This window comes from Kitasatospora sp. NPDC087861, assembly GCF_044742585.1.
In the GTDB taxonomy this organism is placed as follows: Bacteria; Actinomycetota; Actinomycetes; order Streptomycetales; family Streptomycetaceae; genus Kitasatospora.
In genome coordinates, this window is sequence record NZ_JBIUUS010000047.1 from 1 (window position 1) to 47,396 (window position 47,396).

Annotated in this window: 45 protein-coding genes; 17 read left to right on the top strand and 28 right to left on the bottom strand. The window is 73.8% G+C overall.

Features of this window, described 5'->3' with window-relative positions; all coding sequences use genetic code 11:
* Positions 1-462: 462 nt before the first annotated feature.
* The gene (locus ACIOJE_RS36640) at positions 463-1,467 is read right to left on the bottom strand and encodes a stage II sporulation protein M (protein WP_280686060.1); all 1,005 of its coding nucleotides are present in this window, start codon (positions 1,465-1,467) and stop codon (positions 463-465) included.
* 283 nt (positions 1,468-1,750) lie between these two features.
* Here ACIOJE_RS36640 and ACIOJE_RS36645 point away from each other — a divergent pair, with 283 nt between their 5' ends.
* Positions 1,751-2,713, top strand: a complete 963-nt coding sequence (locus ACIOJE_RS36645; RefSeq protein ID WP_400782492.1) for an RDD family protein — start codon at positions 1,751-1,753, stop codon at positions 2,711-2,713.
* A gap of 8 nt (positions 2,714-2,721) precedes the next feature.
* On the opposite strand, the gene ACIOJE_RS36650 is transcribed toward ACIOJE_RS36645, so the two are convergent.
* Entirely contained in the window at positions 2,722-3,357 is a 636-nt protein-coding gene (locus tag ACIOJE_RS36650; RefSeq protein WP_280686058.1) for a hypothetical protein, read from the bottom strand.
* A 119-nt stretch (positions 3,358-3,476) separates the two neighbouring features.
* On the opposite strand from ACIOJE_RS36650, the gene ACIOJE_RS36655 reads away from it, so the two are divergent.
* The gene (locus ACIOJE_RS36655) at positions 3,477-3,989 is read left to right on the top strand and encodes a SigE family RNA polymerase sigma factor (protein WP_400782562.1); all 513 of its coding nucleotides are present in this window, start codon (positions 3,477-3,479) and stop codon (positions 3,987-3,989) included.
* On the top strand, positions 3,986-5,017 hold the full coding sequence (locus ACIOJE_RS36660) for a hypothetical protein (RefSeq protein WP_280686056.1): 1,032 nt from the start codon (positions 3,986-3,988) through the stop codon (positions 5,015-5,017). Before ACIOJE_RS36655 ends, ACIOJE_RS36660 begins: the two co-directional genes overlap by 4 nt.
* A 71-nt stretch (positions 5,018-5,088) precedes the next feature.
* On the opposite strand, the gene ahcY is transcribed toward ACIOJE_RS36660, so the two are convergent.
* From ahcY to ACIOJE_RS36690, 6 genes are all read right to left on the bottom strand, one after another.
* A complete protein-coding gene (gene ahcY / locus ACIOJE_RS36665) occupies positions 5,089-6,537 on the bottom strand; it encodes an adenosylhomocysteinase (protein WP_280686055.1) in 1,449 nt (482 codons plus the stop codon).
* 379 nt (positions 6,538-6,916) lie between these two features.
* The gene (locus tag ACIOJE_RS36670) at positions 6,917-7,894 is read right to left on the bottom strand and encodes a cation diffusion facilitator family transporter (protein WP_280686054.1); all 978 of its coding nucleotides are present in this window, start codon (positions 7,892-7,894) and stop codon (positions 6,917-6,919) included.
* A 118-nt stretch (positions 7,895-8,012) separates the two neighbouring features.
* On the bottom strand, positions 8,013-9,263 hold the full coding sequence (locus tag ACIOJE_RS36675; RefSeq protein ID WP_400782495.1) for an SIS domain-containing protein: 1,251 nt from the start codon (positions 9,261-9,263) through the stop codon (positions 8,013-8,015).
* Positions 9,264-9,346: 83 nt separating this feature from the next.
* Positions 9,347-9,529 (bottom strand): Trm112 family protein, encoded by a 183-nt coding sequence (locus tag ACIOJE_RS36680; protein ID WP_280686052.1) that lies wholly within the window; start codon positions 9,527-9,529, stop codon positions 9,347-9,349.
* A 105-nt stretch (positions 9,530-9,634) separates the two neighbouring features.
* Entirely contained in the window at positions 9,635-11,020 is a 1,386-nt protein-coding gene (locus ACIOJE_RS36685) for a phosphomannomutase/phosphoglucomutase (RefSeq protein ID WP_280686051.1), read from the bottom strand.
* A gap of 177 nt (positions 11,021-11,197) precedes the next feature.
* On the bottom strand, positions 11,198-11,563 hold the full coding sequence (locus tag ACIOJE_RS36690; protein ID WP_280686050.1) for a DUF3499 domain-containing protein: 366 nt from the start codon (positions 11,561-11,563) through the stop codon (positions 11,198-11,200).
* A 163-nt stretch (positions 11,564-11,726) separates the two neighbouring features.
* Here ACIOJE_RS36690 and ACIOJE_RS36695 point away from each other — a divergent pair, with 163 nt between their 5' ends.
* Complete coding sequence (locus ACIOJE_RS36695; protein ID WP_280686049.1) at positions 11,727-12,179, top strand: metallopeptidase family protein; 453 nt, start codon at positions 11,727-11,729, stop codon at positions 12,177-12,179.
* A 54-nt stretch (positions 12,180-12,233) separates the two neighbouring features.
* Here ACIOJE_RS36695 and ACIOJE_RS36700 read toward each other — a convergent pair whose 3' ends face one another.
* From ACIOJE_RS36700 to ACIOJE_RS36710, 3 genes are all read right to left on the bottom strand, one after another.
* Positions 12,234-13,934: a DUF5719 family protein gene (locus ACIOJE_RS36700; RefSeq protein WP_400782500.1), complete on the bottom strand. Its 1,701-nt coding sequence runs from the start codon at positions 13,932-13,934 to the stop codon at positions 12,234-12,236.
* A 6-nt stretch (positions 13,935-13,940) separates the two neighbouring features.
* Positions 13,941-17,825, bottom strand: a complete 3,885-nt coding sequence (locus ACIOJE_RS36705) for a glycosyltransferase (RefSeq protein ID WP_400782502.1) — start codon at positions 17,823-17,825, stop codon at positions 13,941-13,943.
* A 217-nt stretch (positions 17,826-18,042) separates the two neighbouring features.
* Positions 18,043-18,315 (bottom strand): WhiB family transcriptional regulator, encoded by a 273-nt coding sequence (locus ACIOJE_RS36710; protein ID WP_063349134.1) that lies wholly within the window; start codon positions 18,313-18,315, stop codon positions 18,043-18,045.
* Positions 18,316-18,943: 628 nt separating this feature from the next.
* Here ACIOJE_RS36710 and ACIOJE_RS36715 point away from each other — a divergent pair.
* The 3 genes from ACIOJE_RS36715 to ACIOJE_RS36725 all read left to right on the top strand — a co-directional run bounded on the left by ACIOJE_RS36715 (position 18,944) and on the right by ACIOJE_RS36725 (position 21,973).
* Positions 18,944-19,567 (top strand): cysteine dioxygenase, encoded by a 624-nt coding sequence (locus ACIOJE_RS36715; protein ID WP_400782504.1) that lies wholly within the window; start codon positions 18,944-18,946, stop codon positions 19,565-19,567.
* 80 nt (positions 19,568-19,647) lie between these two features.
* Positions 19,648-20,607 (top strand): 2-phospho-L-lactate transferase, encoded by a 960-nt coding sequence (gene cofD, locus ACIOJE_RS36720; protein WP_400782505.1) that lies wholly within the window; start codon positions 19,648-19,650, stop codon positions 20,605-20,607.
* A 73-nt stretch (positions 20,608-20,680) separates the two neighbouring features.
* Complete coding sequence (locus ACIOJE_RS36725; protein ID WP_400782508.1) at positions 20,681-21,973, top strand: coenzyme F420-0:L-glutamate ligase; 1,293 nt, start codon at positions 20,681-20,683, stop codon at positions 21,971-21,973.
* 204 nt (positions 21,974-22,177) lie between these two features.
* On the opposite strand, the gene ACIOJE_RS36730 is transcribed toward ACIOJE_RS36725, so the two are convergent.
* Positions 22,178-23,143: a DNA-3-methyladenine glycosylase 2 family protein gene (locus ACIOJE_RS36730; RefSeq protein ID WP_280686042.1), complete on the bottom strand. Its 966-nt coding sequence runs from the start codon at positions 23,141-23,143 to the stop codon at positions 22,178-22,180.
* Between the two features lie 6 nt (positions 23,144-23,149).
* Between ACIOJE_RS36730 and ACIOJE_RS36735 the strand changes: the two genes are divergently transcribed.
* Positions 23,150-23,641 carry an SgcJ/EcaC family oxidoreductase gene (locus ACIOJE_RS36735; protein WP_280686041.1) on the top strand — a complete coding sequence of 164 codons (492 nt, stop codon included), beginning with the start codon at positions 23,150-23,152 and terminating at the stop codon, positions 23,639-23,641.
* Here the strand turns inward: ACIOJE_RS36735 and ACIOJE_RS36740 are convergent.
* Complete coding sequence (locus ACIOJE_RS36740; protein ID WP_400782512.1) at positions 23,638-24,165, bottom strand: hypothetical protein; 528 nt, start codon at positions 24,163-24,165, stop codon at positions 23,638-23,640. The genes ACIOJE_RS36735 and ACIOJE_RS36740 overlap by 4 nt on opposite strands.
* A 115-nt stretch (positions 24,166-24,280) precedes the next feature.
* On the opposite strand from ACIOJE_RS36740, the gene ACIOJE_RS36745 reads away from it, so the two are divergent.
* The 3 genes from ACIOJE_RS36745 to ACIOJE_RS36755 all read left to right on the top strand — a co-directional run bounded on the left by ACIOJE_RS36745 (position 24,281) and on the right by ACIOJE_RS36755 (position 28,289).
* Positions 24,281-25,072 (top strand): TIGR03089 family protein, encoded by a 792-nt coding sequence (locus ACIOJE_RS36745; RefSeq protein WP_280686039.1) that lies wholly within the window; start codon positions 24,281-24,283, stop codon positions 25,070-25,072.
* Between the two features lie 141 nt (positions 25,073-25,213).
* Positions 25,214-26,431: an LCP family protein gene (locus ACIOJE_RS36750; protein ID WP_400782514.1), complete on the top strand. Its 1,218-nt coding sequence runs from the start codon at positions 25,214-25,216 to the stop codon at positions 26,429-26,431.
* Positions 26,432-26,624: 193 nt separating this feature from the next.
* Entirely contained in the window at positions 26,625-28,289 is a 1,665-nt protein-coding gene (locus tag ACIOJE_RS36755; protein ID WP_280686038.1) for an LCP family protein, read from the top strand.
* 41 nt (positions 28,290-28,330) lie between these two features.
* On the opposite strand, the gene ACIOJE_RS36760 is transcribed toward ACIOJE_RS36755, so the two are convergent.
* The 5 genes from ACIOJE_RS36760 to ssuE all read right to left on the bottom strand — a co-directional run bounded on the left by ACIOJE_RS36760 (position 28,331) and on the right by ssuE (position 34,619).
* The gene (locus ACIOJE_RS36760; protein WP_400782517.1) at positions 28,331-28,822 is read right to left on the bottom strand and encodes an acyltransferase; all 492 of its coding nucleotides are present in this window, start codon (positions 28,820-28,822) and stop codon (positions 28,331-28,333) included.
* Between the two features lie 48 nt (positions 28,823-28,870).
* The gene (locus ACIOJE_RS36765) at positions 28,871-29,911 is read right to left on the bottom strand and encodes a glycosyltransferase family 2 protein (RefSeq protein ID WP_400782519.1); all 1,041 of its coding nucleotides are present in this window, start codon (positions 29,909-29,911) and stop codon (positions 28,871-28,873) included.
* 412 nt (positions 29,912-30,323) lie between these two features.
* Positions 30,324-32,891, bottom strand: a complete 2,568-nt coding sequence (locus ACIOJE_RS36770; RefSeq protein ID WP_400782522.1) for an ABC transporter permease — start codon at positions 32,889-32,891, stop codon at positions 30,324-30,326.
* 19 nt (positions 32,892-32,910) lie between these two features.
* On the bottom strand, positions 32,911-33,699 hold the full coding sequence (locus ACIOJE_RS36775) for an ABC transporter ATP-binding protein (RefSeq protein WP_280686034.1): 789 nt from the start codon (positions 33,697-33,699) through the stop codon (positions 32,911-32,913).
* Positions 33,700-34,064: 365 nt separating this feature from the next.
* Entirely contained in the window at positions 34,065-34,619 is a 555-nt protein-coding gene (gene ssuE / locus ACIOJE_RS36780; RefSeq protein ID WP_280686033.1) for an NADPH-dependent FMN reductase, read from the bottom strand.
* A 475-nt stretch (positions 34,620-35,094) separates the two neighbouring features.
* Here ssuE and ACIOJE_RS36785 point away from each other — a divergent pair, with 475 nt between their 5' ends.
* Positions 35,095-36,432, top strand: coding sequence for an LCP family protein (locus ACIOJE_RS36785; protein WP_400782526.1), 1,338 nt, complete (start codon positions 35,095-35,097; stop codon positions 36,430-36,432).
* A gap of 41 nt (positions 36,433-36,473) precedes the next feature.
* On the top strand, positions 36,474-36,719 hold the full coding sequence (locus tag ACIOJE_RS36790; protein WP_400782529.1) for a hypothetical protein: 246 nt from the start codon (positions 36,474-36,476) through the stop codon (positions 36,717-36,719).
* A 6-nt stretch (positions 36,720-36,725) separates the two neighbouring features.
* On the opposite strand, the gene ACIOJE_RS36795 is transcribed toward ACIOJE_RS36790, so the two are convergent.
* Positions 36,726-37,280 (bottom strand): hypothetical protein, encoded by a 555-nt coding sequence (locus tag ACIOJE_RS36795; protein WP_400782532.1) that lies wholly within the window; start codon positions 37,278-37,280, stop codon positions 36,726-36,728.
* A gap of 116 nt (positions 37,281-37,396) precedes the next feature.
* A complete protein-coding gene (locus tag ACIOJE_RS36800; RefSeq protein WP_400782536.1) occupies positions 37,397-38,209 on the bottom strand; it encodes an arylamine N-acetyltransferase in 813 nt (270 codons plus the stop codon).
* A gap of 305 nt (positions 38,210-38,514) precedes the next feature.
* On the opposite strand from ACIOJE_RS36800, the gene ACIOJE_RS36805 reads away from it, so the two are divergent.
* Both ACIOJE_RS36805 and ACIOJE_RS36810 read left to right on the top strand, forming a co-directional pair.
* Positions 38,515-39,261 carry a hypothetical protein gene (locus ACIOJE_RS36805; protein WP_400782538.1) on the top strand — a complete coding sequence of 249 codons (747 nt, stop codon included), beginning with the start codon at positions 38,515-38,517 and terminating at the stop codon, positions 39,259-39,261.
* Positions 39,262-39,397: 136 nt separating this feature from the next.
* Complete coding sequence (locus ACIOJE_RS36810; RefSeq protein WP_400782540.1) at positions 39,398-39,757, top strand: 5-carboxymethyl-2-hydroxymuconate Delta-isomerase; 360 nt, start codon at positions 39,398-39,400, stop codon at positions 39,755-39,757.
* A gap of 102 nt (positions 39,758-39,859) precedes the next feature.
* Here the strand turns inward: ACIOJE_RS36810 and ACIOJE_RS36815 are convergent, their stop codons facing one another.
* Positions 39,860-40,354 carry a peptidylprolyl isomerase gene (locus tag ACIOJE_RS36815; RefSeq protein WP_280686026.1) on the bottom strand — a complete coding sequence of 165 codons (495 nt, stop codon included), beginning with the start codon at positions 40,352-40,354 and terminating at the stop codon, positions 39,860-39,862.
* Between the two features lie 72 nt (positions 40,355-40,426).
* On the bottom strand, positions 40,427-41,524 hold the full coding sequence (locus ACIOJE_RS36820) for an alkene reductase (RefSeq protein WP_400782543.1): 1,098 nt from the start codon (positions 41,522-41,524) through the stop codon (positions 40,427-40,429).
* Between the two features lie 94 nt (positions 41,525-41,618).
* On the opposite strand from ACIOJE_RS36820, the gene ACIOJE_RS36825 reads away from it, so the two are divergent.
* Positions 41,619-42,014, top strand: coding sequence for a MerR family transcriptional regulator (locus tag ACIOJE_RS36825; RefSeq protein WP_280686024.1), 396 nt, complete (start codon positions 41,619-41,621; stop codon positions 42,012-42,014).
* Positions 42,015-42,023: 9 nt separating this feature from the next.
* Here ACIOJE_RS36825 and ACIOJE_RS36830 read toward each other — a convergent pair whose 3' ends face one another.
* The 3 genes from ACIOJE_RS36830 to ACIOJE_RS36840 all read right to left on the bottom strand — a co-directional run bounded on the left by ACIOJE_RS36830 (position 42,024) and on the right by ACIOJE_RS36840 (position 44,899).
* Complete coding sequence (locus ACIOJE_RS36830) at positions 42,024-42,473, bottom strand: MarR family winged helix-turn-helix transcriptional regulator (protein ID WP_400782546.1); 450 nt, start codon at positions 42,471-42,473, stop codon at positions 42,024-42,026.
* 80 nt (positions 42,474-42,553) lie between these two features.
* On the bottom strand, positions 42,554-44,125 hold the full coding sequence (locus tag ACIOJE_RS36835; protein WP_400782549.1) for an alpha/beta hydrolase: 1,572 nt from the start codon (positions 44,123-44,125) through the stop codon (positions 42,554-42,556).
* Positions 44,126-44,239: 114 nt separating this feature from the next.
* A complete protein-coding gene (locus ACIOJE_RS36840; RefSeq protein WP_400782552.1) occupies positions 44,240-44,899 on the bottom strand; it encodes a class I SAM-dependent DNA methyltransferase in 660 nt (219 codons plus the stop codon).
* Between the two features lie 113 nt (positions 44,900-45,012).
* Between ACIOJE_RS36840 and ACIOJE_RS36845 the strand changes: the two genes are divergently transcribed.
* Positions 45,013-45,162, top strand: coding sequence for a hypothetical protein (locus ACIOJE_RS36845; protein ID WP_280686020.1), 150 nt, complete (start codon positions 45,013-45,015; stop codon positions 45,160-45,162).
* Here ACIOJE_RS36845 and ACIOJE_RS36850 read toward each other — a convergent pair.
* The 3 genes from ACIOJE_RS36850 to ACIOJE_RS36860 form a co-directional block, all read right to left on the bottom strand.
* On the bottom strand, positions 45,159-45,626 hold the full coding sequence (locus tag ACIOJE_RS36850) for a GNAT family N-acetyltransferase (RefSeq protein WP_400782555.1): 468 nt from the start codon (positions 45,624-45,626) through the stop codon (positions 45,159-45,161). The two genes, ACIOJE_RS36845 and ACIOJE_RS36850, sit on opposite strands and share 4 nt — an antisense overlap.
* 148 nt (positions 45,627-45,774) lie before the next feature.
* Positions 45,775-46,641 carry an oxidoreductase gene (locus tag ACIOJE_RS36855; protein WP_400782557.1) on the bottom strand — a complete coding sequence of 289 codons (867 nt, stop codon included), beginning with the start codon at positions 46,639-46,641 and terminating at the stop codon, positions 45,775-45,777.
* A 185-nt stretch (positions 46,642-46,826) separates the two neighbouring features.
* Positions 46,827-47,396: acyl-CoA dehydrogenase family protein (locus ACIOJE_RS36860; protein WP_400782559.1), on the bottom strand; the 570-nt coding region annotated here is incomplete at its 5' end.

Below are 47,396 nucleotides of genomic sequence, written 5' to 3' on the forward strand. Positions count from 1 at the left end.
TCCAACCCCAGAAGAATCTGAGGCCGGGGATGTCAACATATCTGGCGTTGACTTTTGGCACGCTGTTGAGTTCTCAAGGAACGGACACTTCCTTCAGGCTGCCTTCCAGCAGGCCCTCCGGGCGCTTCGTTCTTTCGTGTTTCCAGCTTATCAGATTCTCGCGGCCGTTCTTACCGGCTTCGTTTCTCCGAATTCCCGCTGGCGGGATTTCCTGCAAACTTCGCTCCGAAGCTTATCAAAGCTTTCGGTGTGCTCAGTCCGTGGGATTTGCTTCGTCAGAGGGCGCGCATTTCGTGAAACACGCCCACCTCGATTCGGCGGTGTCGTAGACACTAACGCCCGGGACGACTGTTGTCCAGTCGGTCCCAACCGTTCAAACCTACTAGCCCACCCCGACCACGTCAATGGTTTGGCTGAGATGCGAGAAGAGTAGCAGGTCAGAGGCGTGTGGATCACATCGCCTCAGGCCGCGACGGGCTGCAGGTCCGCCCGATCGGCGGCGTCCAGATCGCCGAGTTCTCCCGCCTCGGCGGCCTTCCGGCCCAACACCAGTGCGTAGAGGAGGAATGCCGTCTCCGCCAGCACGCCGATCGAGATGCGCGCCCAGGTGGGCAGGCCGGACGGAGTGACGAAGGCTTCCAGCACACCGGAGACGGCCAGCACCGTCGCGAGGCCGATGGCCATGCCGATGATGGAGCGGCCCTGTTCGGCCAGGGCCATTCCACGGGTCCGCGGGCCGGGGTCGACGACCGTCCAGCCGAGGCGCAGGCCGAGACCGCCGGCCACGAACACCGCGGTCAGCTCCAGCAGGCCGTGCGGGATGAGCAGGCCGAGGAAGACGTCGAGGCGCCCGGCGGAGGCCATCAGCCCGATGCCGACGCCGAGATTGACCACGTTGGTCCACATCACCCAGAGCACGGGGAGGCCCAGCGCGATCCCGAACAGCAGGCACTGCACGGCGACCCAGGCGTTGTTCGTCCAGACCTGCGCGGCGAACGAGCTCGCCGGACGGTCCGAGTAGTACGACTCGTACTGCCCGCCGGGGCGGGTCATCTCCTGCAGATGCTCCGGGGCGACGAGGCTGTTGCGGACCTCGGGGTGCGTGGCCATCCACCAGGCGAGCACCGCGGTGGCGAGCAGCGAGACGGCCGCGACCGGCAGCCACCAGCGGCGCGAGCGGTACAGCGCGGCCGGGAAGCTCACCGTGTAGTACCGGGCGACGTCGTGCCAGCCGCTGCTGCGCGAGCCGGTCACCGCACTGCGGGCCCGCGAGACCAGCCCGGTCAGCCGGCTCAGCAGGGCCGGGTCCGGCGCGGCGGCCTGGACCTTGGCCAGGTGGCCGGTGGCGCGCTGGTACAGGGTGACCAGTTCGTCGGCCTCCTCCCCGCTGAGCCGGCGCCGTCGGGCGAGGGCGTCCAGCCGTGCCCACTCCCCCTGGTGGGTGGCGACGAAGACGTCCAGGTCCATTCGGCGGCTCCATGGTCGGCGGTGGGCGCGAGGGGCCCGGGCGCGGGCGGCGGGTACGTACGGACACGCGCGGCCCAGCATGCCAGGAGCGGCGAGCGCCCCGGCCGCCGGGATCTCACTTCCCGTGCGGCCGCCGGGCGCCGTATGTTTGCGGCTGCGGATCGGACTGCGGAGAGCGGGTCGTGGGGGCCGGTCCGGGTGGTGTCCCTCCCCTCGACCGTGCCGCCCTCGGCGGCCTCCACTGGAGCCGTACGGGCTCCACGAGCGTGAACGGACAGGTGTCTTGAGCGACCTGGTGACGGGTGAGGCGGTCGTCCTCGACCTGCAGACGGCGAAGCTTCCGAGCCGGGCGCTGGCGATCGCGCTGGACCTGCTCGTGGAGTTCGCCGCCCTGCTGCTGGTCTCGCTCCTCCTGAGCGTCGCCCTGATCGGTCTGGACGGTGCCGCGCTGGCCGCCACCCTGCTCGGGCTGCTGGTGTTCTTCCTGGTGGCCGTGCCGGTGATGGTCGAGACCCTCAGCCACGGGCGCTCGCTCGGCAAGGCCGCGCTCGGCCTGCGGGTGGTGCGCACCGACGGTGGCCCCGTGCGGTTCCGGCACTCGCTGGTGCGCGGGCTGGTCGGCTTCATGGAGCTGGTCGCCCTGACCGGCGTGCCGGCGGTGATCACCTCGGCGGTGAACGTGGACGGCAGGCGGCTGGGCGACGTCTTCGCCGGGACGGTGGTCGTCCGCGAGCGCACCCCGGGCGGCGGCACGGCGTCCCCGCTGCCGCCCGTGCACCCGCACCTGCTGCAGGCGATGGGCCGGGAGCTGGTCGCGATGGACCTGTCCGCGGTGCCGGAGTCGCTCTGGTTGGCGGTCCGCCAACTGCTCGGCCGCATAGGCCAGTTGGATCCGGCGGTGGCGCTCCGGATGTCCGCCCGGCTGGCCGACGACCTGGCCGCCCGTACCGGCCACCCGGTGGCACCGGGGCTGCACCCGGCGGCGTACCTGGGCGCCGTGCTCACCGAGCGCCAGCGCCGGGAGTGGATGCGGGCCCAGGCGCAGCAGCGGATGACCGCCCCCGCAGCCCCCGCCCCCGCCCGGCAGGCCCCCGCACCCCAGCCGCCCACCGCGGACGGCCGGCCGCTTCGGGTCCTCGGCGTCCCGGCCGCGACCACCCCCACGACCCCGGCCCCGGCGCCCGCCGCCCCGTCCTTCGAGAAGCCCGCCCCCGCCCCGGGCACCGGCTTCGCCCCGCCCGCCTGAGACGTGTCCTAACTTCCGAACTCCACCGGCCAGGCGTTCGGCGGCGACGCCAGCTCCTCCAGCTCGATCCCGGCGGCCGCCAGCACCACGTCGCCCGACAGGTGCACGACCTGCTGCTCGCCGGTCTCCAGGTCCGCCACCTGGTACCGCTCGACCCGTAGCGGGCCCGAGTCGGTCTCGTGCGTGTCGACGCCCTCCAGCAGCCACCCCTGGTCGAAGGTGCGCGGCGCCAGCACCGGTTCGGTGAACGCGACCAGCCGCACCCGCGCGCTCGCCCCCTCCCGCAGCCGCAGCAGCCGGGCAGTGGCGACCAGGAAGGCCGGCGAACCGCCGGTGAACCCGTGCGCCCGGTCGTGGCCCTCCACGGCGTGCTCGCCGCCCGGGTCCGCCGCGTCGGTCCGGACCCAGGCCACGCCGTCCACCGCGCCGCCGCGCACCAGCCAGCCGCCGGCCCGCAGTTCCATCCGCAGCGGGCGGGCGCGCGAGTCCAGGGTGAGGTCGACGCCGCCGATCACCTGCCCGTCCGGCGCGTAGGTCTTGGAGACGTACCGCCAGCCGGCCGCCCCGGGGGCGCAGCTGAAGCGCTCCTCGCCGAGCAGCACGTGGTCATGGGTGTCGTGGAGCGAGTACCGGCCGTTGGGCATGCCCGAAAGCCTACGTGGACGATCTCCGGACCCGGCGTGCAACGTTCGGGGCGGGTGCCCGCATTAGGGAGGTGGACGGCGCGGCTGAGCGCCATCGCTACGAGGAACGGGGGGTGCAGATGGCGAAGCAGGCACACGACGCGGAATTCACCGAGTACGTGGCTTCCAGGGGCGGCTGGCTTCGGAAGGTCGCCTATCTGCTGTGCGGGGACTGGCATCGGGCCGACGACCTGGCCCAGGAGACCATCACCAAGCTCTACGTGCACTGGTCGAAGGCCAAACGGATGGAGAACGTGGACGGTTACGCCCGCAGGGTGTTGATCAACACGTTCCTGAGCGAGCAGCGCTCCCCCTGGTGGCGCCGCACGACCCGCACCGACACCGAGCCGGACATCGCCGCCGCGAGCGTCGATCTGGACGTCTCGATCGACCTGCGCCGCGCCCTTGCCGCGCTGCCGCCCCGCCAGCGGGCCACCGTGGTGCTCCGCTACTACTGCGATCTGTCGATCGATCAGGCTGCCGAGGCGCTGGGCTGTTCGTCGGGCAACGTGAAGAGCCAGAGCTCACGCGCGCTGGTTGCCCTGCGCAGCACTCTCGCCTCCCGCCCCGCCGTCGCAGAGAGGACGTCATGACCACCACCGAGCACAGCGACCTGGCCGCCCGCCTGGTAGCCCTGGCCGACGAGCCGGCGCCGCCGGCCGCGTTCGACGTCGCCACGTCCATCACCCGGGGACGGGCCCGCCTGCGCCGCCGGCAGCGGTTCACGGTCGGCGCGGTGGCCGCCGCGACGGCCCTCGTGATCGGCGCCACGCTGGTGCTGGAGCCCAGCCCCGCCGGAGCGCCCGCCGCACCCGCGGCCCCGGCCTCGGTCGCCCCGGCCCCCTCCACTCCCCCGGCCAAGACCGGTACCGGCGTCCTGGCCACCGAAGTCAAGTTCGGCTGGCTGCCCGACTGGGTGGACGGCGAGCGCGGCATCAGCTACTTGGGGAGCGTTACCAGTGCCAGTGAGGGGGGGATGGGCGGACGGAGCCTCATGCTCTCGCTCTTCCCCGCCGGGCCCGAGCCGGCCATCGACGTCGATCCGAAGCAGAAGCAGGAGAAGGTGCCGGCCCCCGACGTGAACGGCCGGACCGCGTACTGGCTGGTCCATCCGACCGCTCCCACCTTCGACAACTCATCCCGGCTCCTGCGCTGGCTGACCCCCTCCGGTCGGTGGGCGCAGCTCACAGGGTGGCGCGGCCGCTCCCAGGACGTCCCCGACGACGCGCTGCTTCGGGTCGCCGCCGGCGTCCAGGTCGGCAACTGGGACGTCCCGCTGCCGTTCTGGCTGGCCGGGCCTCCCAGCTCGGTCCGGCTGACCGGCGCCTCGTTGACCCGCCCCCAGGGCTCGCTGCCCTGGGGCGCCCAGGTCACGTTCTCGGCCGAGGACAAGAAGGTCCGGGTCTCGGTCGCCCCGGACCGGGCGATCCCTCCCGGGGAACCGGCGCAGGAGCCGTTCCAGGCGTTGTGCCGGGTTGACCAGGGGATCAAGGTCTGCGTGGGAGGGGCGGAAGGAAAACCGCCCGCGCTCGCCCAACTCGGCGGCCTGCAGGGCCTGCTGAACCTCGTGCACGTCACCGGCGCCGACGAGAGCAGCTGGACCACCGACGTCCTCCGCTGACCGCGCCCGTACGCCGGTGGCCGGCACCCCTGGGGTGGGGTGCCGGCCACCGGCGTCGGGGCGTCACCGCATCAGTAGCGGTACTGCTCCGCCTTGTACGGGCCCTCGACCGGAACGCCGATGTAGTCGGCCTGCTCCTGGGTCAGGGTGGTCAGCTTCACGCCGAGCGCGGCGAGGTGCAGGCGGGCGACCTTCTCGTCCAGGTGCTTGGGCAGCACGTAGACGCCGATCGGGTACTGCTCGGTCTTCGTGAACAGCTCGATCTGGGCGATCGTCTGGTTCGCGAAGGAGTTGGACATCACGAACGACGGGTGGCCGGTCGCGTTGCCCAGGTTCAGCAGGCGGCCCTCGGACAGCATGATGATGGTGTGGCCGTCGGCGAAGCGCCACTCGTGGACCTGCGGCTTGACCTCGGTCTTCACGATGCCGGGCAGCTTCGCCAGGCCCGCGATGTCGATCTCGTTGTCGAAGTGGCCGATGTTGCCGACGATCGCCTGGTGCTTCATCTTCTCCATGTGCGAGGCAAGGATGATGTCCTTGTTGCCCGTGGTGGTGATGAAGATGTCCGCGATCGAGACGACGTCCTCCAGGGTGGTGACCTGGTAGCCGTCCATCGCCGCCTGCAGCGCGCAGATCGGGTCGATCTCGGTGATGATCACGCGGGCGCCCTGGCCGCGCAGCGACTCGGCGCAGCCCTTGCCCACGTCGCCGTAGCCGCAGACGACGGCGACCTTGCCGCCGATCAGCACGTCGGTGGCGCGGTTGATGCCGTCGATCAGCGAGTGGCGGCAGCCGTACTTGTTGTCGAACTTCGACTTGGTGACGGCGTCGTTGACGTTGATCGCCGGGAACAGCAGGTTGCCGTCACGGTGCATCTCGTACAGGCGGTGGACACCGGTGGTGGTCTCCTCGGTCACGCCCTTGATGGTGGCGGCGACCTCGGTCCACTTGTTCGGGGTGTCCTTGAGGGTGCGGTTGAGCAGCTCCAGGATGATCCGGAACTCGTCGTTGTCCGCGGTGGACGGGTCCGGCGCGGCACCGGCCTTCTCGAACTCGACGCCCTTGTGGATCAGCAGGGTGGCGTCGCCGCCGTCGTCCAGGATCATGTTCGGGGTCTGGCCGTTCGGCCAGGTCAGCGCCTGCTCGGTGCACCACCAGTACTCGTCCAGGGTCTCGCCCTTCCAGGCGAAGACCGGCACGCCCTGCGGGTTCTCCGGGGTGCCCTCCGGGCCGACGGCGATGGCGGCGGCCGCGTGGTCCTGGGTGGAGAAGATGTTGCAGGAGCACCAGCGGACCTCGGCGCCCAGGGCGGTCAGGGTCTCGATCAGGACGGCGGTCTGCACGGTCATGTGCAGCGAGCCGGTGATGCGGGCGCCGGCCAGCGGCTGCGACTCGGCGTACTCGGCGCGGATCGACATCAGGCCGGGCATCTCGTGCTCGGCCAGCTGGATCTCCTTGCGGCCGAACGGCGCCAGGGAAAGGTCGGCGACCTTGAAGTCACCGGTGGTGTCGGTCGACATACGTCTGCTCCTCGCTGATGGGGTGGGCATGGCCAAGGTCCTGGTGTGCGGTCGCAGCGCGGCGGGGCCGTACGGGTGCACGGCTACGCCGGGGCGGCCGGATCCGTGGTGACGGACCGGTTCCCTGCTGCACAGCACAAACCGTCGGAGGACCTCTCTCCCTCGACCGGGGCACACCCTACGGGTGCGGACCGCCGATCGACCGCCATCAGCAGCGACGTTCTGGCTCTGGTGACGAATCTACACCGGCGGCCCCGCCGGCCGTCCGCCGATGAGTGTTTTCGGCCTCGGATCCGATCGGTCCTCAAGCCGGATCCCAGCCCGCCATCGGCCCGCCATCGGCCCGCCACCTGCCTGCCGCCGGGCCGCCGGCGGCCCGTCAGTGCGCGGTGTCGGGCCCGGGCCCGCCCGGGGTGGCCGCCGGGTCCTCGCCGGCGGCGGCCTTCTCGGCGCTGTAGACGTCGGGCTCCAGGTAGATCGCCCGCGCGATCGGGACGACCGCCCGCACCCGCGCCTCGGCGGCGTCGATCGCCTCCGCCACGCGGGCGGCGCTGTCCTGCGCGTTGACCGCGATCTTGGCGGCGACCAGCAGTTCCTCCGGGCCCAGGTGCAGGGTGCGCATGTGGATCACGCCGGTGACCGACTCGCCGTCCACCAGCGCCGCGCGGATCCGCCGCACCGACTCCCGGTCCGCGGACTCGCCGAGCAGCAGCGACTTGGTCTCCAGGGCGAGCACCACCGCGATGAGCACCAGCAGGACGCCGATGCACAGGGTGCCGACGCCGTCCCAGACGCCGTCGCCGGTGATCACCGTGAGCGAGACGCCGAGCAGCGCGAGCACCAGACCGATCAGCGCGCCGGTGTCCTCCAGCAGCACCACCGGCAGCTCCGGAGCCTTGGCGGTGCGGATGAACTGGACCCAGCCCTGGCCGCCCTTGGCCTTCGCCGACTCGCGCATCGCGGTCAGGAAGGACCAGCCCTCCATCACGATCGCGAAGACCAGTACGCCGACCGCCCAGCCCCAGGCGTCCAGCTTCTCCGGGTGGCTGACCTTGTGCCAGCCCTCGTAGATCGCGAACAGGCCGCCGACGCTGAAGAGGACGATCGCCACCAGAAAGCCGTAGATGTAGCGCTCGCGGCCGTACCCGAAGGGGTGCTCCTCGTCCGCCGCCCGGCGCGCCCGCCTGCCACCGATCAGCAGCAGCACCTGGTTGCCCGAGTCGGCGACCGAGTGCACGCCCTCGGCCAGCATCGACGAGGAGCCGGTGAAGGCGAAGGCGGTGAACTTGGCCGCCGCGATCGCCAGGTTCGCGGACAGCGCCGCAACCAGTGCCCTGGTGCCGCCTTCAGTACTCATGCTCGGGGTCCCTCCGCCGCAGTGGCCGGTCGCGCTGCTCTCGTCGAGCGCTTACCGTACCGGCCGTCGAGGTGGCCGAGGTATCGGCGCGAGCGGCCGGGGCCGTGTCCGCGCCGGCTCAGGACTGCGCGGCGGCGAGCCCGAGGTAGACGGCGGCGAAGTCGGTCAGCGCGAGCAGGTCGGCGAGCGCGTGCAGCGGGTCCGGCCGGGTGCTCGCGTACTCCGTCAGCCGGACCTCGTGGGCGGCCGCCAGCCGGTGCGCGCGGGTGACGCCGAAGCTGCGCGGGCCCGCGTCGTCCTCCGGCACCTCGGCCGGGGCGTCCGTCTCGTCGGGCGCACCGCCGGGCGCACCCGGAACGTGCCGCAGCAGCAGGACCTGCAGGTGCAGCGGATCCGGCTCGTCGACCCGGTCGCGGAAGAAGTCGTCCGGGTCCGCGCCCGCGCCCAACTGGCCGGTGAACATGCCGCGGTGGGCGGTGAGCACCTGCGGCAGCAGCCCCGCCAGCGCCGGGCGGCCGGCCCGTTCAGCGAGCTGGGCGGCGAAGCGGTCGGCGACCGCCCCGGCGATCGGGCCCTCCGCCCACAGCAGCGGAACCGTCCCGGCCAGCCGCGCGGCCAGGCCCTTCGCCGGGTTGGTGTACGCGGCGGCGTCGGGGCGGCAGCGGACGGCGGTCGCGTCCAGCAGGTCGGCGACGGCCGGCAGCGCGTCGTACGGCAGCTGGGTGATGCCGATCTTCTGGGCGAGCGCGAGCAGCGGGGTGAGGTGGGACCACAGCGCGGCCGGGTCCTCGGCGGGCAGGTCCGGCTCGGCGGACGGGCCGGCGGGCGCCTCGTCCTCGGACAGCACGGAGGTCACGTACGGCAGCGGCAGCGCGCGCACCTGCAGGGCGGCCTCGGCGAGCGGGCTGCCCGCCGGGGCGGTGACCACGATCGCGCAGCCGCGCGCGTAGGCCTGCTCGGCGAGGCTGACCAGGCCCGGTTCACCGCCGTCGGCGGAGCTGACCACCAGCAGGTCGAGCGGGCCGGCCCAGCCGGGCAGCTGCCAGCCGAGCCCGGTGGTGAAGGCGGGCGGCGCACCCGCCCGGTCGGCGCGCGGGGCGACCGCCTCGGTCGGCGGCAGCGGGGTGATCAGTGCGGCGTTGCCGGCCAGCGCGGCCAGGACCTCGCCCGCCGTCAGGGCGCTGCCGTGGCCGGCGACCAGGACGGCGCGCGGGCGGCCGTCCGGGCGCAGCCGGTCCAGACCGGCCGCGCCGGCCAGCCGCAGCGCGGTGCGGACCCGCGCGCCGGAGCCGGCCAGGGCCAGCAGGGCGCGGTCACGGTCGGCGCGCTGGAGGGCGGCCGGGTCGTCGAGCAGGGTGTCGTCGAGCATGCGGCGGGCCTCCGGCTGCTGTCCTGTGCGCGCTGGGCTGGCGGGGAGCGCTGGGCGGGGGGACGGTTCGTCCGCCCCAAGGATCAGGCCGGGCGGCGGGCCTCGTCCACCAGCAGGACCGGAATGCCGTCCCGGACCGGGTACGCGAGGCCGCAGTCCGCACCGGTGCAGACCAGCTCGGGCTGCTCCTCGGTCCCGCCCTCGGTGAGCGCGGCCCGGCACTGCGGGCAGACCAGGATCTCCAGCAGGAAGGATTCGAGCTTCATGGGTGTCGGGCTCCCGGTCTTGGGGGTGGGAAGGCTGGTCGGGATCGGCATGGCGGTGCCCCGGCCGATAGGCAACCCTACCGGCCGGGGCACTGGAGGCCTCGGTCAGGCGCGGACGACGGCGAGCACGCCGTCGCGCAGCTCGGCCATCTTCGCCGGGTCCTTGGCCTCGACGTTCAGGCGCAGCAGCGGCTCGGTGTTGGAGGCGCGCAGGTTGAACCACCAGTCCGGACCGGCCACGGTGAGGCCGTCCAGCTCGTCGACGGTGGTGCCCTCCAGGCCGGCGTAGGCGGCCCGGACGGCGGCGGTGCTGGCGGCCTGGTCGGCGACGGTGCTGTTGATCTCCCCGGAGGCGGCGTAGCGGTCGTACTCCGCGGTGAGCCCGGACAGGGTGCCGGACTGGCCGCCGAGCGCGGCCAGCACGTGCAGCGCGGCGAGCATGCCGGTGTCGGCGCGCCAGAAGTCGCGGAAGTAGTAGTGCGCGGAGTGCTCGCCGCCGAAGACGGCGTCGGTGACGGCCATCTCCTGCTTGATGAAGGAGTGGCCGACCCGGGTGCGCACCGGGGTGGCGCCGAGCTCGCGGACCACCTCGGGGACGGTCCAGGAGGTGATCAGGTTGTGGATGACGGTCGGCTCGGCCTCGCCGGCGGCCTTGGCGCGGGCGATCTCGCGGGCGGCGACCAAGGCGGTGATGGCGGACGGGGAGACCGGCTCGCCGCGCTCGTCGACGACGAAGCAGCGGTCGGCGTCGCCGTCGAAGGCCAGGCCGAGGTCGGCGCCGACCTCGCGGACCTTGGCCTGCAGGTCGACGATGTTCTTCGGGTCGAGCGGGTTGGCCTCGTGGTTGGGGAAGGTGCCGTCCAGCTCGAAGTACATCGGGACGAGGTCGATCGGCAGGCCGTCGAAGACGGTCGGCACGGTGTGGCCGCCCATGCCGTTGCCCGCGTCCACGGCGACCTTGAGCGGGCGGATCGCGGTGAGGTCGACCAGGCCCAGCAGGTGGTCGGCGTAGCCGCGCAGGGTGTCCTGCTCGGACAGCGCGCCGGGCTTGACGTCCTTGGCCGGGACGGTGACGGTGTCGTCCTCGGCCGTCCAGGACTCGACCAGCTCGCGGATCTCGGAGAGGCCGGTGTCCTGGCCGACCGGGGCGGCGCCGGCCCGGCACAGCTTGATGCCGTTGTACTGGGCCGGGTTGTGGCTGGCGGTGAACATCGCGCCGGGCAGGTCGAGCTTGCCGCTGGCGTAGTAGAGCTGGTCGGTCGAGCAGAGGCCGATCTGGACCACGTCGGCGCCGTAGGCGGCGGCGCCCTCGGCGAAGGCCCGGCTGAGCGACGGGGAGGAGGGCCGCATGTCGTGGCCGACGACGATCGCGGACGCGCCGGTGACCTGCACGAACGCGGCGCCGAAGGCCCGGGACAGGTGCTCGTCCCACTGGTCCGGGACGACTCCTCGGACGTCGTACGCCTTCACGAGCTGCTTGAGGTCGCGCACTGCGGCTCCACCCTGGTCTCTGTACTGATCGGTGTGCGTGTGATCGGCGGCTGGCCGCCCACGGTCACGATACGTCGGGGTCACCGCCCGTTCGGTCGACGGTCCGCGGTGACGGTAGACGGGCAGCGTACCCGGGTCGAACGAACGCCCGGTGCGGGCCGGGTGCGGGGTGCGGCGTCAGTTGTCCGGCGAGCGGAGGACGCGGAGGTGGCCGCGGCGGCCGCCCTCGGTGGACTCGCCCTCGGGCGCGCGGCCCTGACGGGGGGTCTGCGGGCGGGCGGCCTCGCGGACGGCGTTGGCGAGGGCCTCCAGGTCGTCGCTGCTGCGGCGCAGCGGCCCGGCCTCGGCGGCGAGCCGGACGACCTCCCAGCCGCGCGGGGCGGTGAGGCGCTCGGCGTGCTCGGCGCACAGGTCGTAGCAGTGCGGCTCGGCGTAGGTGGCGAGCGGGCCCAGGACGGCGGTGGAGTCCGCGTAGACGTACGTCAGCGTCGCGACGGCCGGCCGGCCGCACGCGGTCCGCGAACAACGACGTACAGAGCTCACGAGGGTGGACGGTACCGCACTCCTCGCTGGGGAGCGAAGACCGCCTGTCCGGCAGGGGTGCCGTGTCGCGGTCGGCGCGCCGGTCCGCGCACCCGCCACCCCGGGCGTTTCCCCGTCGGAGTAGTCCACTTCCGACCGTCCAAGGACTACCCTCGGCAGTGATATGGACAGCTCTGCACCGCAGTCATCGACGGGACCCTCGCGCCGTCCCCGGCACCGCGACCGGCACGGCAGGGGGCTGCGCGGCCCGCTGGCGCCGCCCCAGGTGCCGATCTCGCTCACCCGCTCCGAACTGTTCGACGACTACGTGCGCGAGTCGGTGGAGCGTCTCGAACGGCGCTGGCCGCAGTTGATCGAGGTGGAGTTCGCCGTCCAGGAGGTGCCGCTGCGCGAACCGGACGCGGCCGACACCGAGGACGGTGTGCCGCTGGGGCGGGTGTCGCCGGGCAAGCAGGGGCGCAAGAGCCAGATCGTGGTGTACCGGCGGCCGGTGGAGATCCGGGCGAAGACCCGGGAGGACCGCGCGGCGCTGGTCCACGAGATCCTGATCGAGCAGGTCGCGGAGCTGCTGGGGCTGTCTCCGGACGCCATCGACCCGCGCTACGACGAGGACTGAGCACGCGCACAGGGGCGGTACCCGGCGGACCCGGGTACCGCCCCTGGCGGCCGGTCAGCGCAGGACGACGCCCGGATCCTGGCCGGCCCGCGGGACCTTGACGGTGCTGCGGTCGTCGTGCAGCGCCTGGACGGTGAACATCGGCACGTCCTTGGTGGGCAGCGAGAGCATCCGGGCGGCCACCACCGGTCCGCCGGATACGGTCTCGACGGTGAGCGCGAAGCTCCCGTTCAGCCCGCCCGGCTCGGGCGCCGGGAGGGCGACCGTGCCGCCGGCCGGCAGCTCGACGTCCTTGCTCACCGGGGTGCCGCCGCCGGTTCCGGCCGAGGCGGTGACCCGCACGGTGGCGGCGTCGCCGGTGGAGGTCAGGAACAGCGTGGACGCGCCGGCCCGGTTGTCGGCGACGGTGGCGCGGGCGCCGACCGGGGCGCTGCCGGTGAGCCAGGCCGCGTCGCTCTTGCCGCCGCCCCCGGCCCGGTCGACGCGCAGGCCGGCCACGATCGGGGTGGGGTGCTTGTCGTCGGTGGGCGACAGCCGCAGCCCGGCGACCTCGTCGCGGGTGACCTTGCCGAGGTCCACGGCGGCCACCATGCCCGCCTTGATGTGGATCGACTCGTTGCCGGCCGGGGTGAACCAGCCGTTCTTGCCGGAGAGCTGGATCTTCAGGTCGGCGTCGTCCTCCGGCGGCGCCCAGACCACCAGGTGGGCGGCCGAGGTGTCGGCCGGCAGGCCGGGCAGCACCTGGGTGGGCGCCGGGTCGGCCGAGGCCGGGATCCAGTCGGCGCCCTTGCTCCCGTCGGCGGCGTGCAGGGCGGCGCCCACCCGCCCGCTGCGGGCGACCACGTGCACGGCGAGGTCGGTGACCGCGCCCTTGCTGATGGTCGGCAGCAGCACGGACTGGGAGCTGCCGGGGGCGACGGTGATGCCGTTGGCGGCGTCGTTCTCGATCAGGCCCTTGTCGCCGTACAGCTTGATGTCGACGACGGCGGCGGAGGACTCGGTGTTCACCAGGCTGACGTAGTCGACCCGGTCACCGGCCGTGCTGGCCCCGGCGAACCAGAAGCTGGTCCCGGCGGGGGTGCAGGTGAGGCCGGACAGGCCGAGTCCGCGCTGCTCGGTGACCACGGTGGTCTGGGTGACGGTGAAGCCGGGGGCGAGGGCGCCGGTGGCCACTGCCCCGGTGCCGGGGGCGGTGTCGCCGTTGGCGGCCGGGCCGGTGACCGGGGTGCCGGGCTTGGCCAGGGTCAGCCGGGCGTCGGCGGGCGCACCGCCCTTGTCCGGGGCGGCCGGGGCGGCCGGGGCGCCCGAACCGGACGGTGCCGGGGTGGCCGGGGCCGAGGGGGCCGCGGTCGGCGGGGTCGCGGGCGCGGCGGCGTCGGAGAGCCAGCCGGCCCCGCCGGTGGCACCGCCCGTCCCGGGCGGGGTGTAGGCGGTGAACGCGGTCGAGCCGGTCAGACCCTGGAGCGGCTGCGGGCAGACCGCCGCCGTCCGCTCGACCTGCGCGGTGGTCGGGGCTCCGGCATCCGCCTTGGCCGGGGCGGCCGGCGGGCGCGCCTCGGCGATCCCGAACACCGCCGCGAGCACGACGGCCGCGGCCAGCAGGGACGGCGTGGTCCTGGTGCCCCCGGACCGCCCGGCCGGGCGGCCGGGCGCCGCGGGCTCCGGCGCCTCCGCCGGGGCGTGCCCGGACTGCTCGGCCTCGGCGGGCTCGACGGCCTCGGCCGCGGACTTCTTCCTGAAAGCGGGCTTCTTCATCGCGGGTCAGCTCCCCGATCCGTGCTGGTGCGGGTACCGGCCCGTGCCATGGGGGTCGTTCGGGTCGTTGGGGTCGTTCGGGTCGTAGTAGGGCTCGGCCTGCGGCTGCCCCGGCACCCACGGCTGCTGGTGCCCCGCCTGCTGGTAGGGGTCGTAGCCGTACTGCTGCTCCGGCGGGTACGGCTGCTCGTAGCCCTGCTGCGGGTACGCCTGCTGCTGGTAACCGCCCCCGGCCTCCGGCCCGGGGTGGCCCCACTCGCCCTGGCCGCCGTAGGACGCGGCCGCCGGCTGCTGGGCCGCGTACTGGTCGTAGCTGTACGGGTCGGCCTGCTGGTACGTCTGGTACGGGTCGGCGTACGGCTCGGCCTCCTGGACGGCGGCAGCCGCCTGGACCGCCTCGGCCACCGGCTCGCCGGCCGGCTGCTGCGGGATCGCTCCCGGCGGGCCGTCGTACACCCCGCCGTCCTCGGCGCCGCCCTCGCCGCGCTCGGCCATCCGGCGGGCCCGGCGGCTGCCGGGGGCGGGCGCCTGCGCCTGGGCCGCGGCGGCCAGCGCGGCGGCGGCCACCACCTCCTCGGGCAGGTCGTCGTCCTTGTGGCTGCGGCGGCCGGGCAGGGCCAGCACCAGGATGGTCAGGCCGAGCACCACCTGGGCCCAGATCCAGCCGGTGTGCGCGAAGCCGTCCTCCCGGGTGACGGCCAGCTTGCCGCCGCCGGCCGGGAGCTTGAAGCCCTGCGCCCAGCCGTCGACCGTGACGGCCTCCAGCGCGGCGCCGTCCAGGGTGGCCTTCCACGCGGGGGCCGCGGACTCGGCGAGCCGCAGCACCCGGCCGTCCGGGCCGGCCGGGACGGTGGCGGTGAGGTCGCGGGCCCCGGACGGGACGACCACCGGGGCGGCGCCCGGGGTGGTGATCACCGCGCGGACCGCGGGGGCGCCGTTGACCTGCCAGAGCGCGGAGTCGCCGTCCTGGTTGGCCTTGACCAGGCCGGGGGTGGTGTCCAGGACGTCCTTGTAGGTGCCGATCACCGGCTGCTCGACCAGCACGTAGGCGATGCCGAAGCCGGACAGCGCGCCGGCCTGGTCGGCGCCGGAGCCGGCCAGCAGGCTGCCGACCATCGTGTTCAGGCGGTCCTGGGTGCCGGTCGCCGGGTCGACGGTGGACTCGGCCTGGCCGAGCGTCAGACCCGCGCCGCGGACCACGGTGTAGCGGACCGCGCCGCCGCCCGGGTCACCGGTCACGACCAGGGTGCGGGACCGGTCGGTGGTGCCGGCCTCCTCGGCGATGAACGCGGGCACCTGGCCGGCCGGGGCCCGGTGCAGCGGCCCGCCGGCGCCGGTCAGCGCCCACCACAGGCCGGTGCCCAGCGGGGCCAGTACCGCGGCGGCCACCACCAGCGCGGCCACCGGCTGGCGCCAGCCGAAGGCGATCCCGGCCACCCGGGCGTTGGCGCCGTCGGCGCCGATCGCGGCGGCCGCCAGCAGGGCGATCCCGGCGATCAGGGAGGCCGGGCCGGCCCAGGCGGGCACCATCGGACCGCCGGAGGCCGGGGTGACGGAGGTGCCCGCCACCGCGACCGCGAAGACCAGGCTGGCGCCGGCCGCCCCCCAGGCCGCCAGCACCGCGCGGCGGCGGTCGGCGCGCAGCAGCGCGGCGAGCGCGGCGAGCACCACGCCGGCCGACAGCCACACCGGCGGCACCCCGGCGCCGCCCGGGTTGACCAGCAGCAGGCCGACCGCGCTCGCACCGGTGCCGTGCAGGCCGGGCAGGCCGGCCTCCAGCAGCAGCCACTGCGGGTTCGACAGCACCTTCAGCGACCACGGCGCCAGCACCAGGACCGGCACCGCGAGGATCACCAGGACGCGCAGGCCGAGCAGGCGCAGCGCGGCGCCGCCGGAGCCGAAGGCGCCGCCGCGCACGACCGCGACGACCAGCATCGCCAGGCAGAGCGGCAGCGCGAGCGCCCAGGTCAACGGCACGAAGGAGGTGGCCAGGGTGAGCAGCAGGACGGTCATCCAGACCGGCCGCCACCCCGGGCGGGCGCCCTTGGCGGCGCTCTCGTCGCGGATGCCGAGGCCGGCCGCGATCGCGGCGGCGCGGGCCAGCGGCGGCAGCAGCACGGCGAGGACGGCGGTGCCGATCCGGCCCTGGGCGAGCGCGCCGGTGGCGGCGGGCAGCAGCGCGTAGGCGGCGCTGGCCCAGGCGCGGACCAGCTTGGAGTCCAGCAGCGGCCGGGACACCAGGTAGGCGCTGACCGCGGACAGCGGCACGGTGAGCACGATCAGCAGGGTGAGTGCGAGGTCGGCGTGGCCGAACAGCACCCAGGACAGCACCGCGAGCACGCCGAGGTACGGCGGCGCGGCGGCGGTGGAGCCGGTGCCGACCGGGTGCCAGGCGTCCGCGTACATCGACCAGAGGCCGCCGGCGCCGTCGGCGGTCGGCAGCAGGGCGCCGCCGAACAGCTCGCCGCCGCCGAGCAGGCCGCGGCAGGCGATCAGGGCGAACACCAGCAGGGCCGCGAACAGCACCGGCGCCGGGCGCCGGGCCAGCTTCTTGATCAGCGTGAACTGCTCGACGACCAGGTCCTCGGCGTCCTCGTCGCCCGGCCCGGCCTCGACCGAGCCGTGCCGGCCGCCGGAGTCGTCCCCGCCCCCTATGCCGAGCGAGCCGATGACGCCCTCGACGGCCAGGCGGGCGGTGGCGCCGGGCGCCGGGAAGAGCGTGCGGTCGTCCAGGGCGTCGGCGGCCCGGGTGCGGGCGCGGCGCTTGCGCGCGGCCAGCAGCCGGGGGAAGCGGACGAGTTCGTGGCCCAGGCCGGCGAGTTCGTCGAAGGCCTGCCGCGGGTCCTTGCCGAGCAGGTTGGTGACGGCCCGCAGCAGCGTGCCGAGCACCAGCCGCAGCAGGACGTAGGGGAAGAGCGCGCCCTTGCAGTTGGCGAGCAGGGTGTAGACGGCGCCGGACTTGTCCCCCCGGTGCGGGTGGGCGGGGCCGCAGTCGATGGCGCGGCGCTCGCGGCTGGCCGCCTCGGCGTGCCGCAGCACGGCGTCGGGGGCGACCACCACGCGGTGGCCGGCGGCGTTGACCCGCCAGCAGAAGTCGGTGTCGTCGCGCATCAGCGGCAGCGCCTTGTCGAAGCCGCCGAGCTCCTCGAAGACGTCGCGGCGCACCAGCATGCCGGCGCTGGAGACGGCGAGCACCGGGCGGACCTGGTCGTGCTGGCCCTGGTCCTGCTCGCGGCGGTCCAGGCCGGTCCACCGGCGACCGGAGCGGGCGATGGTGACGCCGACCTCCAGCAGCTGGCGGCGGTCGTACCAGCTGCGCAGCTTGGGGCCGATCACGGCGGCACTGGGGGTGGAGTCGGCGACCTGGAGCAGTCGGCGCAGCGCGTCGGTCTGCGGCTCGCAGTCGTCGTGCAGCAGCCAGAGCCACTCGACGGGCTGGGTCTCGCGCGGGCCGCCGCGGCCGAGGTCGTCCTCCTGGGCGAGCGGGTCGCCGAAGTCGTCCCAGCCGCCGGTGACCGGGTCGTAGCCGGAGGGGTCGAGCCGGTACGGGAGGTCCTCCGGGCGCAGCGGCGGGCTGTTGAAGACGGCCTCGGCGACGGCGGTGCCGAAGCCGGCCCGGCGGCCGAGGATCAGCGGGCCGCTCTCGGGCATCCCGTCGGCGAGGCCGAAGTCGGCGAGCGCGTCGGCGAGCAGCTGCGGGGAGTTGTCGGTGGAGCCGGTGTCGACCGCGAGCACCCGCTGGACCTGGCGGTCCTGGCCGAGCAGGCCGGCGAGGGCCTGCGGCAGCCAGCGGGCGCCGTCGTGCGAGACGATCACCGCGGTGACCAGGTGGCGCGGATAGGCGGGCGGCCTGGCAGCGGTGAAGCCGCTCTGGTGGCTGTAGACGGTCATCGAGTGCGCGGGCCCCAGTTCTCGGTGGACACAGCCGGTGAACGGCAACCGGATGGCGCACCACACTAACGGCTCCGGATGACGGCTTCGTCCGCGGTGCCGGTGCGGAAGCGGTGAAGAGGGGGCCGGGAACACGAAAGCGCCCCACCACCGCGGTGAGGCGCCCGTACTGCTGTGAGGTTGTCGAAGGGTCAGCGGGGGTCAGGGCCCACCCCGGTCAGACCGCGCTCTTCTTGAGCCGACGACGCTCGCGCTCGGAGAGGCCGCCCCAGATGCCGAACCGCTCGTCATTGGCGAGGGCGTACTCCAGGCATTCCGACCGGACCTCGCAGGCGAGGCAGACCTTCTTCGCCTCGCGAGTGGAGCCGCCCTTCTCGGGGAAGAAGGACTCGGGGTCGGTCTGGGCGCACAACGCGCGCTCCTGCCAACCGAGTTCCTCCTCTTCCTCCGCGATGCCGTCACCGATCAACAGCTCAAAGAGCTCGCTCATGTGGCGCGCCTCCTCTGCCCCTACTTGGCGTCCCCGTGGTTGCCGTTGCCTCGTGCGGCCGACGACACGAGTGAAATTACAGTTGCGTCACTCTGGCCCAGTCAAGCCGAGCTCTGGTATTGGGGCCAGGATTCACTCCCCGGCACCAAGCCGTTACGAATAGTGTACATATTCGGACACATTGGACCTTCAGCCCAAAAGCCCCGGACGGCCTCGAACCGTCCGCACCTATTCGCCGAGTGACGCTCGGTCACCATCACAGGCCGGTCATCGCCCTGCCTTCCCGGCGATCTTCCCATCGAAACATAGACGGTGATTTATCACCCCATCCGGGCAGCTTCCGGACCTAACCCCCTCGAATACCCCATCCCTGCGTTTGACACCGGGACCGTGGGTACGGTCTCCTTTCCCCTATGTCAGAGTTCGCCAGCCCCCGGAGCGGTTCCACGCTCCGTCGTGCCGTGAACTCTTGTTGTCGCCTCTGTTCCTGCTGTATCTAGGCGCCCGCGTCCCACCGCGCGCCGCCCCCAGGAAGCACAGAGGCCGCCCGCGATTCCGCCCCAGGACATCCCGGATCCGGCTGATCCCTGACGAACCAGCCGCCACTCCGAGGACGACTCCCGTGCGCATGACCCGCATCCGCCAGCGGAACCGCGACCGCAACAAACTCGCCCGTCGTGGACTCGCACCCGCCGCCGCCCGCCCCGCCCGGTCCGCCCGGGGCTGGACCGACGGCCTCAGCGACGTCTCCATCGCCGGCGACCCGCTCGCCTTCCCGCACCTGGCCCGCACCGACCTGCCCGCCCACCCCACCACCGTCGCCGACCACGCCCGGCTGGTCCGCGAGATCGCCGCCGACCGCGCCCGCTGGGAGCCACTGGTCCGCTACGACGCGCTCACCCGCTGGTACGCCCGGCTGGAGACCGGCCCCGGCTACGAGGTCTGGCTGCTCAGCTGGCTGCCCGGCCAGAGCAGCGGCTTCCACGACCACGGCGAGTCCTCCGGTGTGATGACCGTCGTCCAGGGCGAGTTGATCGAGCGCTCGCTGACCCACGAGGGAGAAGCGGCGCGCACCCTGCGCCCCGGCGGGCAGCGGGTCTTCTCCTCCGGCTACCTGCACGAGGTCGTCAACGGCACGCTCGAACCCGCCGTCTCCATCCACCTCTACACCCCGGGCCTCACCGAGATGAACCAGTACGGCGGCACCTCCGTCCCCGAACAGCACCCGCAGGCCCAGGCCGGGACGCACTGAGCACCCGCCGTCGTCAGCCCGGCCGTCGCGCCCGGCGGCGGCCGGGCTGACGGGCAGTCCGGCCGTGGCAGGATGGCCCCATGCGCATCGTGGCACTGGCAGGCGGAATCGGCGGAGCGCGCTTCCTGCGCGGACTCCTCGCGGCGGTCGGACCGCAGGACGAGATCACCGTCATCGGCAACACCGGCGACGACATCCACCTCTACGGCCTCAAGGTCTGTCCCGACCTCGACACCGTGATGTACACCCTCGGCGGCGGCATCCACGAGGAGCAGGGCTGGGGCCGCACCGACGAGACCTGGTCGATCAAGGCCGAGATGCAGGAGTACGGCGTCGGCCCCGAGTGGTTCGGGCTCGGCGACCGCGACTTCGCCACCCACCTCGTCCGTAGCCAGATGCTCACCGCCGGTTACAGCCTCAGCCAGGTCACCGAGGCGCTGTGCGTGCGCTGGAAGCCCGGCGTACGGCTGCTGCCGATGAGCGACGACCGGGTCGAGACCCACGTGCGGATCACCGACGAGCAGGGCACCCGGGCGATCCACTTCCAGGAGTACTGGGTCAAGCTGCACGCCGCCGTCGACGCCGAGGCGATCATCCCGGTCGGCGCCGACACCGCCAAGCCCGCGCCCGGCGTCCTGGAGGCCATCGCCGACGCCGACGTGATCCTCCTCCCGCCGTCCAACCCGGTCGTCTCGATCGGCACCATCCTCTCCGTCCCCGGCATCCGGGAGGCCGTCGCCGCCGCCCCGGCACCCGTCGTCGGGCTCTCCCCGATCATCGGCGGCGCCCCGGTGCGCGGCATGGCCGACAAGGTGCTCGCCGCCGTCGGCGTCGAGGCCGCAGCCGAGGCCGTCGCCCTCGACTACGGCTCCGCGCTGATCGACGGCTGGCTCGTCGACACCGCCGACCAGGACTCGGTCGCCGCCGTCGAGGCCGCCGGGATCGCCTGCCGGGCCGTCCCGCTGCTGATGACCGACGTCGAGGCCACCGCCGAGATGGCCCGGGCCGCGCTCGCCCTCGCCGAGCAGGTGCGCACGTGAGCGAGCGGAGCTCGCGAACCGTCAAAAGGTGCGCGTTTCGCGAAGCGACCGCCGAGCGCGGCGAGGTGGGCGCATGAGCCTGGAGGTCCTGCCGGTCGAGGGGCTGCCGGAGGTCGACGCCGGGGCCGACCTCGCCGCGCTGCTCGCCAAGGCCGGCGACTACCGGGACGGCGACATCCTGCTGGTCACCTCGAAGATCGTCAGCAAGGCCGAGGGCCGGCTGCTGCACGCCGCCGACCGCGAGGCCGCGATCAACGCCGAGACCGTCCGGGTGGTCGCCCGACGCGGCCCCGCCCGAATCGTCGAGAACCGCAACGGCTTCGTCATGGCCGCCGCCGGCGTCGACGCCTCCAACACCGCCCCCGGCACCGTCCTGCTGCTGCCCGAGGACCCGGACGCCTCCGCCCGCGCGCTGCGCGCCGGGCTCCATCGGCTCACCGGACGCCGGCTCGCCGTCGTCGTCACCGACACCTTCGGCCGCCCCTGGCGCAACGGGCTCACCGACGTCGCCATCGGCGCCGCCGGGCTCACCGTCCTGGAGGACCACCGGGGGCGCACCGACAGCCACGGCAACGAGCTGACGCTCACCGTCACCGCCACCGCCGACGAACTCGCCGCCGCCGCCGACCTGGTGAAGGGCAAGGCCACCGGGGTGCCGGTCGCCGTCGTCCGCGGGCTCGGCCACCTCGTCACCGCCGAGGACGGCGAAGGCGCCCGGCCGCTGGTCCGCCCCGCCGTCGACGACATGTTCCGGCTCGGCACCTCCGAGGCGCTGCGCCAGGCCGTCACCCTGCGGCGCACCGTCCGCTCCTTCACCGCCGAGCCCGTCGACCCCGCCGCCGTCCGCCGCGCCGTCGCCGCCGCCGTCACCGCGCCCGCTCCGCACCACACCACGCCGTGGCGGTTCGTCCTGCTGGAGACGGCGGAGGTCCGCACCCGGCTGCTCGACTCGATGCTCGCCGCCTGGCAGCGCGACCTGCGCGAACTCGACGGCTGGGACGACGCCCGGATCGCCCGCCGCACCGCCCGCGGCGACGTCCTGCGCGACGCGCCCTACCTGGTGGTGCCGTGCCTCGTCATGGACGGCTCGCACCACTACCCCGACCAGCGGCGCGCCACCGCCGAACGGGAGATGTTCACCGTCGCCGCCGGCGCCGCCGTGCAGAACCTGCTCGTCGCCCTCACCGGCGAGGGCTACGGCTCCGCCTGGGTGTCGTCCACCATGTTCTGCCGCGACACCGTCCGCGCCGCCCTCGACCTCCCGGCCGGCTGGGACCCGATGGGCGCCATCGCCGTCGGCCGCCCCGCCGAAGCCCCGCGGGCGCGCCCCGAGCGCAGCGCCGACGCCTTCATCGAGGTGCGGTAGCGACCTCGGCGAGCAATGAGGCCCTCCCGATCGTCGGGTCCCCCAGGTGCTGCACCGCCTCACGGGCGGCCAGCGCGTCGGCGGCCTCGTCGCGGGCGGCGCGCGTCCGCGCCTCGGCCCGACGGAGCAACTCGGCCAGGCGCACAGCGACTTGACGTGCGCCCAGGGGGAAGCCGCGACCTCGGCGTAGCGGCGCCGGGCCGGTCATCTGCCCCGGTGGTCGTTGGGGGTGAGGCGGGGGCCGTAGCGGGGGGCGTGGACGGCGGTGGCTGCCAGGAGGCGGCAGACGCGGTGGCGGTGCGGGCGGTAGGGCTCCAGCAGGGCGAGCATCTGGGCGTCGTCGCTGCGGGGGCGGCCGGCCAGGGCCCAGCCGACCAGGTTGGGCAGGTGGAAGTCGCCGACCGAGACGGCGTCCGGGTCGCCGTTGCTGCGCTGCAGGGTCTCGGCGGCCGTCCAGGTCCCGATCCCCGGGACGGCGGTGAGGCGGGCGAAGGCCTCGGCGTGGTCCATCGCGGAGGCCTGCTCCATCCGGGGGGCCAGCCGGACGGCGCGCATGATCGTCGCCGAGCGCTTCGGATCCACCCCCGCACGGTGCCACTCCCAGCTCGGCACCAGGGCCCACTCCCGGGCCGACGGCGCCACCCGCAGGCCCTCGGCCGGGCCCGGCGCCGCGGTGCCGAAGTCCCTCAGCAGGGTGCGCCAGGCGCGGTACGCCTCGTCGGTGGTCACCTTCTGCTCCAGGATCGCCGGGACGAGGGATTCCAGGACCAGTCCGGTGCGGGTGAGGCGGACCCCGGCGGTGCGGCGCTGGGCGTCCCGCAGCGGGCCGGGCGGCAGCACCAGGGCCTCCGGATCGTCCTGCGCGCCCAGCAGCGCCGGCAGCCGTTCCAGCAGCCACTGCGCGCCCGGGCCCCAGGCGGTGGCCTCCACCTCGCCGGCCCCCGGCCGCGCCAGCACCCGCAGCGTCCCGATCCCCGCCGGGGTCCGGGACGCCCGCCAGATCGCGCCGTCGCCGGTGGTGCGGTACGCCGGGTCGGCGGGGCCCCGGCGCAGCGGCAGCAGCGTCCGGGCCGCGTCCAGCGGGAAGCCCGGCCGCCAGCGCCGTACCGACTCGCCCGTCACCGCCGTACGCCTCCTCCGCTGTCCGGCTCCACCGCCTTCGTCGACCATGGGGATATGAACGATACGCGGCTGCCGGAGCTGTCCTCCGGGGACGAGAGCGCGGTGCGGGCGCTGTACCACCGGGCGCTGGAGGGGTGGAACCAGCGGGACGGCTCGGCCTTCGCCGGGCCGTTCGCCGAGCACGGGGAGGTGGTCGGCTTCGACGGGACCAGGCACTGCGGGCGGTCGGTGATCGCCGCCGAGCTGGGACGGATCTTCGCGGACCACGCGACGCCGGAGTACGTGGCCAGGGTGCGGCGGGTGCGCGCGCTGGGGGCCGGGGTGGCGCAGCTGAACGCCGTCGCGGGGCTGGTGCCGGACGACGCGGAGGACCTGGACCCGGCGCTCAACGCGGTGCAGACGGTGATCGCGGTGAACGCCGGGGCGGGGTGGCGGATCGAGCTGCTGCAGAACACCCCGGCGCGGTACGACCTCCGGCCGGACCTGGCGGCGGCCTTGACGGCGGAGCTGCGGGGGCTGGTCGGGCGGGTGCCGGGGCCTGCCTAGAGGGTCTGGAGGTGGGCCGCGGCCGCGCGGAGGGCGGGGAGCCGGGCGTAGAGGGCGGCGCCGGGGCACTCGGTGTTGAAGGCGTCGCGGTGGCCGGAGACGGCGTCGAAGGCGACGACGGTGCCCTTGGGGTAGCGGCTGGCGTCGGAGCTGGAGGTGAGCTGGGCGCGGCCGGTGAGGCCGAGCTTCCAGGCGGCGATGGCGGCGAGGCCGTCCAGGAGGGGCTGGGGCGGGGAGTCGGAGACGAAGGTGCCGATGGCGGCGACGCCCGCCGAGTCGGTGTTGAAGCCGAGGGTGTGGGCGCCGTGGACGGGCCGGTCGACGCCGAGGAGTTCGAACGGCCCGGTGGTGCGCGGGGCCAGGCCGGAGCCGGGGCCGAGCGGCAGTGAGGTGACCGAGCCGCCGCCGGCCGAGGCACGGCGCCGGGCACCGTCCGGGTCGGCCGGACCGGCGGTGGCGGCGGGCTGGAGGAGCAGGGCCACGGTGCAGCCGGCGAGCAGGCCGGCCGGGAGGGAAAGGCGCATAGACCGGATGGTGGCGGCAAATCGGACCGCTCGCCACGCCGCCCCGTGCCCCTCCCGCCACCCTCCCGCCACCCCTCCCGACGCCCCACCCGAAGGCCGTAGGCTGGGGCGCACCATGACTGCGCATTTCGCTGCCGATGCCCGCACCCCCGTCGAGCTGCTGCACGCATACCTGCGAGGCGGCACGCCCACGGTCGATCCCGCGGCCCCGCTGGTCACCTTCTACGACGACGCCACCGGCGAACGGGTGGAGCTGTCCGCCCGGACCTTCGACAACTGGGTGGCCAAGACCGCCAACCTCCTCCAGGACGAGTTGAACGCCGGCCCGGGCGACCGGGCCGCGCTGCTGCTGCCCGCCCACTGGCAGAGCGCCGTCTGGCTGCTGGCCTGCTGGTCGGTCGGGGTGACGGCGGTGCCCGCCGGAGACCCGGCCGCCGCCGACCTGGTGGTCAGCGGCCCGGACGGCCTGGCGGCCGCCCAGGCCTGCGAGGGCGAGCGGGTGGCCCTGGCCCTGCGCCCGCTCGGCGGGCGCTTCCCACAGCGCCCGGACGGCTTCCTCGACTACGCCGCCGAGGTGCCCGGCCAGGGCGACCGCTTCGCGCCGTACTCGCCCGTGGCCCCGGACGGCCAGGCGCTGGAGACCGCCGTGGACGGGCTGCCGCTGAAGCTGACCGGCGAGCAGACCGTCGCGCTGGCCCGCGAGGGGGCCGTCCGGCTCGGGCTGAAGCCCGGCGACCGGGTCCTCTCCACCCTGTCGTACGAGGACTGGGCGGGTCTGGAGGCCGGTCTGCTGGCCCCGCTGGCGGCCGGCGCCTCGGTGGTGCTGTGCCGCAACGCGCAGGAGCTCACGCCCGAGCAGTGGGAGAAGCGGACCGAATCCGAACGGGTGACACTGCGTCTCGGGTAATCCCCGGTTCCGGCCGGGCGGGTAGGGATCCCTGCCATGGCCGAGGACGACACCGCGCACCCCCCGACCGACACTTCCCCGACGGACGCTCCCCCTTCCGGACCGGGACCCGGACGCCCGCACCGGCGCCGGCGGTGGCTGTTGATCACCGCCGGCGTCGTCGCGTTCCTGCTGGTCGCCACCGGGGCGCTGTTCTGGATCGCCTACCGCACGCTGGACGGCAACATCCGCACCGACTCGGCCACCGACGAGCTGCTCGCCCGGCTGGAGGCCGAGCGGCCGAGCCGGACGGCCGGGGCCAAGGGTGCCGAGAACATCCTGCTGATCGGCAGCGACGACCGCTCCGGCGCCAACGCCTCGTACGGCGGCGAGCCCGGCGCCCAGCGCTCGGACACCACGATCCTGCTGCACCTGGCCGCCGGCCGCGGGCACGCGACGGCGGTCTCCATCCCGCGCGACGTCATGGTCACCGTCCCCGCCTGCGAGAAGCCGGACGGCACCCGCGGCAAGGCCGGGCTGATGCAGTTCAACTGGGCGTTCGAACTGGGCGGGCCGGCCTGCTCGATCCGCACCGTCGAGCAGCTGAGCGGCATCCGGATCGACCACTACGTGATCCTCGACTTCAGCGGCTTCAAGACGATGGTGGACGCGATCGGCGGGGTCGAGGTGTGCGTCCCGCAGGCCATCCACGACAAGGAGGCCAAGCTCGACCTGGCCGCCGGGCGGCAGAGCCTGCACGGCGAGCAGGCGCTCGGCTACGTCCGGGCCCGGGAGAGCCTGGGCGACGGCAGCGACACCCAGCGGATGGGCCGTCAGCAGCAGTTCCTGGCCGCGCTGATCCGCAAGGTGCAGTCGCAGGGCGTGCTGCTGAACCCGGCGCGGCTGTGGCCGGTGCTGGACGCGGCGACCTCCTCGGTCAAGGCGGACGGCGGACTGTCCTCGCTCGGCGCGCTGTACGACCTCACCCAGGACCTGCGGGGCGTCCCCTCGACGGACGTGGTGTTCCTGACGGCGCCGCGCCGGCCGTACCGGTACGACTCGGACCGGGACGAGTTCGTGCAGCCGCAGACCACCCAGCTGTTCACCGCGCTGCGGGACGACCGGCAGGTCGCCGTCCGACCGCCCGATGCGGCGCCGTCGCCGAGTGCCGGGGCGGGCGTGGGGGCGAGTCCCGGGGCGGGCGTTCGTGCGAGTCCCGGGGCGGGCGTGCGGGCGGGCGTGGGTGCGGGCGCGAGTCCGGCACCCGGTGCGGGGTCGAACGAAGTGGCCGGCGCGACGGCGGGGGCGTCACCTTCGGCGGGCGCCTCGCCCACCTTCGAGGGACGTACGGCCGACGTGGACGCCTGCGCACCGCACTGATCGGGGCTGCGCCGCAGGTCGGCGCGGGTTTTCCGGAAAGTTCCCGGGTTCTGGGAGCTTGACCGGGCTATTACCTGACCATGGCACGGATCACACCCGGAACGATTCCCCCGTTCGGCTCGTTTAGTGTGTCCGGATCGGCCCGCCGAATGGGCGAGCCGAAGCCGTCACCGGTCGGAGGTAGGGAACCCCCGTGCAGCAGGACAAACCGGAGGTCGATCCCGCCGACCAGTGGACGCGTGACCCGGAAACCGGCCAGTACCGGCTCGACCCGTCCGCCGGCATCCCCGGGCAGCGCCGCCGCCCGTCCGGCCGGAACGCCGCGGCGGCCCCGGCCGCGCCCGCGGTCGAGGCCGGGGAGGCCGCCGGGCCGGGCCGCCGGGACTCCCGACGCCGGGCGGCAGCCGCCGCCAAGCGGACCCGGCGCCGCCGGGCGCTCAAGTGGACCGCCGGGGCCGGCGCCCTGGTGATGGTCGCGGGCTGCGGCGGGGCGTACTACCTGTACCAGCACTTCAACAGCAACCTGACCTCCGTCAAGGTCCAGCTCGGCAACGAGGAGGAGCGCCCCAAGGCCGCCGGGGACGCGCTGAACATCCTGGTGCTGGGCACCGACAGCCGGCAGGGCCTCGGCCGTGAGTACGGCGACGAGGGCAGCGCCGGGCACGCCGACACCACGCTGCTGTTCCACATCTCCAAGGACCGCTCCAACGCGACCGCGATCAGCATCCCGCGCGACCTGATGGTGCCGATCCCGGAGTGCCAGAGCTCCGACGGCAAGAAGATCCCCGGCACCGCGCGGGACATGTTCAACACCAGCCTCGGCCAGGACGGGCGTGACCCGGGCTGCACCTGGAAGACGGTGGAGAAGATCACCGGGATCCGGGTCGACCACTTCGTGCAGGTCAACTTCGAGGCGGTGAAGACGCTCTCCAGCGCCGTCGGCGGGGTCGAGGTCTGCGCGGCCAAGGACATCAACGACTCGGACTCGCACCTGAAGATGAGCAAGGGCCGGCACGTGGTCCAGGGCGAGGAGGCGCTGGCCTTCGTCCGCACCCGGCACGCGGTCGGCTTCGGCGGCGACCTCACCAGGATCCCGCTCCAGCAGCAGTTCATCAGCTCGATGATCCGCAAGATCAAGAGCGACGACACCCTGACCAGCCCGAGCAAGCTCTACAAGCTCGCGGACGCCGCCACCAAGGCGCTCACCGTGGACTCCGGGATAGGCAGCGTCGACAAGCTGAAGGACCTCGCGCTGGACCTCAGCAAGGTGGACACCAAGAACATCACCTTCGCCACCGTGCCGGTCCTGGACGACCCCAAGGACAAGGACCGGCTGGTGCTCAAGCAGCCGGACGCCGGGCAGCTGTTCGCGATGATCGCGGGCGACCGCTCGCTGACCGAGACCGCCACCCCGGCCGCACCCGAGACCACCGAGGCCGCGCCGGCGCCCGCGCAGCCGGCTCCGACCGCCACCACCCCGGCGGTGGACCCCAAGGACGTCCGGGTGACGGTGCGCAACGGCAGCGGGACGCGCGGGCAGTCGGGGCCGACCGTGGACAAGCTCCGCACGAAGGGTTTCGCCAAGGCCGCGACGGCCTCCGACGCGCCCGTCACCGCGAGCAGCTCGGTGTCCTACCCGACCGGGCAGGAGGCCGCGGCCGCCGCCCTGGCCGCCGCCCTCGGCCTGCCCGGCGACGCCGTCCGGCCGGACCCGAAGGCCGACCCGAAGGGCTCGCTGGTGGTGGTGCTCGGCAAGGACATCCTCACCGCGCCGACCACCCCGGCCGCGCCCCCGACCGAGGCGCCGAAGGACCTCCAGCGGGTGCAGGCGGACGACACCGACGCCTGCGCCAAGTGACCCGAGCAGCTGGCCGGGCCGGACAGACCCCAGGGCGTGCCCTAGCCGGGCGCGAGGGTTCCGTCGGTCTCCCGGTAGTGCTCGCCGGTGCGGGGGCAGTGCCAGCGGCCGTCGCCGACGGGCTCCAGCGGCTCGCCGGCGCGGCCGACCCAGCCGATCCGGCGGGCCGGGACGCCGGCGACCAGGGCGAAGTCCGGGACGTCCCGGTGGACCACGGCGCCGGCCGCGACCAGTGCCCAGCGGCCGACCGTCACCCCGGCGACCAGGACCGCCCGGCCGCCGATCGAGCAGCCCTGACGAAGCGTCACCCCCTCGGCATGCCAGTCCTTTTGACGCTTGGGGCGGCCGTCGGGGGTCACCGCGCGGGGGTGGCGGTCGTTGGTGAGGACGGCGGCCGGGCCGATGAACACCCCGTCCTCGCGGACCTGGGCGAGGTGCCACACCGTCGTCCCCGCACCGACGGCGGCCCGTCCGTCGACGTCCGCGCTCGGCTCGATCCGGGCCGCGCCGGGCCCGCCCTCAGCTGTCCCCATGCGCACCGACGATAGCGGCGCGGGACGGGCCCTTGGGGCCGGGCGGCGTCAACTCGCCTTGGACAGCACGTCCGTGGCGGCCGGGCCGACACTGCGTATCACCCTGCGGGCCAGCGAGCGGGGCGAGGCGAGGAAGCCGAAGCCCCAGCTGAGGTGCATGGTGGCGAGCGCCACCGGCAGCAGCGCCTTGGCCTTGAACGACAGGCCGCGGCCCTCGACCAGCCCGCCACCGACGATGCCCAGCAGGTAGGCGCCGGGCACGGCGAGGAAGGCCGGGTGGACGGCGGCGCCCAGCACCAGCCCGAGCGTGACGGCCAGGAAGGCGGTCGGCGGGGCCAGGTAGCGGAGGTTGACCGAGCCGCGGTGGTAGCGGGTGACCACCCGGCGCCAACGGCCGTAGTCCTTGTACTGCTTGGCCAGCGCCCGCACCGACGGCCGGGGCCGGTAGGTCACCTTGAGCTGCGGGGTGAACCAGACCAGCCCGCCGTCCTGGCGGATCCGGTAGTTGAGCTCCCAGTCCTGGGCGCGGATGAACTCCTCGTTGTAGCCGCCGAGCTTCTCCAGCACCTCGCGCCGGAACACCCCGAGGTAGACGGTGTCCGCCGGACCGGCCAGGCCGCCGGTGTGGAAGGCCGCGCTGCCGACACCGATCTTGGAGGTCATCGCGGCGGCGACCGCGTTCTCCCACTCGGTCTCGCCCTCGGCGTGCATGATGCCGCCGACGTTGGCCGCCTCCATCTCGCTGAGCAGCCGGACCGCGGTGGTGATGTAACCGGGGGTGAGCAGGCCGTGGCCGTCCACGCGCACCACTATCGGATGGCGTGAGCCGCGGATCGCGGCGTTCAGTCCCGCGGGAGTACGACCGGTGGGGTTCGCCACGGTCCGTACCCGCGGGTCCTCCGCCACCAGCTCGGCCGCGATCTCCGCGGTCCGGTCGGTGGACGGACCGAGGGCGATCACCACCTCCATCGGCCCGGGGTACTCCTGGTCCAGGATGCGCCGGACCGCCGTACGCAGGTGTCGTTCCTCGTTGAGCACCGGCATGATCACGGAGACAGCCGGCAGCTCCTCAGCAGCCTTGGTGTTCATCGGGGCCAACCGTACCGGTGCGGACGCGTCTCCGTCTTGTCCCGGTCTGGGCCGCTGCGCGCACCTCGCGACGCCGGGCCGGTCCCTTGATCACGCCCACCGTACTCCGCGCCCTCCACGGGCCCGCAACGGGGCCCGGACGGGCGGATTCCGGGGGGCGAACCCGGGCCCGGACGGGCGTTCGGCAGGCCCTCGGCGGGGCCCGGAGGCGGCCGGAGCGGGTTCGGTGCAGGTTCGGCGCAGGTTCGGAGCACGTGGTGAACGATGGTGAAAACCGCGCATCGCGCGGTCATCGCAGCCCACCAGGGGCGGTCCGTGCCGCAGGGGCCGGGTGCGCACAGCACCCGGCCCCTGCCCCCCGTTCCCCCCTCGGCGGCCCCCTCCGCCGGGTCGAGCGGCCCCCGCCGCCGGGTCAGTCCGTCGCGATGGCCGTGAGGACGTTCATCCGCCCGGCCCGGAAGGCCGGGACGAGGGCGGCGACCAGTCCGATCACCACCGAGGCGACCAGCGTCACCGCGAGCGTGGTGGTCGGCACGGAGAGCGTGTCCAGGCCCTGGTCACGCAGCACCCGCTGGGCGGTGACGCCCCAGGCCAGGCCGAGCCCGGTGCCGAGGACCGCGCCGAACACCGCGATCACCACGGACTCCAGCCGGATCATCCGGCGCAGCTGGCGGCGGGAGAGCCCGATCGCCCGCAGCAGGCCGATCTCCCGGGTCCGCTCGACCACCGACAGGGCCAGGGTGTTGACCACGCCGAGCACGGCGACCGTGATGGAGAGGCCGACCAGGCCGTAGATCAGGTAGAGCAGGGTGTCGACCTGGGACTGCACGACCTTCTTGTAGCCGGCCTGGTCCTTGATGGTCAGCTGCGGGTACTCCCTGAGCGCGTCCTCCAGGGCGGTCAGCGTCTTCGCGACGTCGGTCCCGAACGAGGCCTTGGCGAAGAACGTCCAGACCGGAGGCTGGTCGGCGGCCGGTACGGCCTTGGCCATGGTGTCGAAGTCGACGAAGGAGCCGTCGCCGAACAGCGAGCCCTTCGCGAACACCGCCCCCACCGGCAGCACCTGGGTGTGGTCCTTGTCGTAGGCGACGGTCACCCGGTCGCCGACCGTCAGGCCGTGGTCCTTCGCGAAGGCCTCGCCGATCCCCAGCTCGCCCCGCCCGATCGCGTCCAGCGAACCGGCGGTGACCGGGAGGTGGAAGTCGGTGGTGAAGAAGGCGGGCGGCGCGGCGGTGAGGTTCGTCCGCGCGCTCCGGCCGTCCGGCAGCTGGAGCCTGGGGCCGAAGAACTTCTGGGTGGTGACGTGGTCGATGCCCTGGGTCCGGCGGACCGCGTCCAGCATCTCGGGGGTGATCGAGGTGCGGCCGCCCTGGACGACGTAGTCCGCGCCCACCGACCGGTCGATCTGCGCGTTGGCCGAGGTGACCATCGAGGCGCTGAACACCGAGGAGCCGATCACCAGTGCCAGTCCGACCATCAGCGCGGCGGCGGTGGCGCCGGTGCGGCGCGGGTTGCGCATCGCGTTGCGCTGGGCGAGCCGGCCGGACGGGCCGAACACGGCCGGCAGCAGTGCGCCCAGCGCCCGGACCACGACGGTGGCCAGCAGCGGGCCGAGCACCACGAAGCCGATCAGGGTGAGCAGCACGCCCAGGCCCAGGTACCGGCCGCCGGTGGCCGCCTTCGCCGCCTTCGCCGCGAGCACCAGCAGACCGCCGCCACCCGCCGTCAAGGCGAGGCCGACCACCGTACGGACCAGGTTGGCGCGGCCCTCGGCCGGCGTGCCGTGGTCGCGCAGGGCGGCCATCGGCGCGATCCTGCTCGCCCGGCGGGCCGGGAACCAGGCCGCCACCAGCGTGACCACGATGCCCAGGGTGTACCCGGCGAGGAACACGCTCGGCCCGATCTGCAGATCGCTCGCCTTGAGCTCCATGCCGATCGCGTTCATCAGCTTGATCAGGCCGACCGCGATCCCCAGCCCGGCCCCGATCCCGAGGGTCGAGCCCAGCACGCCGAGGATCAGCGCCTCGGCCAGCACCGAGCGGTTCACCTGCCGGCGGCTGCCGCCGATGGCGCGCAGCAGGCCGATCTCCCGGGTGCGCTGGGCGACCAGCATCGAGAAGGTGTTGATGATCAGGAAGCAGCCGACGAACGCCGAGATGAGCGCGAAGCCGAGCATCGCGTTCTTCATGAAGCCCAGGCCGCTGCCGACGTTCTTGGTGTTCTCGTCCTTCTGCTCGGCCGCGGTCTTGACCTGGTAGCCGGTGCCCAGCGTGGCCAGCGCGTCGGCCTTGAGCCGGTCGTTGCCGCGGCTGCCGTCGCCGAACGCCTCGACCGAGGTGTACGCCTGCTCGCCGAGCAGGACCTGCTGGGCGGTCGGGGTGTCCAGGAAGGCCAGCGCCGCACCGGGGTTGGTGGTGGTGAAGGAGGCGATGCCCGCGATGGTGAACTCGTGCCGGCCGCCGGCGTTGTCGACCCGGAGCCGGCCGCCGAGGCCGAGACCGGCCTTCTTCGCGGTGTCCGCGTCCAGCACCAGCTCGCCCGCGCCCTGCGGGGCGTGGCCCTGGGTGAGGCGCACCGCGCTGCGCGGGGTCCCGGTCCAGTTGCCGACCAGGGTCGGGGCGCCGCTGGTCGGGCCGACCAGCTTGTTGGTAGCCGGGTTGACCAGGGTGGCGTTCTCGACCCTGACCTGGCCGACCGCCGTCTTCACCCCGGGCACCGCGGCGAGCTGCCGGGCGGCGTCGACCGGGACGGTCCGCGGCTTGTCGGAGGCCGACGGCTCCTCGTCCTCGGCCGGCTTGGGCGGCTGGACCGAGACGTCGGAGGCGGTCGCGGCGAAGAGCTTGTCGAAGGTGCTGGTCGCGGTGTCGGAGAACACCAGGGTGCCGGAGACGAACGCGACCGACAGCACCACGGCGATCAGGGAGAGGGCCATCCGGCCCTTGTGGGCGAAGAAGCTCCGCAGAGCGGTTCTGAGCAGCATGAGGTCTCGTCCCGCCCGCTCAGCTGGTGCGCTTGCCGTCGAAACGGCGCATGCGTTCGAGGACGGAGTCGGCGGTGGGCGCGTGCATCTCGTCGACGATCACGCCGTCGGCGAGGAAGAGCACGCGGTCCGCGTAGCCCGCGGCGACCGGGTCGTGGGTGACCATCACGATGGTCTGGCCCAGTTCGTCGACCGAGCGGCGCAGGAAGGTGAGCACCTCGGCGCCGGCCCGGGAGTCCAGGTTGCCGGTGGGCTCGTCGCCGAAGATGATCTCCGGCCGGGCGGCCAGCGCCCGGGCCACCGCGACGCGCTGCTGCTGGCCGCCGGAGAGCTGCGCCGGGCGGTGCTTGAGCCGGCCCGCCAGACCCACGGTCTCCACCACCTGGTCCAGCCAGGCCTGATCCGGGCGGCGCCCGGCGATGTCCATCGGCAGCGTGATGTTCTCCAGCGCGGTCAGCGTCGGGAGCAGGTTGAACGCCTGGAAGATGAAGCCGATCTTGTCCCGGCGCAGTCTGGTCAGCTGCTTGTCCTTGAGACCGGTGATCTCGGTGTCGCCGATCCAGATCCGGCCGCCGCTGACCGTGTCCAGGCCGGCCAGGCAGTGCATCAGGGTCGACTTCCCGGAGCCGGACGGGCCCATGATCGCGGTGAAGCGGCCGCGCTGGATGTCGACGTCCACCGCGTCGAGCGCGGTGACCCTGGTCTCGCCCGCGCCGTACGCCTTGGTCACCCGGCGGGCCGACGCGGCGACGGCGGACGCTCCGCCGGGAAGCTGGGGGTCGTGCACGGCTGCTGCTGCCGTCGTCACTGGAGTCTCCTAGGAAGTGGGCCCACCCGTCGCCCCCGGCCGGACGGCCCCCTTCGTGCGCGGCGGGCCGCAGCCGTGCGCGGGCACGCCGGAGGAAGGGGTCGTCGACCGGGGAGTGACCCCACCCACCAGGGCCGGCGGGCGCCGGCTCCGGGGAGAACCTCGCCCTCGTCGGAACGAGCGGGGACAGCCACAACGTTAGGAGTGGTGGCGGGCCGGCTCGTCATCCGCCGGAATGAAGCCGCCCAACCAGGGTTCTGCGGGGCGCGGCGCCGCTCCCCCTAAGGGGTGCCGCGGCCCGTCTCGGGGACGCCCCGTACGGGGTTCGGGCGTCGGCTCCCCCGGGCCGCCCCCTCGCCTGCTCCTCAGCCGGCCAGCGCCGGTGCGGCCAGCCGCTCCAGGGCCTGGGCGAAGCCCTCCACGACCGGGGCCAGCAGGGTGTCGGTCTCGCGCTCGACCAGGGTCGTCCCGTCCTCCCGGGCGGTGATGTGGCGGTCGAGCACGAACCAGCCCTGGGTGATGTGGCCGGCGCCCATCGAGCTGAGCACCGGGCGCAGCGCGTAGTCCACCGCCAGCACGTGCGCGGGCGAGCCGCCGGTGGCCAGCGGTAGCACGGCCTTGCCGGCCAGCGCGTACTGCGGGAGCACGTCCAGCAGCGCCTTCAACAGGCCCGAGTAGGCGGCCTTGTAGACGGGGGTGCCGATCACGACGCCGTCCGCGCGGGCGAACAGCTCGGTGACGGCGACGATCTCCGGGTGGTCGAAGTCGCCCGACAGCAGCGCGTGCGCGGGCAGGCTGCGCGCCTCGAACGGGAGGACGTGGTGACCGCGGGCCTCCAGGCGCGCGTCGACGTGGCGCAGCAGGCGGGTGGTGCGGGAGGTGGCGGACGGGGAGCCGGAAACGGACAGGACGGTGGCCATGGGTTCACCTCTGGCTGGAAGCGGGGGCGGCGCGACGCGGCGCAGCGGGACCGCTGCGGGGCGGGGCCCGGGAAGGGTGTTTCGACGTGCTGCGACGCGGGACGTGCTGCGACGCGGGTCGGGGGTACGTCGACGCGGAGTGGGGGCGCGCTTCAGCCGCGACAGAGCGAACAGGCCACACCACGCCGCAGGTCGACGTGCCGCCGACGCGTGAGTGCCCAACGCTGATCCATACCCGAAATGCAAACACGCTGTGTTCGAGCGGGTCAAGAATCGTTTCGCCAGCTGAACCGCGGTGAACGGCGGGTGACACGGCTCACGTTGAACGCCGCCCCGCGCCCGGGCGCCCCACCGTCGTGCGGCCGCGCGGAAGTTGCGGCGGAACGATCCGACACGTGCATCAAAACTGCTACAAGCAGCCTGGTGGAGCCCCCGGGGGGAGTCAGCACGACCGGGGTCGGGCATCCTCGACGACATGAACACGTGGCAGGAGGGCCGCCCGGGAGGCGGCGGGAACCCGTACAACGACGGGAACCCGTATCGGGGCGGCGGCAACGGCGGCGCGTACGGGCGCGGCGGAGGCGGCACGGCGGCCGAACCGCCGCTGCCCGGGTCGCTGAACCCGCGCGGGCCGGGGGCGCCCGCGCCGCGGCAGCCGGAGCCGTCCCGCGTCGGCGGCGTCCCGCCACAGGGGCCGGGCAGGCAGCCCGCCGGGCCCGGAGGACCGGGCGGTCCCGGTCGGCCGGGGGGTCCGGGTGGCCCGGGAGGTCCGGGTGGCCCGGGTGGCCCCGGCGGTGCGCGGCCGGGTGCGATACCCGCCAAGCGCTGGCCGCGGCGCCGGATCGTCAAGTGGTCGGTCTTCGGCGTCCTGATCGCCGTCATGGTGACCGCGGTCTCCACCTGGTTCTGGGCCGACTCCAAGCTCAACCACGAGAACGTGCTGGCCGACTACCCCGGACGACCGGCGGCCGGCAAGGGCACCAACTGGCTGATCGTCGGCTCCGACAGCCGCCAGGGCCTCACCGACTCGGAACAGGACGACCTGCACACCGGTCACGACACCGAGGGCAAGCGCAGCGACTCGATGATGATCCTGCACGTCGGGGACAACGGGAACACCCTGATGAGCATCCCGCGCGACTCCTGGGTGCCGATCCCGGAACACCCCGGCAGCAACGGCAAGACCGTCAAGGGCACCACCGCGAAGATCAACTCGGCCTTCGGCAACGGCGGCGGCCGGCTGCTCGTCCAGACCGTCGAGCTCAACACCGGCATCCGGATCGACCACTACGCCGAGATCGGCTTCGCCGGCTTCGTCGGCATCGTCGACTCGATCGGCGGCGTCGAGATGCACATCGACCAGAACGTCCAGGACAAGGACTCCGGCCTCGACCTCAAGGCCGGCGACCAGACCCTCAACGGCAAGCAGGCCCTCGCCTTCGTCCGCCAGCGTCACCAGATGGCCGACCAGGACCTCGGCCGCATGCGCAACCAGCAGAAGTTCCTCGGCGCCCTCGCCCACCAGGCGGCCTCCCCCGGCACCGCACTGAACCCGTTCACCTTCTACCCGCTGGTCGACTCCGCCCTCGGCACCCTCATCGTCGACGACGACGCGGGCCTCACCGACCTCGGCTCGCTCTTCCTCGCCATGAAGGACGTCAACGGCGGCAGCGGCAAGTCCCTGACCGTGCCGATCGCCAACGCCGACTACCACACCAAGACCGGCGAGTCGGCGGTCCAGTGGGACACCAACAAGGCCAAGCAGGTCTTCGACGCCTTCAAGAGCGACAGCGCGGTCCCGGACATCAAGTGACCGCCCGCGACTCGTTGTAGTCGCGGCGACACAATGGGTGGATGTCACTCGTCACCGCGCTCGTCTACCGCCGCCGCCACCGCCTCCTGGGCCGCCTGGTCCAGGAGGCCCTCGCGCTCTACGGCATGGAGGTGCCCGCCGCCTGCGAGATCGGGCCCGGGCTCGTCGTGTTCCACCGCGGCTTCGGCACCGTGCTGCACCCGTACACCACGCTCGGCGCCATCTGGGCCAGCGTGCCCGCGCGCAAGGTCGGCGTGCGGGAGGGGGCGTGGGCGGCGGCGCCCTAGGCTTCGCTAACCCGCTTGCGGGAGAAGGCCCGTGCCGCACTCCGGGAAGCGGACCAGCCACTCCCCCTCGCCGCCGTCGGCCTCGGTGGCGCCCGAGTAGCCGTAGTGGATCAGCCGCCCCTGGCCGCCCTCCAGCCAGCGGGCGTCGGTCAGGTGGACGGTCAGGGCCGCCGGGCGGTGCGGGTCCGGCCGCTCCAGCACCAGTTCCCGCTCGGCCTCGTCGGACCGAAAGGCCACCGCCGTCTTGGTGGTCGGCCGGCGCGCACCGCCGCCCTCGTACGTCCAGTACGCGACGACCGTCACGGTGAGCGATCCGTCCAGGCTCCCACCGCCCGGCCGCACGTACTCCTCGTCCGGGACCCAGCGCGCATGGTGGCGGATCTCCTCCGGCCCCCACCGCTCGTCCCAGCGCACCCAGTAGCCCGCCACCCGTTTGACCGTCATGGTCTCGCAGGCCACCCGCACCGCGATCCGCGCGGGGTTGACCGGCTCGCACGAGGCGAGCGAGACCACCGTCACCTGCTCGTACGTCACCGCGCCGTCGTCGGCGTCCTGTTCCATCGGTGAACCACCTTGCCGGAGAGTCGAGTTGGCCGCGGCTCCGACCGCGCACGAAGAGCCTAGGGCGGCCGTGGGCGGGCCGGACCGATTGCGCGATTCCGGCCCGGGCCGGTCCGCTACCCGGCTACCCTGCCCCCGTCACCGGGCAGCCGGTCGAGGGTGATGCCGAAGTGGTCGCGGTAGGCGGCCAGCGCCTCGGGGACGGCGAGCTGCTCCTCGGTGCGGGTGCCGTCCGGGGCCGTGCGGATGAGCTTCGTGCCGTTGAGGGTGATCCGGCCGCCGTCCTCGGCGAGGAGGGAGCACGTCGCCCCGCGGGCGAAGGGGGACTCGGGCGAGGTGGTCTGCCACCAGCAGGTCTGGCGGAAGTCCGCGAGCGGGTAGGGGCGGCGCTCCAGCCGGTACTGCGGCTTGCCGTCCATCAGGACGTCGAGCTCGCCGTGGTCCCCGTACGGGCTGAGGGTGAACGCGCCGTGCGGGTCGGCCTGCGGGGCGCGCTCGTCGAGGCGCAGCGGGTGGCGGCTGAACCGGCCGAAGCCGACGTCGACCAGCCAGGGTTCGTCGAGGTCGACCCGCAGCGCCAGGTGGTCGAACGGCGGTCCGGGCTGCTCGCCGTTGAAGACGCGGGCGGCGAGCAGGCTCACCCGGTAGCCGAGCGAGCGCAGCAACTCGGCGAAGGCGCCGTTGAGTTCGTAGCAGAAGCCGCCCCGGCGGCGGGCTACCAGCTTCTCCACCAGCACGCCGGGGTCGAGGATGACGGGCTCGCCGAGGTGGATGCTCAGATTCTCGAACGGCACGGCCCGGAGGTGGGCGAGCTGGAGCCGCGCGAGCGCCTCCGGGGACGGCGCGCCGGCCTCCGCCACCCCGATCCGCGCCAGGTAGCCGGCCTGCCCGTCGGGGGTCAGCCCTTCGTGCGGCTTCTCGTGATCCATCCGCCCATTCCACCCTGCGCCGGGCCCGTCGACCATCGGTCCTTGGACCTACGTCGCCGATCATCCCCGCGCCGGACGTCGGACAGGCCGACTTCCGGCGCGGCCCACCACCCGGGCGCTGCGGCCGGCACGGAAGCGGCCCTCACCCGGGGACGGCGAGGCCTGCTTTCGCGGATCTCCTGCATGGCCGTCAATCCCGCTGTCGAGGCCGGACGTTGACGCGCCCGGGCAGCTGATCACCCAACCGGGGGACATGCCTGGTCAGGTGCACCCCTCCCGGGCGGGTGCTCGCACACAATCGGCCCATGACCGAACCTCTGAGCCGACGCCACGTGCTCGGCGCCGCCGCCGCGGCCGGCTTCGCCGCCCTCCTCACCACCGGAACGGCCAAGGCCGCCACGGCTGGCACCCGCACCGCACCGCCGGACCCGGCCGAGGCCCCGGCCGAGGAGCCCGCCGAAGAACCCGCCGAAGAACTCGCCGAAGAACCCGCCGAGGACCCGGCGGCCCACGCGGACGACCCCGCCGAGGACCCGGCGGCCGACGCCGACGACCTGGCCGAAGAACCGGCGGCCCCCCTCGACGACCCCGACCGCATCCACCGCGCCACCCGCACCGGCCGCGCGCCCGTTCCGCCCGGCGTCTACAGCATCAGCAAGCCGCGCGAGCATCTCCTCACCGTCGAAGGCCCCCGCGACCCGGTGGTCGTCCTGCCGCCCACCGGCACTCCGGGCGCGCAGGAGTGGCGGGTGCAGACGCTCCCGAACGGCAACGTCACCCTCCGCAACCTCCGGGAGAACGCCTACGCCGGCTTCGACGGCGACCCGGCGCCCAACAAGCCGATCTTCGGCAGGCCCACGCCCACCGAGTGGGTGCTGCGCCAGAGCGCCGAGCCCTTCGCCTTCCACATCGTGGCCCCCGGCGGTCCGGTCGACGGCGTCGAGTTCGCCCTCGACCTCAGCCTGCTGGCGATCTTCCCGCCCCGCACCGCGCTGCGGCGCTACGAGCCCCGCGACCAGCGCCAGGCCTGGCGGTTCGAGCCGCACGAGTAACCGACCCTCCCCCGCGCCCACCCGGCCGGAGCCCGGCGAGCAGTCCGGGCTCCGGCCCCGCCGTGTCCCGCCGCGGCACGCAGGACGAAGATAGGTGGATGTAAAACACAATCGTCCAGGGCGAGGGGTCCGCGCCATGCCGCACATCACCATCGACTACTCCCCCCGGCTGGCCGACGCCTTCGACCGGCAGGCGCTCCTGCGGGAGCTGCACCCGATGGTGCTGGAGGAGGCCGGCTCCGCGGGCGTGTGCAAGACCCTCTGCCGCCCGGCCGCCGAGACCTGCGTCGGCGATCCCGGCACCGACCGGGCCGGCCGGACCGGCTTCGTCCACATCACGGTGGCCCTGCTGCCGGGCCGCTCCGACGGCCTGAAGGCCCGGCTCGCCGAGGACGTCCTCGCCCTGCTGGGCAAGCACCTCCCCCACGACGCGGTCTCCTCGGTGGAGGTCCGGGACCTCGCCGCCTCCTACCGCCTGCGCCCCGCGCAGCCGTAGGGCGCCCCCCGGCCACCCGTCCCCGGGAAAACCACCGCCCCGGATCGGGAAGTCGGACCGACCGACTTTCCGCTCCGGGGCGGTACGTGGAGGAGGAGGCGACTACTCGACGATGCCGGACTTGGCGATCTTGATGGCCTTCGAGGTGCGGCCGCTCTGCGAGCCGAGCTTCTCGATCGCCGTCACGACGTCCAGGCCCTCGACGACCTCGCCGAAGACGACGTGCTTGCCGTCCAGCCAGTCGGTCACGATGGTGGTGATGAAGAACTGCGAGCCGTTGGTGTTGCGGCCGGCATTGGCCATCGAGAGCAGGCCCGGCTTGCTGTGCTTGAGCTGGAAGTTCTCGTCGGCGAACTTCTCGCCGTAGATGCTCTTGCCACCGGTGCCGTTGTGGTTGGTGAAGTCGCCACCCTGGAGCATGAACTGCGGGATCACGCGGTGGAAGCCGGAGCCCTCGTAGCCGAAGCCGTTCTGGCCGGTGGCGAGCTCACGGAAGTTGCGGGCGGTCTTCGGCACGACATCGTCGTACAGCTTGAAGACGATGCGGCCGGACGGAACGCCGTCGATCTCGATGTCGAAGAAAACGTTGGAAGCCATGCAGGGATCATGGCACGACCCGTCGGCCGACGCGCGTCACCCCCCGGGGGACCGCCGTGTGAAGGTGTCGTGTTATCCGGCCAGCGTCGGGTAGTCGATGTACCCCTCGGCACCGCCGGTGTACATCAGGCCGTCCCGGACGGGATTGAGCACGGCGCCGGTGCGCAGCCGCTCGACCAGATCGGGGTTGGCGAGGAAACCCCGCCCGAACGAGATCAGGTCGGCCCCGGCCGCGAGCAGCCGCTCCGCCGCCACCCGGCCGCCGTCCTCCGGCAGCGGCTGCCCCCAGCCGAGCACCGGGTTGGCGATCAGCACGCCCGGCCAGCTCTTGCGGATCTCCTGGAACACCGTGTCCTCGGGGTCGGCGAAGACCACGTGCAGGTAGGCCAGGCCGTCGCCCGCCAGCTCGGCGACCAGCGCGCGGTAGATCTCCGCCGTGTCGCCCTCCGCCATGCCCTGGCCTCCGAAGCCGGGCGACACCCGCAGGCCGACCCGCTCGGCGCCGATCTCGGCCGCCACCGCCCGGACCACCTCGGCCACGAAGCGGATCCGACCCGCCACCGACCCGCCGTACTCGTCGGTGCGCCGGTTGCTCCCCTGAGCGAGGAACTGGTGCAGCAGGTAGCCGTTGGCGCCGTGCACCTCGACGCCGGCGAAGCCCGCGTCGACGGCGTTGCGGGCGGCGGCCGCGAAGTCGGCGACGGTCTGCCGGATCTCCTCCGCCGTGAGTGCTCTCGGGACGACGGCCTCCCGGTGCCCGCTCGCGGTGTGGACGGTGTCGGGCAGGGCGATCGGCGAGGGCGCGACGGGGTGCAGGCCGCTGTTCTCGGGGTGGCCGATCCGGCCGCCGTGCTGGAGTTGCAGGAACATCCGGCCGCCGGCCGCACCGACCGCCTCGGTCACGGTGCGCCACCCGGCGACGTGCCGGGCGTCGTAGATGGCCGGGATGTCGGCGTAGGTCTGGCCGACCCGGTTCGGGGTGGCGGCCTCGGCGATGATCAGCCCGGCGCCGGCGCGCTGCGCGTAGTAGGTGGCCATGATCGGCTGCGGGACGCCGTCGGCGCCGGCCCGGGTGCGGGTCATCGGGGCCATCACCAGGCGGTTGGGGAGGTGCAGCGGGCCGAGGTCGGCGGGCTGGAAGAGGCTCGGGGTTTTGGTGTTCGTCGTCATGCGAAGACCGTAGAAGCTAACATCGGTGTCAGGTTCAAGCGTTGGGTTCAAGCGCTGGGTTCAAGCGCTGGGTCACGGCGACGGGGTGGACGGCATGCGGATCGGTGAACTGGCCCGGCGGACGGGCGTGAGCGAGCGCTCGCTGCGCTACTACGAGCAGCAGGGCCTGCTGGTCGCCGAACGGACGGCGGGCGGGCACCGGGACTACCCGGAGCGGGCGGTGGACCGGGTCGTCCTGATCCAGGAACTGTTCGCGGCCGGACTGCACAGCCGGAAGATCTACGAGATCCTGCCCTGCATGCGCGACTCCGACGGCGGCCCGAACGAGATCGCCACCCCGCTGCTGGTCGAGGAGCTGGCCGCCGAGCGGGACCGGATCGACCGGATGATCAGCGATCTGGCCCGCTCCCGCGAGGTGCTGGACGAGGTGATCGCGACCGCCTCCGGCCGGCCGCAGGCCGAAACCGAAGCCACAGCCACAGCCGCCTAGGCCTGTGGCTCAGGCCTTCAGCTTGCGCCAGACCGTCTCCAGGGCCGCGATGTCGCCCTCGTCGAGCCGGTCGGTGAAGACCGGCGCGAGGACGGCCCGCCGGGTGGCATCGGCCTCGGCGAAGGCGGCGCGGCCCTGCTCGGTCAGTTCGATCCGCACCGACCGGGCGTCGGCGGCGGAGGGTGAGCGGGCCACCAGGCCGCGTGCGGCCAGGGCGTCGACCACGCGGGAGACCTGGCTGCGGCTGAGCATCGTCTTCGCGCCCAGGTCGGAGGCGGCGACCGGCTCCTGCTGCCCGTTGAGCCAGAGCATCACCTCGAACCAGGACAGCGACAGCCCGTGCACGCGGGTCAGCTCGCGGTCCACCTGGGCGGCGAGGGTGGTGCCGGCCCAGACCAGGCCGTAGAAGGCGTGGTCCTGCTCGGACAGCGGGCCCAGGGTGAGGTCGGCACGGTTCATGACGTTCATCGTACCGAGGTGCGTGCGCGTGCACGGATTCCGTGCACGCGCACGACCCCGGCCGCTCGGGGCCGGAACGACTAGAACGGCCGGCGGTCCGGCTCGCACACCGTGCCGGCCGGCGGCAGCGCGCCGCTGACCAGGTACCGCTCCTCGTACCGCCAGGCGCAGGCGCTCGGGTTGCCCAGCGCGGTGTGGCCGTACCCGTCGACGGTCAGCAGGCGGCCGCGGGCGAGGGTGTCCGCCAGCGTGCGGGAGCCCTCGTACGGCCAGGCCGGGTCACCGGTGAGGCCCACGACCAGGATCGGTGCGGAGGTCGGGCGGTCCCACGGGCCGGTGTAACGGTCCCGGGCGGCCTCGGCCGGCCAGCCCGTGCAGCGCTGGGTCTGCCAGACCCAGTACGGGCCGGTGGCACCCGCGCGGTCGCGGGCCAGCGCGGCCGCCGCCGGGTGGGAGGAGGCGGGCGGGTTGGCGGTGTCGGCGCAGAGCGCCCCGAGGGTCTGCGCCTGCCGGAGGGCGCCGCCGGTCGGCAGCGGCGCCGAGGCGTCCGGGGCCGCGGTCCACAACTGCTGCAGCAGCCCGCCCAACGCCGGCCAGCCGAAGCCGGGGACACCGGGGAGGGGCGCGGCCGTGTAGAGCCTCGGCAGCAGGGTGCTCACGGCGGAGGCCTGGTCGAAGGTGACCGTCTGCGGCGCGGTGCCGAGCGTCACCGGCGTCCGGCCGAGCCGGTCGATCAGCTCGTCGAACTTGGCGCGGGTCGCCGCCGGGCCGCCGTCCGCCGCGAAGGCGCACGCGGCGGGGCCGGCGTCGCCGCACTGGTCGAGGAAGGCATCGAGGGTCCGGGTCGCGGCGAGGTCGCCGCCGGTGCGCAGGAACGGCGGTAGGGCGCGCTGCCCCGGGCCGCGCCCGGTGGACCAGGCGACCGGGTCGGGGGCGCTGTCCAGCACCAGCGCGCGGACCCGGTCCGGGAAGAGGTTGGCGTAGGTGGTGCCCAGGTAGCTGCCGTACGAGGTGCCGAGGTAGCTCAGCCGGCGGTCGCCGACGGCCGCGCGCAGCAGGTCCAGGTCGCGGGCCGTGTCGGCGGTGGACAGGTGGGCGAGCAGCCCCGTCCGGTCGGTGTCGGCACACTGGCGGCCGAAGCGCGCGTACGTCGCGGACCAGGCCGACTCCTGGGCGGCGCCGACCGGGTAGCCGGCGGGCAGCCCGGCCAGCAGTTGCTGCTCGGCCTCCGTGCCCGGGAAGCAGCCGAGGGTCGTCGATTCGCCGATGCCGCGCGGGTCGAAGCTGACGATGTCGAAGCGCTCGCGCACCTGCTCCGGGAACATCCCGTACACGGCGGGCAGCGCCTGGGTGCCGGGGACGCCCGGGCCGCCGGGGTTGAAGAACAGCGAGCCGATCCGGTGCGCCCGGTCGGTCGCGGGGTGCCGGATGACGGCCAGCTCGACCGTCCGCCCGGCCGGGTCGCGGTAGTCCGTCGGCACCGCGGCACGCGCGCACTCGAAGTCCGACGCACAGGGCTGCCAGTCCAGCCGGGGTACCGGCGCCGCGGGGGCGGCCGCCGCCGAGGCAGCCGGGGCGAGGCCGGCCAGCAGCAGCGCGGCGGCCGCGGCGGCGCCGAGCCGGAACGCGGAGGTGAGGCGGGGTCGGGGCATGGGCAGGATCTCCCGGTTCGATGGACTGACGTGCTGCCACCGAGCCTCGTGGCGGCGGCTGTCATCCCGCCCACACCCGCCGTCATGCTGCTGTCGGCGTCACCCCGGGAGCGCTCAGGAGCCTTGGGCCGGCTTGCGGGCCAGCACGTACGCCTGCGGGGTCTCCACGCCCTCCTCCGGCTCTCGGGACATCCGGGTGGTGATCCGCAGTCCGGCCGCACGGGCCAGCTCCTCGATCCGGTGCGGCTGCTGGCGGCGGAAGTCCAGCGCCACCGGGCGCCCGAAGGGCTGGTCGATCCGGAGCGGCTCGTCGCCGACCTGGAAGGCGAGCAGCAGGTGGCCGCCCGGAGCGAGCACCCGCGCGAACTCGGCGAACACCTCCGGCAGCCGCTCGGCCGGGGTGTGGATGATCGAGTACCAGGCCACCGCACCGGTCAACTCGCCGTCGCGCAACGGGAGATCGAAGAGCGATCCCTCGGTGAAGTCCAGCCCGGGGTACGTCCGGCGGGCCAGCTCGACCATCCGCGGCGAGAGGTCGATGCCGCGGATGTCGAGGCCCAGGCCGTGCAGGTGGCTCGTCACCCGGCCCGGGCCGCAGCCGAGTTCGGCGACCAGACCGTCGGCACACTCGGCGAGCACCAGTTCGGCGAAGGCGGCGAGCAGCGCCCGGGACAGCGGGTTGCCGGCCAGTTCGTCGCGGTACCGGTCGGCGTAGTCGGCGGCGATGGCGTCGTAGAACGCCCGGGTCGTGGTGAGGAAGTCCGGCTCGGTCATGGTCCGGCACCCTATCCGTCACCCCCGGGCCGTAGCTCAACACCTCCGACACCCCGCAGGAGCGCGAGCACGGCGAGTTCGGCGACCCGCTGGAGCGGATCTGGGCGGCCTGCGTGCTGCCGTACGTCGGCGTCACCGACGTCCGCCGGACGGTGTTCCGCACCGTGACCGACTCCCCCGCCGCGACCCGCGCCGACTGGCTCCGGCAGGCCCGCGCACAGGCGGCTGCGCTGATCCGACGCGAATCGTCGGACACGCCCTAAAGCTCCAGATCCGCCACCACCTGGTCGCCGCTGGTCTCGCCGGTCGGGCGGAAGCCGAGGCCGGCGTAGAAGCCGGCGGGGCCGTCGGGGCCGGGGACGTAGGTGACGGTGGCGCGGGTGCCGCCGCGGCGGCGGATCTCGGCACAGACCTGCTCGACGGCGAAGCGACCGTAACCGCCGCGCTGGTGCCCGGCGTCGACGAGCAGGCGCCAGAGGCCGGAGCGGGGGCGGTCGTCCGGCTGCTCGGGGTTGAACAGGATGTCGAAGAAGGCCATCACGAAGCCGACCGGCCGCTCCCCGTCCATGATCAGCCGGGGCCAGGCGGTGTCGCCGTACGCGTACGCCTCGGCCAGCGACTTCACCACCGGCGCGACCAGGCCCGCCTGCTCGGGGCGCACCGCGAGGGCGAGGGCGGCGTCGATGTTCTCGGGGGTGATCCGGGCCAGGCCGAGGGTGGAGGACATGGCGGGCAGCCTACGAAGCGAGGCCGCCCGCCGTCGCCCGGTTTTTCGGGGCCAGGACGGGCCAGGACAAGCCCGGACAGGCCACGCCGGGCCACGACGGGCCGCGGCCGGCTCGCCCGGGCCCGTGGTCAGGCAGCCGGTCCGGCGCTCACTCCCCGGCCGGGAAGTCGGTGCCGCGCCCGACCGCCTCCCAGACCTCGGTCTCCCGGCGCGCGCCGTCCAGATTGCCGAGGATCGCGTCGACGGCGTCGTTGCCGAGCGCCAGCCGCAGCGGCGTCCGCTCGGCGTCCAGGGCGGCCAGGATCGCCGCCGCGGCCTTCGCCGGGTCGCCGGGCTGCTTGCCGTCCGAGTCCGGCAGACCGCTGCGGACCGGCCCGACCACCGGCTCGTACGCGGCGATCGGGGTGCTCTGGGCGAGCGCCCCGCCACCCGCGAAGCCGGTCCGGAACGCGCCCGGCTCGACGATCAGCACCTTGATCCCGAACCCGGCGACCTCCTGGGCCAGCGCCTCGGACAGCCCTTCCAGCGCGAACTTGGTGGCCGAGTAGGCGCCCACGCCGGGGAAGGAGAACCGCCCGCCCATGCTGCTCATCTGGACGACGGCGCCCGAGCCCTGGGCCCGCATGTGCGGCAGCACGGCGCGGGTGAGCGCGGCCGGGCCGAAGAAGTGCAGCTCCATCAGGTCCCGCAGCTCGCGGTCGGTGTACTCCTCGACGGCGCCGATCAGGCCGCGCCCGGCGTTGTTCACCAGGACGTCGATCCGCCCGTACCGGCCCAGGGTGTCCGCGACCACGGCGGAGATCCGGGCCGGGTCGGTGACGTCCAGCCGGACCGGCACCAGCCGGCCCGGGTGGGCGGCGGCCAGCGCCTCCAAGGTCTCGGGGCGGCGGGCGGCCGCGACCACCGTGTCGCCGGCCGCCAGCGCGGCCTCCGCGATGGCCTGGCCGAAGCCGGAGTTGGCGCCGGTGACCAGCCAGACCCTGCCCGTGGCGGCCTGCTCGGGGGTGTTGCCCATGATCCGTACGCTCCCGTAATCGTCGTGTATCACACTGAAGTTGACGATCATTTATGCCACCTGGGACGCCACGCCGTCCACCGTCCGTCATCCACCGAACGGACGGCGGGCCGGTGCATGCCAGCGGCCCCCGACCGCGGCGTGCGGTCGGGGGCCGAAGCCACGTCCGGTTTCCTGCTGCCGACTTACGGCAGGTTGCGGGCCATGACGATGCGCTGGACCTGGTTGGTCCCCTCGTAGATCTGGGTGATCTTCGCGTCCCGCATCATCCGCTCCACCGGGTAGTCCCGCGTGTACCCGTACCCACCCAGCAACTGCACCGCATCCGTGGTGATCTCCATCGCCGCATCCGACGCGAAACACTTCGCCGCCGCCCCGAAGAACGTCAGATCCCCGTCCCCACGCTGCGACTTCGCCGCCGCCGCATACGTCAACTGCCGCGCCGCCTCCAGCTTCATCGCCATGTCCGCCAACATGAACTGAACACCCTGGAACTCCGCGATCGCCTTCCCGAACTGACGACGCTCCTTCACATACCCCGCCGCGTAGTCCAACGCCCCCTGCGCGATCCCGATCGCCTGCGCCGCGATCGTCACCCGCGTGTGGTCCAACGTCCGCATCGCCGTCGCGAACCCCGTCCCCTCCGCACCGATCATCCGGTCCGCCGGAATCCGCACATGGTCGAAGTACACCTCACGCGTCGGCGAACCCTTGATCCCCAACTTCTTCTCCGGCGCACCGAACGACACCCCCTC

What these genes read in the sequence shown, in the direction of transcription:
- ACIOJE_RS36675 (WP_400782495.1), bottom strand. Translation starts at nt 9,263, where the DNA reads ATGCTCGACGACACCCTGCTCGACGACCCGGCCGCCCTCCAGCGCGCC.
- ACIOJE_RS36825 (WP_280686024.1), top strand. Translation starts at nt 41,619, where the DNA reads ATGCGGATCGGTGAACTGGCCCGGCGGACGGGCGTGAGCGAGCGCTCG.
- ACIOJE_RS36805 (WP_400782538.1), top strand. Translation starts at nt 38,515, where the DNA reads ATGACCGAACCTCTGAGCCGACGCCACGTGCTCGGCGCCGCCGCCGCG.
- ACIOJE_RS36660 (WP_280686056.1), top strand. Translation starts at nt 3,986, where the DNA reads ATGACCACCACCGAGCACAGCGACCTGGCCGCCCGCCTGGTAGCCCTG.
- ACIOJE_RS36785 (WP_400782526.1), top strand. Translation starts at nt 35,095, where the DNA reads ATGAACACGTGGCAGGAGGGCCGCCCGGGAGGCGGCGGGAACCCGTAC.
- ACIOJE_RS36815 (WP_280686026.1), bottom strand. Translation starts at nt 40,354, where the DNA reads ATGGCTTCCAACGTTTTCTTCGACATCGAGATCGACGGCGTTCCGTCC.
- ACIOJE_RS36705 (WP_400782502.1), bottom strand. Translation starts at nt 17,825, where the DNA reads ATGACCGTCTACAGCCACCAGAGCGGCTTCACCGCTGCCAGGCCGCCC.
- ACIOJE_RS36760 (WP_400782517.1), bottom strand. Translation starts at nt 28,822, where the DNA reads ATGGGGACAGCTGAGGGCGGGCCCGGCGCGGCCCGGATCGAGCCGAGC.
- ACIOJE_RS36765 (WP_400782519.1), bottom strand. Translation starts at nt 29,911, where the DNA reads ATGAACACCAAGGCTGCTGAGGAGCTGCCGGCTGTCTCCGTGATCATG.
- ACIOJE_RS36650 (WP_280686058.1), bottom strand. Translation starts at nt 3,357, where the DNA reads ATGCCCAACGGCCGGTACTCGCTCCACGACACCCATGACCACGTGCTG.
- ACIOJE_RS36740 (WP_400782512.1), bottom strand. Translation starts at nt 24,165, where the DNA reads ATGCGCCTTTCCCTCCCGGCCGGCCTGCTCGCCGGCTGCACCGTGGCC.
- ACIOJE_RS36745 (WP_280686039.1), top strand. Translation starts at nt 24,281, where the DNA reads ATGACTGCGCATTTCGCTGCCGATGCCCGCACCCCCGTCGAGCTGCTG.
- ACIOJE_RS36680 (WP_280686052.1), bottom strand. Translation starts at nt 9,529, where the DNA reads ATGAAGCTCGAATCCTTCCTGCTGGAGATCCTGGTCTGCCCGCAGTGC.
- ACIOJE_RS36810 (WP_400782540.1), top strand. Translation starts at nt 39,398, where the DNA reads ATGCCGCACATCACCATCGACTACTCCCCCCGGCTGGCCGACGCCTTC.
- ACIOJE_RS36840 (WP_400782552.1), bottom strand. Translation starts at nt 44,899, where the DNA reads ATGACCGAGCCGGACTTCCTCACCACGACCCGGGCGTTCTACGACGCC.
- ACIOJE_RS36850 (WP_400782555.1), bottom strand. Translation starts at nt 45,626, where the DNA reads ATGTCCTCCACCCTCGGCCTGGCCCGGATCACCCCCGAGAACATCGAC.
- ACIOJE_RS36725 (WP_400782508.1), top strand. Translation starts at nt 20,681, where the DNA reads ATGAGCCTGGAGGTCCTGCCGGTCGAGGGGCTGCCGGAGGTCGACGCC.
- ACIOJE_RS36695 (WP_280686049.1), top strand. Translation starts at nt 11,727, where the DNA reads ATGGACAGCTCTGCACCGCAGTCATCGACGGGACCCTCGCGCCGTCCC.
- ACIOJE_RS36640 (WP_280686060.1), bottom strand. Translation starts at nt 1,467, where the DNA reads ATGGACCTGGACGTCTTCGTCGCCACCCACCAGGGGGAGTGGGCACGG.
- ACIOJE_RS36670 (WP_280686054.1), bottom strand. Translation starts at nt 7,894, where the DNA reads ATGAGTACTGAAGGCGGCACCAGGGCACTGGTTGCGGCGCTGTCCGCG.
- ACIOJE_RS36835 (WP_400782549.1), bottom strand. Translation starts at nt 44,125, where the DNA reads ATGCCCCGACCCCGCCTCACCTCCGCGTTCCGGCTCGGCGCCGCCGCG.
- ACIOJE_RS36715 (WP_400782504.1), top strand. Translation starts at nt 18,944, where the DNA reads ATGACCCGCATCCGCCAGCGGAACCGCGACCGCAACAAACTCGCCCGT.
- ACIOJE_RS36710 (WP_063349134.1), bottom strand. Translation starts at nt 18,315, where the DNA reads ATGAGCGAGCTCTTTGAGCTGTTGATCGGTGACGGCATCGCGGAGGAA.
- ACIOJE_RS36800 (WP_400782536.1), bottom strand. Translation starts at nt 38,209, where the DNA reads ATGGATCACGAGAAGCCGCACGAAGGGCTGACCCCCGACGGGCAGGCC.
- ACIOJE_RS36730 (WP_280686042.1), bottom strand. Translation starts at nt 23,143, where the DNA reads ATGGTCGACGAAGGCGGTGGAGCCGGACAGCGGAGGAGGCGTACGGCG.
- ACIOJE_RS36770 (WP_400782522.1), bottom strand. Translation starts at nt 32,891, where the DNA reads ATGCTGCTCAGAACCGCTCTGCGGAGCTTCTTCGCCCACAAGGGCCGG.
- ACIOJE_RS36735 (WP_280686041.1), top strand. Translation starts at nt 23,150, where the DNA reads ATGAACGATACGCGGCTGCCGGAGCTGTCCTCCGGGGACGAGAGCGCG.
- ahcY (WP_280686055.1), bottom strand. Translation starts at nt 6,537, where the DNA reads ATGTCGACCGACACCACCGGTGACTTCAAGGTCGCCGACCTTTCCCTG.
- ACIOJE_RS36655 (WP_400782562.1), top strand. Translation starts at nt 3,477, where the DNA reads ATGGCGAAGCAGGCACACGACGCGGAATTCACCGAGTACGTGGCTTCC.
- ssuE (WP_280686033.1), bottom strand. Translation starts at nt 34,619, where the DNA reads ATGGCCACCGTCCTGTCCGTTTCCGGCTCCCCGTCCGCCACCTCCCGC.
- ACIOJE_RS36790 (WP_400782529.1), top strand. Translation starts at nt 36,474, where the DNA reads ATGTCACTCGTCACCGCGCTCGTCTACCGCCGCCGCCACCGCCTCCTG.
- ACIOJE_RS36855 (WP_400782557.1), bottom strand. Translation starts at nt 46,641, where the DNA reads ATGGGCAACACCCCCGAGCAGGCCGCCACGGGCAGGGTCTGGCTGGTC.
- ACIOJE_RS36700 (WP_400782500.1), bottom strand. Translation starts at nt 13,934, where the DNA reads ATGAAGAAGCCCGCTTTCAGGAAGAAGTCCGCGGCCGAGGCCGTCGAG.
- cofD (WP_400782505.1), top strand. Translation starts at nt 19,648, where the DNA reads ATGCGCATCGTGGCACTGGCAGGCGGAATCGGCGGAGCGCGCTTCCTG.
- ACIOJE_RS36830 (WP_400782546.1), bottom strand. Translation starts at nt 42,473, where the DNA reads ATGAACCGTGCCGACCTCACCCTGGGCCCGCTGTCCGAGCAGGACCAC.
- ACIOJE_RS36820 (WP_400782543.1), bottom strand. Translation starts at nt 41,524, where the DNA reads ATGACGACGAACACCAAAACCCCGAGCCTCTTCCAGCCCGCCGACCTC.
- ACIOJE_RS36795 (WP_400782532.1), bottom strand. Translation starts at nt 37,280, where the DNA reads ATGGAACAGGACGCCGACGACGGCGCGGTGACGTACGAGCAGGTGACG.